General features: G+C 69.3%; 46 protein-coding genes, 1 tRNA gene, 1 pseudogene and 1 riboswitch (1 of these 49 cut by a window edge). Of the genes and pseudogenes, 21 read left to right on the top strand and 27 right to left on the bottom strand.

Annotation, left to right across the window (positions count from 1 at the left end; all coding sequences use genetic code 11):
• The 5 genes from entS to IM25_RS09515 all read right to left on the bottom strand — a co-directional run.
• Positions 1-956, bottom strand: the 5' portion of a protein-coding gene (entS, locus tag IM25_RS09535; RefSeq protein ID WP_033096967.1) for an enterobactin transporter EntS. The gene continues 295 nt to the left of window position 1, outside the view; 956 of the gene's 1,251 nt are visible here — the first part of the coding sequence; the start codon lies at positions 954-956; the stop codon falls past the left edge of the window.
• Between the two features lie 10 nt (positions 957-966).
• The gene (locus IM25_RS09530) at positions 967-1,188 is read right to left on the bottom strand and encodes a phosphopantetheine-binding protein (RefSeq protein ID WP_006551840.1); all 222 of its coding nucleotides are present in this window, start codon (positions 1,186-1,188) and stop codon (positions 967-969) included.
• Positions 1,110-10,487, bottom strand: a complete 9,378-nt coding sequence (locus IM25_RS09525; RefSeq protein WP_065995992.1) for a non-ribosomal peptide synthetase — start codon at positions 10,485-10,487, stop codon at positions 1,110-1,112. Before IM25_RS09525 ends, IM25_RS09530 begins: the two co-directional genes overlap by 79 nt.
• A gap of 110 nt (positions 10,488-10,597) precedes the next feature.
• Positions 10,598-11,626: an ABC transporter substrate-binding protein gene (locus IM25_RS09520; RefSeq protein WP_006551842.1), complete on the bottom strand. Its 1,029-nt coding sequence runs from the start codon at positions 11,624-11,626 to the stop codon at positions 10,598-10,600.
• Between the two features lie 94 nt (positions 11,627-11,720).
• Positions 11,721-19,514: a non-ribosomal peptide synthetase gene (locus IM25_RS09515; RefSeq protein WP_065995991.1), complete on the bottom strand. Its 7,794-nt coding sequence runs from the start codon at positions 19,512-19,514 to the stop codon at positions 11,721-11,723.
• Positions 19,515-19,692: 178 nt separating this feature from the next.
• Here IM25_RS09515 and IM25_RS09510 point away from each other — a divergent pair, with 178 nt between their 5' ends.
• From IM25_RS09510 to IM25_RS09500, 3 genes are read left to right on the top strand one after another with little or no spacing between them, the layout of a single operon-like run.
• Positions 19,693-20,835, top strand: a complete 1,143-nt coding sequence (locus IM25_RS09510) for an isochorismate synthase (RefSeq protein ID WP_033096844.1) — start codon at positions 19,693-19,695, stop codon at positions 20,833-20,835.
• Positions 20,832-21,614: a 2,3-dihydro-2,3-dihydroxybenzoate dehydrogenase gene (locus tag IM25_RS09505; protein WP_033096845.1), complete on the top strand. Its 783-nt coding sequence runs from the start codon at positions 20,832-20,834 to the stop codon at positions 21,612-21,614. The genes IM25_RS09510 and IM25_RS09505 overlap by 4 nt, the downstream gene beginning before the upstream one ends.
• Positions 21,615-21,657: 43 nt before the next feature.
• Positions 21,658-23,307: a (2,3-dihydroxybenzoyl)adenylate synthase gene (locus tag IM25_RS09500; protein WP_033096846.1), complete on the top strand. Its 1,650-nt coding sequence runs from the start codon at positions 21,658-21,660 to the stop codon at positions 23,305-23,307.
• Here IM25_RS09500 and IM25_RS09495 read toward each other — a convergent pair.
• Complete coding sequence (locus IM25_RS09495) at positions 23,258-25,156, bottom strand: ABC transporter ATP-binding protein (RefSeq protein ID WP_033096968.1); 1,899 nt, start codon at positions 25,154-25,156, stop codon at positions 23,258-23,260. The genes IM25_RS09500 and IM25_RS09495 overlap by 50 nt on opposite strands.
• Before the next feature lie 89 nt (positions 25,157-25,245).
• On the opposite strand from IM25_RS09495, the gene IM25_RS09490 reads away from it, so the two are divergent.
• Positions 25,246-25,674, top strand: a complete 429-nt coding sequence (locus tag IM25_RS09490) for a MarR family winged helix-turn-helix transcriptional regulator (protein WP_033096969.1) — start codon at positions 25,246-25,248, stop codon at positions 25,672-25,674.
• 82 nt (positions 25,675-25,756) lie between these two features.
• Positions 25,757-26,476 carry a 2OG-Fe(II) oxygenase gene (locus IM25_RS09485; RefSeq protein WP_033096970.1) on the top strand — a complete coding sequence of 240 codons (720 nt, stop codon included), beginning with the start codon at positions 25,757-25,759 and terminating at the stop codon, positions 26,474-26,476.
• Positions 26,477-26,512: 36 nt separating this feature from the next.
• On the opposite strand, the gene IM25_RS09480 is transcribed toward IM25_RS09485, so the two are convergent.
• A complete protein-coding gene (locus IM25_RS09480; protein ID WP_006551850.1) occupies positions 26,513-27,484 on the bottom strand; it encodes a phosphotriesterase family protein in 972 nt (323 codons plus the stop codon).
• 44 nt (positions 27,485-27,528) lie between these two features.
• Positions 27,529-28,359 (bottom strand): SDR family oxidoreductase, encoded by an 831-nt coding sequence (locus tag IM25_RS09475; RefSeq protein ID WP_006551851.1) that lies wholly within the window; start codon positions 28,357-28,359, stop codon positions 27,529-27,531.
• 120 nt (positions 28,360-28,479) lie between these two features.
• Between IM25_RS09475 and IM25_RS09470 the strand changes: the two genes are divergently transcribed.
• The 3 genes from IM25_RS09470 (at position 28,480) to IM25_RS09460 (ending at position 30,579) form a co-directional block, all read left to right on the top strand.
• Positions 28,480-29,142, top strand: coding sequence for an alpha-ketoglutarate-dependent dioxygenase AlkB family protein (locus IM25_RS09470; protein ID WP_033096847.1), 663 nt, complete (start codon positions 28,480-28,482; stop codon positions 29,140-29,142).
• 149 nt (positions 29,143-29,291) lie between these two features.
• Positions 29,292-30,041 (top strand): cutinase family protein, encoded by a 750-nt coding sequence (locus IM25_RS09465; RefSeq protein WP_024102983.1) that lies wholly within the window; start codon positions 29,292-29,294, stop codon positions 30,039-30,041.
• A 58-nt stretch (positions 30,042-30,099) separates the two neighbouring features.
• Positions 30,100-30,579, top strand: a complete 480-nt coding sequence (locus tag IM25_RS09460; protein WP_065995990.1) for a MarR family winged helix-turn-helix transcriptional regulator — start codon at positions 30,100-30,102, stop codon at positions 30,577-30,579.
• 56 nt (positions 30,580-30,635) lie between these two features.
• Here the strand turns inward: IM25_RS09460 and IM25_RS09455 are convergent, their stop codons facing one another.
• The 9 genes from IM25_RS09455 to IM25_RS09415 all read right to left on the bottom strand — a co-directional run bounded on the left by IM25_RS09455 (position 30,636) and on the right by IM25_RS09415 (position 38,163).
• Entirely contained in the window at positions 30,636-30,857 is a 222-nt protein-coding gene (locus IM25_RS09455) for a type II toxin-antitoxin system RelE family toxin (protein WP_033096848.1), read from the bottom strand.
• Positions 30,858-30,910: 53 nt separating this feature from the next.
• A complete protein-coding gene (locus tag IM25_RS09450; RefSeq protein ID WP_006551856.1) occupies positions 30,911-31,201 on the bottom strand; it encodes a type II toxin-antitoxin system Phd/YefM family antitoxin in 291 nt (96 codons plus the stop codon).
• A 213-nt stretch (positions 31,202-31,414) separates the two neighbouring features.
• On the bottom strand, positions 31,415-32,233 hold the full coding sequence (locus IM25_RS09445) for a family 1 encapsulin nanocompartment shell protein (RefSeq protein ID WP_006551857.1): 819 nt from the start codon (positions 32,231-32,233) through the stop codon (positions 31,415-31,417).
• The gene (locus IM25_RS09440) at positions 32,230-33,258 is read right to left on the bottom strand and encodes a Dyp-type peroxidase (RefSeq protein WP_065995989.1); all 1,029 of its coding nucleotides are present in this window, start codon (positions 33,256-33,258) and stop codon (positions 32,230-32,232) included. The genes IM25_RS09445 and IM25_RS09440 overlap by 4 nt, the downstream gene beginning before the upstream one ends.
• A 76-nt stretch (positions 33,259-33,334) precedes the next feature.
• Positions 33,335-34,936 (bottom strand): L-lactate permease, encoded by a 1,602-nt coding sequence (locus IM25_RS09435; RefSeq protein ID WP_033096850.1) that lies wholly within the window; start codon positions 34,934-34,936, stop codon positions 33,335-33,337.
• A 4-nt stretch (positions 34,937-34,940) separates the two neighbouring features.
• Positions 34,941-35,369, bottom strand: a complete 429-nt coding sequence (locus tag IM25_RS09430) for an HIT family protein (protein WP_024102975.1) — start codon at positions 35,367-35,369, stop codon at positions 34,941-34,943.
• Entirely contained in the window at positions 35,366-35,968 is a 603-nt protein-coding gene (locus IM25_RS09425; protein ID WP_065995988.1) for a TetR/AcrR family transcriptional regulator, read from the bottom strand. The genes IM25_RS09430 and IM25_RS09425 overlap by 4 nt, the downstream gene beginning before the upstream one ends.
• A gap of 114 nt (positions 35,969-36,082) precedes the next feature.
• Entirely contained in the window at positions 36,083-37,504 is a 1,422-nt protein-coding gene (gene purB, locus IM25_RS09420; RefSeq protein ID WP_065995987.1) for an adenylosuccinate lyase, read from the bottom strand.
• A gap of 44 nt (positions 37,505-37,548) precedes the next feature.
• Positions 37,549-38,163 carry a TetR/AcrR family transcriptional regulator gene (locus tag IM25_RS09415; RefSeq protein WP_065995986.1) on the bottom strand — a complete coding sequence of 205 codons (615 nt, stop codon included), beginning with the start codon at positions 38,161-38,163 and terminating at the stop codon, positions 37,549-37,551.
• Between the two features lie 145 nt (positions 38,164-38,308).
• Between IM25_RS09415 and IM25_RS09410 the strand changes: the two genes are divergently transcribed.
• Positions 38,309-39,952 (top strand): GMC oxidoreductase, encoded by a 1,644-nt coding sequence (locus tag IM25_RS09410; RefSeq protein ID WP_065995985.1) that lies wholly within the window; start codon positions 38,309-38,311, stop codon positions 39,950-39,952.
• 27 nt (positions 39,953-39,979) lie between these two features.
• Here the strand turns inward: IM25_RS09410 and IM25_RS09405 are convergent, their stop codons facing one another.
• The 4 genes from IM25_RS09405 to IM25_RS09390 all read right to left on the bottom strand — a co-directional run bounded on the left by IM25_RS09405 (position 39,980) and on the right by IM25_RS09390 (position 44,992).
• Positions 39,980-41,179, bottom strand: coding sequence for a pyridoxal phosphate-dependent aminotransferase (locus IM25_RS09405; RefSeq protein ID WP_065995984.1), 1,200 nt, complete (start codon positions 41,177-41,179; stop codon positions 39,980-39,982).
• Positions 41,180-41,211: 32 nt separating this feature from the next.
• Positions 41,212-42,978: a CocE/NonD family hydrolase gene (locus tag IM25_RS09400; protein WP_232333434.1), complete on the bottom strand. Its 1,767-nt coding sequence runs from the start codon at positions 42,976-42,978 to the stop codon at positions 41,212-41,214.
• An 84-nt stretch (positions 42,979-43,062) separates the two neighbouring features.
• On the bottom strand, positions 43,063-44,316 hold the full coding sequence (gene purD / locus IM25_RS09395) for a phosphoribosylamine--glycine ligase (protein ID WP_006551868.1): 1,254 nt from the start codon (positions 44,314-44,316) through the stop codon (positions 43,063-43,065).
• A 10-nt stretch (positions 44,317-44,326) separates the two neighbouring features.
• On the bottom strand, positions 44,327-44,992 hold the full coding sequence (locus IM25_RS09390; protein WP_024102972.1) for a nucleoside/nucleotide kinase family protein: 666 nt from the start codon (positions 44,990-44,992) through the stop codon (positions 44,327-44,329).
• Between the two features lie 131 nt (positions 44,993-45,123).
• Here IM25_RS09390 and IM25_RS09385 point away from each other — a divergent pair, with 131 nt between their 5' ends.
• Genes IM25_RS09385 through IM25_RS09370 form a run of 4 tightly spaced genes read left to right on the top strand, consistent with a single transcriptional unit; the run spans position 45,124 to position 48,752 of the window.
• Positions 45,124-46,233 (top strand): serine hydrolase, encoded by a 1,110-nt coding sequence (locus IM25_RS09385; RefSeq protein WP_033096853.1) that lies wholly within the window; start codon positions 45,124-45,126, stop codon positions 46,231-46,233.
• On the top strand, positions 46,230-46,745 hold the full coding sequence (locus IM25_RS09380; protein ID WP_232333433.1) for an ArsR/SmtB family transcription factor: 516 nt from the start codon (positions 46,230-46,232) through the stop codon (positions 46,743-46,745). Before IM25_RS09385 ends, IM25_RS09380 begins: the two co-directional genes overlap by 4 nt.
• A gap of 25 nt (positions 46,746-46,770) precedes the next feature.
• The gene (locus IM25_RS09375; protein ID WP_006551872.1) at positions 46,771-47,196 is read left to right on the top strand and encodes an HIT family protein; all 426 of its coding nucleotides are present in this window, start codon (positions 46,771-46,773) and stop codon (positions 47,194-47,196) included.
• A 56-nt stretch (positions 47,197-47,252) separates the two neighbouring features.
• Entirely contained in the window at positions 47,253-48,752 is a 1,500-nt protein-coding gene (locus IM25_RS09370) for an MDR family MFS transporter (protein WP_231781133.1), read from the top strand.
• Between the two features lie 25 nt (positions 48,753-48,777).
• Here the strand turns inward: IM25_RS09370 and IM25_RS09365 are convergent, their stop codons facing one another.
• Complete coding sequence (locus IM25_RS09365) at positions 48,778-49,071, bottom strand: hypothetical protein (protein WP_033096855.1); 294 nt, start codon at positions 49,069-49,071, stop codon at positions 48,778-48,780.
• A 47-nt stretch (positions 49,072-49,118) separates the two neighbouring features.
• On the opposite strand from IM25_RS09365, the gene IM25_RS09360 reads away from it, so the two are divergent.
• The 3 genes from IM25_RS09360 to IM25_RS09350 all read left to right on the top strand — a co-directional run bounded on the left by IM25_RS09360 (position 49,119) and on the right by IM25_RS09350 (position 50,652).
• On the top strand, positions 49,119-49,325 hold the full coding sequence (locus IM25_RS09360; RefSeq protein ID WP_006551874.1) for a hypothetical protein: 207 nt from the start codon (positions 49,119-49,121) through the stop codon (positions 49,323-49,325).
• Between the two features lie 40 nt (positions 49,326-49,365).
• A riboswitch (guanidine-III (ykkC-III) riboswitch) is annotated at positions 49,366-49,431 on the top strand.
• 13 nt (positions 49,432-49,444) lie between these two features.
• The gene (locus IM25_RS09355) at positions 49,445-49,759 is read left to right on the top strand and encodes a DMT family transporter (RefSeq protein WP_006551875.1); all 315 of its coding nucleotides are present in this window, start codon (positions 49,445-49,447) and stop codon (positions 49,757-49,759) included.
• Between the two features lie 62 nt (positions 49,760-49,821).
• Entirely contained in the window at positions 49,822-50,652 is an 831-nt protein-coding gene (locus tag IM25_RS09350) for a hypothetical protein (protein ID WP_019290078.1), read from the top strand.
• 17 nt (positions 50,653-50,669) lie between these two features.
• On the opposite strand, the gene IM25_RS09345 is transcribed toward IM25_RS09350, so the two are convergent.
• Together IM25_RS09345 and IM25_RS09340 are read right to left on the bottom strand one after the other, a co-directional pair.
• A complete protein-coding gene (locus IM25_RS09345; RefSeq protein ID WP_006551877.1) occupies positions 50,670-51,539 on the bottom strand; it encodes a ribokinase in 870 nt (289 codons plus the stop codon).
• A gap of 71 nt (positions 51,540-51,610) precedes the next feature.
• Positions 51,611-52,222: a TetR/AcrR family transcriptional regulator gene (locus tag IM25_RS09340; RefSeq protein ID WP_033096856.1), complete on the bottom strand. Its 612-nt coding sequence runs from the start codon at positions 52,220-52,222 to the stop codon at positions 51,611-51,613.
• Between the two features lie 134 nt (positions 52,223-52,356).
• On the opposite strand from IM25_RS09340, the gene IM25_RS09335 reads away from it, so the two are divergent.
• The 4 genes from IM25_RS09335 (at position 52,357) to IM25_RS09320 (ending at position 53,976) form a co-directional block, all read left to right on the top strand.
• Positions 52,357-52,830: a general stress protein gene (locus tag IM25_RS09335; protein WP_006551879.1), complete on the top strand. Its 474-nt coding sequence runs from the start codon at positions 52,357-52,359 to the stop codon at positions 52,828-52,830.
• A 168-nt stretch (positions 52,831-52,998) separates the two neighbouring features.
• Positions 52,999-53,253 carry a hypothetical protein gene (locus IM25_RS09330; protein WP_232333432.1) on the top strand — a complete coding sequence of 85 codons (255 nt, stop codon included), beginning with the start codon at positions 52,999-53,001 and terminating at the stop codon, positions 53,251-53,253.
• Between the two features lie 122 nt (positions 53,254-53,375).
• Positions 53,376-53,603: a hypothetical protein gene (locus IM25_RS09325; RefSeq protein ID WP_019290082.1), complete on the top strand. Its 228-nt coding sequence runs from the start codon at positions 53,376-53,378 to the stop codon at positions 53,601-53,603.
• Between the two features lie 85 nt (positions 53,604-53,688).
• Positions 53,689-53,976 (top strand): hypothetical protein, encoded by a 288-nt coding sequence (locus IM25_RS09320; protein WP_006551882.1) that lies wholly within the window; start codon positions 53,689-53,691, stop codon positions 53,974-53,976.
• A 32-nt stretch (positions 53,977-54,008) separates the two neighbouring features.
• Here IM25_RS09320 and IM25_RS09315 read toward each other — a convergent pair.
• Positions 54,009-54,083, bottom strand: a tRNA-Thr gene (locus IM25_RS09315).
• 145 nt (positions 54,084-54,228) lie between these two features.
• On the opposite strand from IM25_RS09315, the pseudogene IM25_RS09310 reads away from it, so the two are divergent.
• A pseudogene (locus tag IM25_RS09310) lies at positions 54,229-55,626 on the top strand (threonine/serine ThrE exporter family protein); the annotation flags it as partial.
• Positions 55,627-55,992: 366 nt separating this feature from the next.
• On the opposite strand, the gene IM25_RS09305 reads toward IM25_RS09310, so the two are convergent.
• Positions 55,993-56,229 carry an MbtH family protein gene (locus IM25_RS09305; RefSeq protein ID WP_006551884.1) on the bottom strand — a complete coding sequence of 79 codons (237 nt, stop codon included), beginning with the start codon at positions 56,227-56,229 and terminating at the stop codon, positions 55,993-55,995.
• The gene (locus tag IM25_RS09300; RefSeq protein WP_033096857.1) at positions 56,226-57,617 is read right to left on the bottom strand and encodes a lysine N(6)-hydroxylase/L-ornithine N(5)-oxygenase family protein; all 1,392 of its coding nucleotides are present in this window, start codon (positions 57,615-57,617) and stop codon (positions 56,226-56,228) included. Before IM25_RS09300 ends, IM25_RS09305 begins: the two co-directional genes overlap by 4 nt.
• Between the last annotated feature and the right edge of the window lie 54 nt (positions 57,618-57,671).

Below are 57,671 nucleotides of genomic sequence, written 5' to 3'. Positions count from 1 at the left end.
CCGAGCAGCACGACGGCGAGGACGCCGGTCGCGCCGGCACCCACCAGACCGGCGGCGGAGACCGCCATGAGCAGGTACACCACCAGCCCGTACCGGCGGATCGAGCCGGTCCAGCCGCTGGTCAGCGAGCCGACCACGGCTCCGACGGCGGGGGCGGTGTAGAGCAGGCCGACCACCGACGGTCCGACGCCGAGCACCTCGTCGGCGAACTCCGGGATCAGCACGGCCCAGCCGGACAGCAGCATTGCGAGGAATCCGACGATCAGCACCTGCCCCACCACGCGGTTGTGTGCCGCGTACCGGAAACCCGACACCACCGACTTCAGCGGTGATTCCTCCGCCACGTGCGTCGGCGGCAGCGACGGCAGGCGGGTGATGCAGAAGGTGGTGATCGCCGTGGTGAACGCCGCGAGCGCGTAGGCCACACCCACACCACCGGCGGCGATGACGACACCGCCGAGCGCCGGGCCGATCATGGAGCCGAGGTCGGCGGTCAGCGCCATGAGCGCGCCGGCCGCGGCGAGCTTGTCGCGCGGGATCAGGCTGGGGGTTACCGCCATGAGCGCGGTCGACGAGATCCCGCCCGCGATGCCGTCGACGACGGCGAGCACGTAGATCGCCCACATCTGCGGTTCGGGCAGGAACGCGTTGATCGCCAGCAGCGCGAAGGCGACGCCCGCGGTGCCGCGGGCGAGGGCGATGACGTTCCGCCGGTCGTACCGGTCGGCGAGCACCCCGCCCGCGAAGGTGGCCCCGAAGGTGGTCACACCGATCACCGCGGAGACGGCGGCGACCTGCGCCGTCGAGCCGGTGAGCTGGTACACCTGCACGGGCACGGCCACGATGAGGAAACCGAGACCGAACAGCGACACGACGCGTGCGGTGAACAGGTACCGGAACTCGCGGCTGGTCCGCAGCGGGTCGAGGTCGATGAGGAGCTTCTCGAAGACGGCCACGATCACCCGCTCATCCGCGGGTGAGCAGCGCGATCCACTGCTCGAGGTCGGGGGCGGAGGCGAGGTCCACGAAGTCGACCTCGACGCCGGCGCTACGCCACTGTTCCACGAGGGCCATCAGCCGGACGGAGTCGAGTCCCTGGTCGACGAGGCTCACCGAGGGGTCGAGTTCGTCGACGTCGATGTCCAGGATCCGGGCGGTGTCGGCGAGGACGGTAGTGCGATCGAGCATGGTGTTCTCCTTGTTTCGATGTGTGCAGGCGCTGTGCCCTGGTAAGCGGTGCCGGTGAGTTCTTTCGCGGCGACGACGACCTGCACCGTCTCCTGCCAGATCCGCGCGATCTCGGCGAGCGTGTCCGCGTCGACCACGTCCGCTGCGGCGGCGAACTCGCATTCCAGAACCGCGCCGTCCGGGGTGTCCTCGGTGATCGCGTCCACCTGCAGGACGTGGTCGAGCGGCATGTCCGGATCCACCGAACCCCCGATCGCAGCGGCGCCCGGTGCACCCGACCACGGGCTGCCCGACGCCTCGCCGAGCGTGAGCCGACCGAGGTAGTTGAAGACGACGGCCGGCGGCACGTACCGGGCGAAGCGGTCGCCGAAGTCCGGGTTCAGTCGACGCAGCAGGCCGAAGCCGATGCCGTTGTCGGGTCGTTCCCGCGACGCGCGGGCCACCGCACGCAGCACCGCGCCCGCGGCGTCGGTGTCCCGGGACGCGGACGCCACGTCGACCTCCGCCAGATCCACCGTCACCGGATACATCGACGTGAACCAGCCGACCGTGCGCGACAGGTCGGCACCGGGGACCACCTGCTCCTCCCGGCCGTGTCCCTCGAGGTCGATGCGGACCTGGTCGCCACCCCGGACCGACGCCACCGCGACGGCGAGGGCCGAGAGCAGGATGTCGTCGACGACGTTCGCGGCCAGGACCCGCTCGGTGACGTCGACGGGCAGCTGCACGCGGGTCGACCGGGTCGAGAGGACGGTGTCGCGTGCCGGGTCGAGCGGGCGCGAACCGAGCATCGGTTCGTCGGCGTCGACGGCACGCTGCCAGGCCGACCACGACGCGGTGATCCGCTCCGAGCGTGCCGCTTTCGCGAGTTCGTCCGCCCACACCCGGAAGGGTGTGCCGCTCGACGACAGGGTCACGGTCTCCCCGCGTTCGGCCTGTTCGACGGCGTCGGCGAGGTCGGGGACGAGGATCCGCCACGACACGCCGTCCACCACGAGGTGGTTCACGACGATCAGGACGCGTCCGGCCTGCTGCGGCCCGAAGTCGAACCACACGATCTGCACCATCGTCCCGTTCTCGGGATCGAGTGCGGCGTACGCGTTCTCACGCTCCTCGTCGAACAACTCGTCCCAGTCCCGGCCCGTGGCGTCGACGCGCCGCACGGCTGCGGTGAGGTCGGGAACGGTCTCGGGGACCGTCCACGACGGTCGGCCTTCGTCGTCGACACGGAAGGTCGAGCGCAGCATCGGATGGGCGGCCACGAGTGCCTCGACCGCGGTACGCAGGGTGTCGAGCGTGAGCCCGACCGGCGCGACCAGCAGTCGCGCCTGCGAGAACCGGGACAACCTCGTCCACTGCTCGAGGATGTCCCACACGATCGGCGTGACGGTCCCCTCGCCTGCCACGTCGCCGACGGCTGCCGGACGGGTCTGTCCGCCGCCATTGTCGATCGCGGCCGCGAGTGCCTCGACGGTGCGCAGTTCGATCACCTGACGCGTGGTGATCCACAGCCCGGCCGCCCGGACCTTCGACACGAGCTGGATCGAAACGATCGAGTCGCCACCGAGGGAGAAGAAATCGTCGTCGATCCCCACCCGTTCGAGTCCGAGCACGTCCGCGACGAGTCCCGCCAGGACCCGCTCGGTGCCGGTACGCGGTGCACGCGCCCCGACCAGCGACGAGAAGTCCGGCTCGGGCAACGCCTTCCGGTCGACCTTGCCGTTGGCAGTGACGGGGAAGGCGTCGAGTACGAGCACCACGGCGGGCACCATGTAGTCGGGCAGACGCTCGGCAACGGCGGCACGGACGACCGCCGGATCGACGGCACCGTCCGGGGTCACGTAGCCGACCAGACGCGTCACTCCACGACTGTCGGTGTGCGCGTCCACGACCGCGTCCCGCACCCCGCGCACCGCGGTCAGCGCGGCCTCCACCTCACCGAGTTCGACCCGGAAGCCGCGGATCTTGACCTGATCGTCGCCGCGGCCGAGGAATTCGAGCACGGGCCGGCCGTCGGCACCACGCACCCGCCGGACGAGGTCGCCGGTGCGGTACATACGGGTGCCGTCGTCGGCGAAAGGATTCGGCACGAACCGCACCGTCGTGAGGTCGGGTCGGCCGAGATATCCGCGGGCGACACCGGCACCGGAGACGTACAGTTCGCCGACCACACCCATCGGGACGGGCCGGAGCATCGCGTCGAGGACGTACGCGCCGGCGCCGTGCACGGCCCGGCCGAGGCACGGTGTGTCGGCGTCGGTGACGGCCCCGATGAGCGAGTCCACGGTGCATTCGGTCGGTCCGTAGAGGTTGAAGGCGCGCCCGTCGGTCAGCTCCCGCAGTCGCTGCCACGACGCCGGATTGACTGCCTCGCCACCGAATCCGACGGAGGCGGGGCGGTGTCCGCTCTCGTACAGTCCGGCAGCGAGCATGCGGTCGAGGAAGGACGGGGTGACCTCGAGGAAGTCGAGTTCGTGCTCGAGCGTGTATGCGACCATCCGTTCGGGATCACGCATGGTGTCCTCGTCGAAGACGTGCACCGTGTGTCCGTCGAGCAGCCACAGGGTCGGCTGCCACGAGGCGTCGAAACCGAACGACCACGCGTGCCCGACGCCGACGGAATCGCGTCCGGACGCCGCTACGGTCGGGACGTAGAGATCCGCGCGGTGGCTCTCGAACAGGTTGAGCAGGTTCGCGTGCGTGACCGCGACACCCTTCGGCAGTCCGGTCGAACCGGAGGTGTAGATGACGTACACGCCGTTGTGCGGGCGCAGCGCACCGCGGCGGTCGGCATCCGTCAGTGGGGCGGTGGAGAATTCGCCGAGTTGCAGGTCGGGGTCGTCGAGCACCACGATCCTCGTGTCGCCTGCGATGGGGACGATACCGTCGAGAACCGAGGCGACCGTGACGATCACCTGTGGTCGAGAGTCGGACACCATGTGCGCCAGTCGATCCTGCGGATAGGACGGGTCCATCGGCACGTACACGCCACCCGACGAGATCGCCGCCGCGATCGCGACGACCATGTGCTCGGACCGCGGCAGCGCGAGTCCCACGACCGTCTCCGGTCCGACTCCGGCGTCGACGAGGAGCCGCGCGAGTCGCGCGGAGCGCCCGCCCAGTTCCGCGAACGACAGTGTCGTGCCGTCGGCGACCACCGCAGGTGCGTGCGGGGTGCGAGCGATCTGCCGCGCCAGGAGATCGGCGACGGTCGCCGCTCCGCTCGACGGGGCCGCGGGGGTCGTCGACCGGTCGCTGCGCAGACCGGCCCGCTCGGCGGTCGTGAGCACATCGAGTTGCGCCACGGTGCCGGGGTTCTCGGCGACGAGCTGGTCGAGGATGCGGACGAGGCGCTCCCCCAGTGCGGTGGCGTCGTCCTCGGTGAACAGATCGGTCCGGTACTCGAGGCCGAGGTGCAGTTCGTCCTCCAGTCCCGCGACCAGCACGAGCGGGAAGTTCGTGGCGTCCGAACCCCCGACCGACCCGACCCGCACGCCGCCGTCCCGTTGCGCCGCGTCGAGGGCGTCGCGGTCGACGGGGTAGTTCTCGAAGACGAGGAGGGTATCGAACAGTTCGCCGATCCCGACGGCACGTCGGATGTCGGCGAGACCGACGTACTGGTGGTCCATCACGCGGTTCTGGGTGCCGTGCGTGCGAGTGACGAGATCGGTGATCGACTCCCCCGCCTGCGTGCGGACGCGTACCGGGACGGTGTTGATGAACAGGCCGATCATCGATTCCACGCCCGGCACGTCGGGGACGCGCCCGGAGACGATCGCACCGAAGACGACATCGGTTCTGCCGGTGAGCGACCCGACGAGAAGGCCCCAGGCGGTCTGCACGAGTCCGTTGACCGTGACGCCCTGTGCGCGGCTCGCTTCGACGAGCCGCCGCGACAGCCCGTCGGGCACGGCGACCGTCAGTTCGGCGGGAAACTGCGGTCGCAGCGCCGTACCGGACGGTGTGACGAGGGTGGGTTCGTCCACGCCGTCGAGCAACTCGCGCCACACTTCGACACCGGCCGCGACGTCCTGTTCGCCGAGCCAGTCGAGGTAGTCGGAGAACGGCACGACCGGCGCGAGTCCGGCGGCGGAACCCCCGGCGGCGTAGATCTGCAGGAGTTCCTGCACGAGCAGCGGGGTGGACCAACCGTCGGAGACGAGGTGGTGCATCGTGAACAGCAGTCGCGCACGCGTCGGTCCCGCGACCACCAGCGTGAAGCGCACCAGGGGTGCGGCCGCGAGATCGAATCTGCGGGTGCGGTCGGCGGCGAGCAGTTCCGCCACCCGTGTGTCGAGTTCGCCGGGCTCGACGGTCCCGAGATCGACGACCTCCCAGTGCGGTTCGGCGGCGCGACGGACGACGCCGATCGGTTCGCCTGCTGCGCCGAGTCGATAGCCGGTGCGCAGAACGGCGTGCCGGTCGACGAGTGCACGCACCGAGCGCTGCATCGTGCCGGCGTCGACGCGGCCGTCGAGGGCGAGGTCGGTCTGCATCGTGTAGACATCGACACCCTCGGCGACACTGCCCGATCCCGACGGCTCGTTCAGTCCGGCCAGGAAGTACATGCCGCGCTGCAGGGGTGTCAGCGGCACGACGTCCTCGATGCCGTCCGGATTCTCGGCGTGCAGTGCGAGCACCTCGTCGACGGACAACCCGGACGCCGTGAGCACCGACGGCACGGGGACGCCCACGGCACCGCCGGAGACCGTGTCGGTGAGAAGGTGCAGTGCCGCGAGCCAGCGCTGCCCGATCCGGCGGGCCCGATCGGCGTCGAGAGCACCGGTGGCGTAGGTGAACACCGCCGAGAGAGCGGGTCCGTCCGGTCCGTCCTCCGTGATCACGTTGACGTCGAGGACGTGGTCGAGGGGCATGGCCGGATCGACGGAACCACCGAGCGCGGCCGCCTCGGGTGCGGCCGACCACGCGGAGTCGGCGGTATCGCCGAGGGTCATCCGGCCGAGGTAGTTGAACATCACCTCCGGGGTCCGGTAGCCATCGAAGCGGTCGCGGTCGTCGCCGAGGAAACGCAGGAGACCGAAGGAGATTCCGTTGTCGGGAATGCGTTTCAGCGATTCGGTCGCGTGGGCGACGGCCCGGAGCGGAGCACCGCCGTCGAGTGCACGGTCTCCGCCGAGTTCGACCGTCACGGGGTACAGGGAGGTGAACCACCCGACGGTACGCGACAGGTCGGCACCAGGCACGATCCGTTCCTCGCGTCCGTGACCCTCGAGATGCACTCGCAGGGCGGATCCGCCGCAGACGTCGGTGACGGCGAGTGCGAGGGCCGCGAGCAGCACATCGCCGGTGCCGATACCGAGGGCGGACGGCACCGTGGTGAGGATGCGTTCGGTGACGTCGACCGGTACGTCGATCTCGACGGACGCCGAGGTCGACACGATGTCGCGCTGCGGGTCCAGGGCGCGGCTTCCCACCGCGGGCGAACTCTCGGCGGCGAGGGCGGATCCCCAGAGCGGCCACGATCCGGTGATCCGCTCGGACGAGGCCGCTTCGACGAGCGATTCCGCCCACTCCCGGAAGGACGTCCCGGTGTCCTCCGGCGCTGGCGTCTCCCCGCGGGTGGCCGCGGAGACGGCACCGGCGAGGTCGGGCACCAGGATCCGCCACGACACGCCGTCGACGACGAGGTGGTGCGCGACGACGACGATCCGTCCGGCCTGCTGCGGTCCCGGGTCGAGGAAAACCACGCGGAGCATCACCCCGGCTTCGGGGTCGAGTGCGTCGACAGCCTCCGCCGACGCTTCGGCGATGAGGTCGTTCCACGAAATTTGTTCCGTGGTCGAGTGATCCACTCGCCGGACGAGCGTCGCGGCCTCCGGGATGCCCTCGGGCACGATCCATGTCGCACCGCGACGAGTACGCCCCGACGGTTCCGAGTCGCCGACGGTGAACCGCGAGCGCAGCATGGGGTGGGCCGCGAGCAGCGCCCGCACACCCGTGACCAGATCCATCTCCCGCAGGCCGACGGGGGCGACGAGCGTCCGGGACTGGGTGAATCGGCGCAGCGAGTCGAACGATCCGGACGCGAGGGATTCGTGCACGATCGGCGTGACGGGCACCGGGCCGGTCGCCGCCGTCCGGCCTCGCCGGGGTTCCTCGGCGGGTGCCTCGCACGCTGTGGCGAGTGCGGCTGCGGTGCGCAGTTCGAAGACCTGACGGGCGGTCACGCGCAGGCCGGCCGCGCGTAGACGCGACACGAGTTGGATGGAGACGATCGAATCCCCCCCGAGGGTGAAGAAGTCGTCGTGGACACCCACGCGGTCGAGGCCGAGGACGTCGGCGACGGTGGCGCACAGCGTCCGCTCTGTCTCGGTGCGCGGTTCGCCGGCACCCGCCAGGGACGAGAAGTCCGGTTCGGGCAACGCCTTCCGGTCGATTTTGCCGTTGGCCGTGATCGGAAGGACGGGAAGAGTGACGAGCACCGCCGGGACCATGTAGTCGGGCAACCGGTCGGCGAGCGCGGCCCGCACCTCAGCGGTGTCGGGTCCGTCGCCGACGATGTACCCGACGAGGCGGGTGGTCCCCCGGTGGTCGGTGTGTGCGACCACCACGGCGTTCCGCACGGCCGGATGCGCGGTGAGCGCGGTCTCGATCTCGCCGGGTTCCACTCGGAATCCGCGGATCTTGACCTGGTCGTCGTCGCGGCCGACGTATTCGAGTGTGCCGTCGTCCGTCCAGCGCACGACATCACCCGTGCGGTACATGCGGGCACCCGCGACCCCGTAGGGATCGGCGACGAAGCGTGCCGAGGTCAGGTCGTGGCGGCCGAGATAGCCACGGGTGACACCGTTTCCGGAGACGTACAGTTCACCGGCCACTCCGATGGGCACGGGACGCAGCCAGTGGTCCAGGACCCGCACGCTCGTCCCGGGAGTGGGACCGCCGATCGTCACGGTGTCCCCCGCGATGTGCGCGGAAGTCGCGTCGACGGTGCATTCGGTGGGTCCGTAGCAGTTCGTCGCCACCACGTCGCTCGCGGCGAGTCGCTGCCACAGCGCGGTGCTCACCGCTTCGCCGCCCACGGTGACGATCGCGGGAACGTGCCCACCCGGTTCGAGGAGACCGGCGTCGAGCAGGCGGTTCATGAGCACGGGCACGGTGTCGACGTAGTCGATGCCGTGGGTGCGCACGTAGTCGACGATGCGGTCGACGTCGGCACGGTTGTCGTCGGGAAGCACATGCAGCACATGGCCTTCGAAGAGCCAGGTGAGCGCGGCGACCGCCGAGTCGAAGGCGAACGGGTAGGTGAGCAGGACGTGCCACTGCCCGTCGCGCGGCGCACGACCGGCGGCGTGCATGGGCCCGGCGGCCTGTGCGGCGTGCAGGTCGGCGAGATTGGCGTGCGAGACGGCCACGCCCTTCGGCAGACCCGTGGAGCCGGAGGTGTAGACGACGTAGGCCAGATGATCCGGGCGGAGCGGAGCGCGCCGGTCCGCGTCCGTGAGCGGAGCCGACGACAGCGCCGACAGTGTGGACTCGACATCCGGGTCGTCGAGGACCAGCACGTCGACCCCGTCGAGCACCTCACCGAGACCCGCGCGCACGGCCTCGGTGGTGATCACCAGACGCGGTGCGGCATCGGTGATCATGTGCTTCAACCGGTCGGCGGGATAGGACGGGTCGAGCGGCAGATAGGCGCCTCCGGCGGTGAGGACGGCAACGATCGCGTCGACCATGGCGCCGGTCCGGGAAAGCGCGAGACCGACCCGGTCGTCGGGTCGCACGCCGCGGTCGACGAGCAACCTCGCCAGTCGCGCCGAGGCCGCGCCGAGTTCACCGAACGACGATTCCTGCTCACCGCACACCACTGCGGGTCGGTCGGTGCCGGTGGTGAACCGGTGCGCGAGCAGGTCGGCGACGGTGCCGCTCGACGGTGCCGCGGGTGCGGTGGACCAGGTGCCCAGTACACGTTCCCGTTCCGAGGACGGCAGGATGTCGAGGTCGGCGACAGGCGCATCGGGCCGGGCACACAGGGCCTCGAGGATCGCGACGAGGCGGGCGCCCAGGGCGGCGGCCTCGTCCGCGTCGATCAGCGACGGGCGGTGGTCGAGCTTGACGACGAGCCGATCGGACATGCCGGCCGTGAGGACCAGCGGATAGTTGGTGGCGTCGCGTCCGTCGACGCCGGTGATCGTCACTCCCCCGGCGCGTTGCGCTCGCTCGAGGGCGTCGCGGTCGACGGGATAACTCTCGAAGACGGTGAGGGTGTCGAACAGTTCACCGATCCCGACGGCGCGCTGCACCTCGGACAGGCCCAGGTACTGGTGATCGACGGTGCGCGACTGCTCGAGCTGTACGCGTCGCAACAGTTCGGTGACGGTCGCGGCGGGATCGAGCCGCACCCGCACCGGAACGGTGTTGATGAACAGCCCGATCATCGATTCCACGCCGACGAGTTCCGGAGGGCGGCCCGAGACCGTCGCGCCGAAGACGATGTCGTCGCGGCCGAGCAGACCGGACAGGAGCATCGCCCACGCGGTCTGCAGCACCGTGTTGAGCGTGACGCCGCTCGCGCGGGTGAGCTCCGCGAGCTTCGCGCCGAGCCCGTCGGGGACCGGAACCTCGAGTTCGCCGCAGCGTTCCGACGAGCGGGTCGCTCCCGGCGGTGCCACGAGCGACGGCTCGCTCACCCCGTCGAGCGCCTCCTGCCACAGCGACCGGGCAGCCTCGCGGTCCTGGCGCCCGAGCCACGCGAGGTAGTCGCGGTAGGGGCGCACGGACGGCAGGCCCGACGCCGATCCCCCGGCGGCGTAGATCTCGAGCAGCTCGCGCACGATGATCGGGGACGACCAGCCGTCGACGACGATGTGGTGGGCGGTGAGCAGCAGGCGCACCTCGTCGGCGCCGAACCGCACGAAGGTCCAGCGAACGAGCGGCGGTTGCGTCAGGTCGAACCAGTCGTGCAGGTCGTCCTCGACGATCTGCTCGAGCCGGCGTTCCGCCTCGGCGCGTTCGAGACCGGACAGATCCTCGCTGCGCCAGGGATTCTCCACGCCCGACACGACGAGCCCCGCCGTACGGCCGTCCTTACGGGGACGGAAGCACGTGCGCAGCGCCGGATGACGGTCGAGCAGCGCCTGCGCGGAGGCCGCCATCCGCTCCTCGTCGACCGCCCCCGAGAGTCGCACCACCGATTGCACCGTGTAGGCGTCGGGATCGGCCCCAGCCGTGTCGTCGGATGTCGAGCCGGTCGGCGCCGCAACGGTACTCAGGTAGAGCAGGCCCTGTTGCAGCGGCGAGAGCGGAACGATGTCTTCGAGCGCAGTGGAACGGGTCATCTGTCGCTTTCGGTATGGACGGTCATTTCGGGCACGGACGACGAACGGCCCCCGCGCCGGGACGTCGGGGGCCGTTCGGTCGGTGGTGCGGGGCGGGCCCGCAACAGCGACTACTCCTGGCTCTGGTTGGCCGGAAGTTTCGCCAACTCGGCATCGATGGAATCGAGTGCCAGCAGAGCGGTTTCGTAGGTCGCTGCACTGGAGTGCTTGACGGCGACGAGGTTGCCGGCCTTCACGGCGGGAAGATCCTGCCACAGCGGGGAGGCGAACAGTTCCTCCAGCTCGGGCGGCAACGAACCGTCGGCCTCGACACCGTAGACGATCACGTCGGCCTCGCCGAGGTTCTCGGGCAACTGCTCGACCGACAGGTACTCGGCGTGAACTCCCTCGGGATCGGTCGGCTCACCGAAGAAGTCGAACCCGAGATCGTCGAACAGGTTGGTGGTGTACGACGAGGCGTATTCGCGGGAGAACTCACCGGGCTCGGTACCGCACACACCGCAGACGCCGGCGAACTTCAGGCCCCCGAGCGAGTCGGCGTACTTGTCGGCGATCTCGGCAGCGCGAGCCTCGTACTCCTCCTTGAACTCCCCGTAGGAGTCGCTGACGTTCGCGGCATCGGCGTACTGCTCACCGAGTTCGCGCCACTCGCCCGGAACCGTGAGCCCGACGAAGACCACCGGGGCGAGCGCCTCGAGCTTGGCCACGTCGACCTGCTCCTGCACGCGGGCCGGGACGCCCATGATGATGAGGTCGGGATCTGCGGCGGTGACTGCCTCGTAGTTGAGCTCCGAGACGGCGCCGTCGGGAGCGACCTTCGGCAGCGCCTCGTAGGCGGCCAGGGTCTCCTCGTCCATGTTGTCGAGCTCGCGGCTCCACTCGCATACGGCGGCGAGGTTCGCGCCGGCCTGGATGAGCGGGAGGGTTGCGTAGCCGCAGGACACGATCCGCTGGGGGTCGGCCGGGATCTCGATGCTGCCGTTCTGCGCTTCGAAGGTGCGCGTCGCGGCGGAGTCGGTGCCGCTCTCCGCGCTGCTGCTGTCGCCGTCGCTCGAACATCCCACAAGTCCGACGGCCAGCAGGGCTGCCGCGCCGAGCGCCGCGGCGCCCCGCGCGCGCTTGCGTTCCAGAACGCGCATCGTTGTTCTCCCAGAGTCTCCCGCCGGGGCGCGTTGCCCCGGTCATGATTGGTTAGGCTAACCGAAAGAGACCGCCTCGCCAAGCGCTCCGTCCTCAGCCGAATTCGAGCGCGAAATCGTCGATCTCCGACTGGTCGAGGTCGTCGAGCGTGAGGTCGGACGGTGTGACCCCGCCCGCGTCCTCGTCCGACGCGTGCCCGGCGAGCGCACGCAGCGCCGCGATCCACTCGTCGGCCAATGCCGACACTCTCTCCGCAGGAACGAGATCGGGGCTGTACCCGAACATCCCGCGCAGCACCGGCTCGGCACCGGAATCGTCGGTGAGCACACCGATCTCGACGGCGTGCGCCACGGGCATGTCGGCTTCGGTGGCCCCACCGAGCGCCGAACCCTCCGGAGCACCGGCCCACGCCTGCCCTTCGGTCTCGCCCAGCGTGAACCGGCCGAGATAGTTGAATCCGATGTCCACAGCGCCGACGCTCGCGAGTTCCGGGCCGCCCACTGGGTCGAGATGCCGCAGCATCCCGAATCCGATTCCACTGTCGGGGATCTCCCGCAGCTGTTCCTTCACGCGTTTCAGAGCGTCACCCGCGCTCGCTCCGCCGGCATACGCGTCGGCGACATCGAGTCCCGCGACGTCCAGGCGCACCGGATAGAGCGTGGTGAACCACCCCACCGTGCGCGACAGATCCGCCCCCGGAACGGCCTGTTCCTCACGGCCGTGCCCTTCGAGGTCGACCGCGACCGCCCCTTCGCCGCACACCCGCGCGGACGCCAGCGCCAATGCTGTGAGCAGGACGTCCTCGACGCCGGCGTGGAACCGCTCGGGAACGGTCGTGAGCAGCGCGTCGGTGAGCTCGAAAGGAACCTCGACCTGCACCCTCGCGGTTTCTGCCATGGTGTGCCGCGTGGGATCCGGATCACCGGACGCCAGACGCACGCGTCCCGCCGGGGCGAGGATGCGCCGCCACAACGACAATTCGGATCTGCGCGCCGGCACTCCGTCGAGCAGTCCCCGCGCCCAGCGGCGCAGCGACGTGCCTGCGCGCACCGGGGCGACACCGTCGACCGCACCGGCGAGATCGGGCACCAGGATGCGCCACGACACACCGTCGACGACGAGGTGGTGCACCGCGACGAACACCCGTCCCGGCGCGTCGGGACCGGCGTCGAAGAAGATCACGCGCACGAGCGCGCCGGCGGCGGGATCGAGTTCGGCATAGGCGATCCCGGTCGCAGCGACGATCGCCTCCTGCAGGTCGACCGAGTCCGAGACGTCCACGCGGGTCACGACATCGGCGGCGTCGACGGAACCGACCGGGCGGACGTCGAGCACCCGTGCCTGCGGATCGAAGACGGCCCGCAACGCGTCGTGCGTGTCGAGCAGGGCCCGGACGCCGTCGGTCAGCCGGTCGAGCGTCAGCCCTACGGGCGCGAGGAGCAGCCGCGACTGCGCGTAGCGGGCGTACGGTCCACCACGGTCGAGCATGTCGTGGACGATCGGAGTCGCCGGGACGTCCCCGAGTGCCGCCTCGACGTCGACCGTCCCGGGCCCGTCCTCGATCTCCGCGACGCGGGCGAGTCCCGCCGGGCTGCGGTGTTCGAAGACGTGCCGCGCGGTGAACCGGATCCCGGCGGCGCGCGCCGCGGACACCAGCTGGATGGACACGATCGAATCGCCACCGAGAGCGAAGAAGTCGTCGTCGGGGCCCACGGCATCGAGTCCGAGCACCGACGCCGTCAGCTCGCACAGGCGTTGTTCGAGTTCGTCCGCCGGCAGGCGACTCTCGGTGGCCGGCGTGAAGACCGGCTCGGGGAGTGCTCTGCGGTCGATCTTTCCGTTGCGGGTGACCGGGAGCTCGTCGAGCACGACCGTGACGGCGGGGACCATGTGGTCGGGCAGCCGGTCGGCGACGTACATCCGGAGGGTGTCGGGGTCCGTCGTTCCGGCCGCGTAGGCGACGAGCCGCTTTCGACCCGGTTCGTCCTCGCGGACCACGACCGCCGCGGCACTCACCGCGGGATGGCCGCCGAGCACGGTCTCGATCTCACCGAGTTCGATGCGGAAGCCGCGGATCTTCACCTGGTCGTCGGTGCGGCCGAGGTAGTCGAGCACCGGGCCGTCGGTGCCGGAGATCCTCCAGCGCACCAGATCGCCGGTGCGGTACAGGCGCTCGCCGCCGGTGCCGAAGGGGTCGGCCACGAACCGTCCCGCGGTCTGCGCGCTCCGGCCGAGATATCCGCGGGTGACGTGCGGGCCGCCGACGTACAGTTCGCCGGGCACGCCCGGGGGCACCTGCCGCAGGTGCGCGTCGAGGACGTACACCCGGCCGCCGTGGATCGGCGTTCCGATGTTCGGGGTGCTGCCCGGGGTGAGTACGACGCCGGTCGCGTCGACGGTGCATTCCGTCGGACCGTACATGTTGCTCACGCGCACATCGGTTTCCGCAGCGAGCTGCGACCACAGCTCACCCGGTACCGCCTCGCCGCCGAGCACCATGGACTCGGGACGGTGCGGCGCGGCGGAGTCGAGGAGCCCCTCGGTGAGCAGGCGACCGGCGAGCACCGGACCGCAATCGAGTGCGTCGATGCGGTGCCTCCGGACGTACCGGACGATCCCCTCGGCATCGGCCATGAGGTCCTCGGCGAGCACGTGCACGGTGTGGCCGCCCAGCATCGCGAGGAGAGGCTCGACGGACGAGTCGAACGCGAAGGTGTAGCTCAGCAGCACGGTGCGTCGGCGCGTCGCGGGATCGCCGACGGTACGGGTGCGCACCGTCTCCCACAGGTTCACGACACCGCGGTGCGGTACCACCACACCCTTCGGGGTGCCGGTGGATCCGGAGGTGTAGACGAGATAGGCGGTGGTGTCCGGGTGCACGTCCGGCAGGTGCACGTCCGGGCCGGGGCCGGTGATCGATCCGGCCGCGTCGACGTCGAGCACGACGCCCACACCCGCGTCGCGGAGCATGAACTCGTTCCGGTCGGCCGGTTGCTCCGGGTCGAGCACCAGATAGGCCGCTCCCGACTTCCACACGCCGAGGATCGCCGCGACCAGCACGGATTCGCGCGGAAGACTCAGTCCCACGACGTCGTCGGGACCGATCCCGTTCGCGACGAGGTGACGGGCGATCCGGTCGGACCACGCATCCAGGTCACGGAAGGTCAGACGGCTCGACGACGTGACCAGCGCGGTCTCCTCGCCGTAGCGCTCCACGGTGCGAGCGAACAGTGCGGGCAGGCTGCGGGTCGCCGAGCCGTCGGCGCTGCCACGGTGCGGTCCGGAGCGATCCGGGAGCGCGGTCGCATCACCGGCGCGCAACACCTCACGCTCGGAGGCGGTGAGCAGAGCGAGCTGCGAGAGCCTCGCGTCCCGATCGGCGCACACCGCGGCGAAGGCCCGCTCGACCCGCGCGGCGAAGGCCTCGGCGGACGACTCGTCGAACAGGTCGCGGGCGTACTCGACGCGCACGCACAAACCACCGTCGGATTCCTCGATGACGCCGAAGGTGAGGTCGAACATCGCGGTGTCGTTCGCGACGAACGAGGGTGTAGGCGTCAGGCCGTCGAATCCCGTGATCGCCGGCGGGCTCTGGTACTGCACCATCACCTGGAACAGGGGGTGCCGGGCCGCGCTGCGCTCGGGGTTGAGGGTCTCCACGACGCGGTCGAACGGGACGTCCTGGTGCGAGTACGCCGCGACGTCGGTGTCCTTGATCCGGGCGAGCAGCTCCCGCACCGTGGGGTCGCCCGAGAGGTCGGTGCGCAGCACCACCATGTTGACGAAGAAGCCGACGAGGTCCTCGAGTTCGGGTGCGGGCCGTCCCGCGGTGGGCGATCCGAGCGGGATGTCCTCGCCCGCACCGCTGTGCGAGAGCGCGAGCGCGACCGCTGCGTGCACCATCATGAACATCGTGGTGCCGGTCGCGCGTGCGGCCTCCCGGATCCCCGCCGCACGATCGGCCGGGATCCGGTGTTCGACACCGCCGCCCGCATAGGACGCCACGGCCGGACGCGGGCGGTCGGCGGGAAGGCCGAGTTCGGCAGGGAGACCGTCGAGCTCCTCGCGCCAGAACGCGAGTTGCCGTGCGGAGAGCGAGTTCTCGTCGTTCTGTTCGCCGAGCAGTTCGCGTTGCCAGATCGCGTAGTCGGCGTACTGCACGGGCAACGGTGCAGGCTCGCGGGAGTCGCCGCGGACGTGCGCGGAGGAGAAGGTGCCGAGATCGCGCAGCAGCAGGGGTGTGGACAGTTCGTCGCTCGCGATGTGGTGGGCGAGCACGAGCATCACGTGCTCGTCGGGCGCCATCGTGAACAACCGGATCCGCAACGGGATCTCGCGTTCGAGATCGAACGCGTGCCGGGCCTCGGAATGCAGGCGCCCGGTGAGCGCGTCGCGGTCGACGGTCTCGACCGCGAAGGGAACGGCGACCCCGGCAACTTCTTCCACTCCGCGCACCTGCTGCATCCCCACGCCGTCGCGTTCGACGAGAACGGTGCGCAGACTCTCGTGGCGCGCGAGCACGTCGGAGCCCGCCTGCCGCAAAGCATCCGGGTCGACCGGTCCGTGCAGGTCCACCGTGATGGGGACGTTGTAGGTCGGACTGGGCCCTTCCATGCGGTACATGAACCACAGCCGCTGCTGCGCATACGACAGTGGTGCAAGGGACAGGGCCGCCGGATCGTTCTCACCGCGCGGGACGAGCGCCGGTCCGGCCGGAGCGGCGGTCGGGTGGTCTCCACAGTGCGCGGCGAGCGCGACGACCTGCGGATGATCGAAGACCGTCCGGATCGGCAACTCCACACCGAGCTCGTCACGGATGCGGGCGAGCAGTGTCGCGGCGCTGAGCGAGTGGCCGCCGAGCGCGAAGAAGTCGTCGTCCGCGCCCACCGTGTCGAGACCCAGGATGTCGGCGTAGATCCGGCACAGCGTCCGTTCGGTCTCGGTCTCCGCGGTGCGGGACGAGACCATCGAGGAGAAGTCCGGTTCGGGCAGCGCCGTGCGGTCGAGCTTGCCGTTGGAGGTCAACGGCAGCTCGTCGAGGACGACGAGGGCCGCGGGAACCATGTACCCGGGCAGGAACTCGGCGACGAGGCGGCGCGCCTCGACCGGTTCGGGCACGTCCTGCCCCACGAGATAGCCGACGAGCTGCGCAGCACCGGAGGGATCGGTGCGCACCACCGTCGCCGCACGGGACACACCAGGGATGCGCAGCAGGGCGGCGTCGACCTCACCGAGTTCGATGCGGAATCCGCGGACCTTGACCTGGTTGTCGACTCGGCCGCGGTAGACGATGCGGCCGTCCTCGGTCCACTGCACGAGGTCGCCGGTGCGGTACAGGCGGGCGTACGGACCCGAGGAGTCCTCCGAGTACGGATTCGCGACGAATCTGCTCGCGGTGAGTGCAGGCGCGTCGAGATATCCCCGGACCACACCCGGCCCGGCCACGTACAGCTCGCCCTCGGTTCCGGCCGGCACGGGTGCGAGTCCCGCGTCGAGGACGTGGACGCGCAGGTTGGCGACGGGCCGGCCGACCACCGGTGTCTCGGCGTCGGCGACCTCCGCGACGAGGACGTCGACGCTGCACTCGGTGGGGCCGTAGAAGTTGAAGGCCGCGCCCCGGCGTTCGCGCAGGCGGTTCCACAACCGCTCGGAGACGGCGTCGCCGCCGAAACCGAGGGTGGGCACGGTGCCGTCCGGGAACAGGCCGTCGTCGACGAACTGCTCGAGCCGGCTCGGTGAGAACTCGACGAAATCCCATCCCTCGTCGAGGGCGCGGCGTGCGAGTGCCGCCGGGTCGCGCTGAGTCGCCTCGTCGACGATGTCGACGGTGTGCCCGGCGAGCATCCACAGCAGCGGCTGCCACGACGCGTCGAACGCGAGCGACCAGGCCAGGCCGAGGCGGACGGATTCGCGGCCGGCCTCGCGGGCGGCACGGGTGAACACCTGGGCGCGGTGGCTGTGGAACAGGTTGACCAGCCCACGGTGGGGTACGACGACGCCCTTCGGTCTGCCGGTGGAGCCGGACGTATGGATCACGTAGGCGATCGAGTCGGGTGTCAGCGGGCCGCGCTCCGAGTCGTCGAGCGGAGCGTCGGACACGGCGTCGAGGTCGAGATCCTCGAGCACGACGCGCTTCGGCACCCCCGTCACCTCGGCGACCCGGTCGTCGGTCGTGCGGGTGGTGAGGATGCAGACGGGGTCGGTGGAGCCGAGGATGTGAGCGAGGCGTTCGAGGGGCTGATCGACGTCGAGCGGGACGTAGGCGGCGCCGGTCTCGAGGACGGCGTGGATCGCGATCAGCGCGTCGACGGTGCGGGGCAGCGCGAGGGCCACCCGCGCGTGCGGCCGGTCGAGATCGAAGCTCGAGACGAGGTGGCGGGCCAGGCGGTGCACCCGCGCGCCGAACTGTGCGTAGGTGAGCGTCACACGGGCGTCCGCCGCGGCCGGTGCGTCGGGGGCCGCCTCGATCCTCTCCCGCAGCAGGTCGACGAGGGTCAGGCCGGGGTCGAACGGGATGTCCGGGCTGCGGCTCCAGTCGTCGAGGATCGTCCGTCGCTCGTCGGCGGTCAGGACGGACACCTGCGCGAGCGGGGTGTGCAGATCCCGCTCGGCCACCGAACCGAACAGCATCTCCAGCCGCTCGGTGTGGATCGTCAGATCCGCCTCGCTGTAGACGTCGGCGTCGACGTCGACGAACACTTCGAGTCCGGCACGGCCGTCGAGGGGCCGCACGGTGACCATGAAGTCCTGCAGGGGTCCTCGGGCGACCGAGTGCACGGCCGCACGCATGTCGCCGAACCGGAGCGAGTCGCCGAACGGTTTGACGTTGACCGACGGGCCGATGACGCCGCGGGATCCGGTCGGTAGTCGCAGGTCGCGCTGTATGTCCTCGGTGCGGTAACGATAGTGGTTGCGGCACAGCGCCACTCCGTCGCGCACCTGCGCGACGAGCTCGACGAGCGTGGCCGATGCGGTCGGATTCAGGCGCAGCGGAACGACATTGACCGCGGTGATCGGCACCCGCAGTGCGGCGCTGCCGAGCCGGTTCATGACGGGGAAACCGAGCGTGAGGTCCTCGCGGCCGGTAACTCCGCGCAGGTAGGCGGCGACGAGCGCGGTGACCGCGTCACCCCAACTCGCGCCGACCTCCTTGCCGAGAGCCACCAGACCGCGCTGCCGGTCGGCGTCGAGGGTGAAGCGCGTGCCACGGGAGCGCCGCGCGATGCCACCCGGGCCGGGCCGCAGGGCGACCGCTTCGTCCACGCCGTCGAGGTACGCGTTCCAGAAGTCACGGTCTGCGTCGAAGTCGGCCGAGTCGCGATAGTCCGATTCTTCCCGTATCACCGATTCGACCGAATCGAACCGTGCGGCAGCAACTTCCGCACCGGCGACCGCGGCGCTGTAGCGCTCGGCGATGCGCCGGTTGAACAGCGAGAACCCGAAGGCGTCGAGGACGATGTGATGGGCACGCAGGTAGAGCAGGACGTGATCGTCGGCGAGTCGCAGGACCGCGGCCCGGACGCACGGATCCACCGACAGGTCGACGGGCCGCTCGAGGTCGCGCGCCATCCACTCGTGGGCCGCCTGCCAGGGGTCCGCCGCGGAGGTGAAGTCGACGGTCGGGGCGAGATCGAGTGTGCGCGCACCGGGAATCCGGACGACTGTACCGTCGGCGAGGGTCTCGAACCCCGCGACCAGCACCTCGGCCTCGGATGCCGCCTTGGAAACCGCTGTGACCAGCGCTTCCTCGTCGACCGCGCCTCGCAGTTCGATGCATTCCGAGGTGTTGAACAGCGGGTTGTCGGGGTTCAGTTGCTGGGCGAACCATACGCCCGACTGTGCGCGCGACAGAGCGAGCCGTGAGGCGTCCGGTCCGGCTAGGGGCACTGGAGATCCTCTTTCCTTCGATCGAAACGATTGGCTGGGAACGGAATCCGCTGATGTGCGCGCTGCGGCGCCGGAGGGCACAGTACCAAAGGTTAGGCTTACCGTATATGTTGCTCAGTGATCGTGTGTCCTGTGGCGCGGTCCTGCCAGCAGACCTCCTCAACCGGAAGGTACGAGAATGCAAGTGCCGGTCCTCGGCGCAACCGCTACCGACCGGGCCGAGCGGCCCGTCGCGCACCCGTTCGTCCTGTCCCGCCCGCACGGAACGGTGATCGCCGAAGGCGTGAGCGAACACTTCGACCGCGCGTCCGCCGCCGCCGACGCCCTGCGCACCGGACAGGTCGCCGCGATCGTCGGAGCACTGCCCTTCGCACCCGACGGTCCGGCCGCACTGACCGCTCCGAGCACACTCCATCACTCCCCCGCGCACTACGACGCACCGGCCGCCGACCTGCCCCCGATCACGATCACGGGCGCATTGCCGTCGGAAGGCGAGCACATCGATCGGGTCGAGACCGTACTGCGCCTGCTCCGCTCGGACGACAACGACCTTCTCAAGGTGGTCCTGGCCCGGGCACTCGCCCTGCGCGCCGACCGGCCCGTCACCCCGCACGACCTCCTCGTCGCTCTCACGCGAAACGATCCGCTGCACAACGGCTTCCTCGTCGACCTCACAGCAGCCGGTGGCGTGTGGACGGGACGTCACCTGGTTGGGTCGAGCCCGGAGGTGCTCGTGCGCCGTCGCGGAGATCGGGTCACCGCTCACCCCCTCGCCGGATCCGCACCGCGGCATTGCGACCCCGGGATCGATCGGGCGACGGCCGACAGGCTCGCCGGCTCCGCGAAGAACCTCGCCGAGCACGCGCACGTGATCGATGCGATCCGCGCCGCGCTCGAACCGTTGTGTGTCGACCTCGACATCCCCGAGCAGCCGACCGTGACGAGCACGCGCCAGCTGTGGCATCTCGGCACTCCCATCGAGGGTCGCCTGCACGATCCGGGTGTCACGGCCCTCGATCTCGCACTCGCGGTGCACCCCACCCCCGCGATCTGCGGCACGCCGACCGCGGCCGCCCGCGATCTGATCCTCGCGACCGAGGGTGACCGGGGCTTCTACGCCGGTGCCCTCGGATGGTGCGACGCCGCGGGCGACGGCGAATGGTTGGTCACGATCCGCTGCGCCGTCCTCGATGCCGACGGTGTCGGGCTCACGGCCTACGCCGGGGGCGGTATCGTCGCCGACTCCGACCCTGCCGACGAACTGGCCGAGACGACCGTCAAGTTCGGCACCGTCCTCGATGCACTGGGAGTACTCCGATGACCGAGGCCGCACCATCCCCCGTCACGCTCGTCGTCGGAGCCGCGCAGGGTATCGGCCGCGCGACCGCCGAGACCCTGGCGCGTGCCGGTCACCGTCTCGTGCTCGCCGACCGCAACGCCGAAGGACTGCGCAAGACTGTCGCGCTGCTCGGCGGCTCCGTCCCCACCTACCCCGTCGACATCCGCGACCACGACGCCGTCGCCTACCTCGTCGAGAACATCGAATCCGAGCACGGACCGATCGAGCATCTCGCGCACGTCGCAGGTGTCTTCACCACGGGCTCGGTGCTCGACTCCGATCCCGAGGACTGGCAGCACATGTACGACGTCAACGTCACCGGCCTGCTGTCGGTCCTGCGTTCGGTCGGACGGGCCATGCGGGAGCGGAGGTCGGGTTCGATCGTCGTCGTCGGATCGAACTCCGCGGGCGTGCCGCGCATGGGCATGGGCGCCTACGGATCGTCCAAGGCCGCGTCCACGATGATCGTCCGGATCCTCGGACTCGAGCTGGCGCAATACGGGATCCGCGCCAACATCGTCGCGCCGGGTTCCACCGACACCGCCATGCAGCGCTCGCTGTGGGAGGACCCCAACGACGACGCCGGCGCACGCAGCGCCATCGAAGGTGACCTGTCGCAGTTCAAGGTCGGCATCCCCCTCGGCCGCATCGCCGAGCCCGCCGACATCGCCGAGGCCATCGAGTTCCTGCTGTCCGATCGTGCTCGTCACATCACCATGCAGGCGCTCTACATCGACGGCGGCGCCACCCTCCGCGCCTGACCGACAGACCTGCATCGACCCTGATCCCGAAAGGAAACGTTCCGTGACAACCGGTTTCGAGCGCACGCCGCTCGCCGACACCGCCCGCTACCCCGAGGAGTTCGCCGAGCGGTATCGCGCAGCCGGTTACTGGACGAACGAGACCTTCGGCGAATTCCTCCCGGCCCGCGCCGCCCGGTTCGCCGGTCGCATCGCCGTCGTCGGACACGACGCGACGGGCACCTGGCGGCGCATCACCTACCGCGAACTCGACGACGCCTCGGCCCGCGTCGCCGCCGGTCTCGCCGACCTCGGGGTCCGGAAGGGCGACCGAGTAGTCCTGCAGTTGCCGAACATCGTCGAGTACACCGAAGTGCTCTTCGCGGTCTTCCGCCTCGGTGCGCTCCCCGTCTTCTCCCTGCCCGCGCACCGCGCGTCGGAGATCGGCTACTTCTGCCGGTTCAGCGACGCCGCAGCGTACGTGATCGCCGCCGAACACGGCGGATTCGACTACCGCGTGCTCGCCCGGCAGGTCGCCTCCGAGATGGAGAATCCGCCGGTGGTCGTGGTCGCCGGTGAGGCCGAGGAATTCACTGCGCTCGGGTCGTTGCGCGACCGCGAAGCGGCGCCGATCACGGAGAACGACGCCGGAAACGTTGCCTTCCTGCAGCTGTCGGGTGGCACGACCGGAACGTCGAAGCTCATCCCCCGCACCCACGCCGATTACCTGTACTCCGTGCGCGAATCCGCGGTGATCTGCGGAGTGGACGAGAACACCCGCATGCTGGTCGCGCTGCCGGCGGCGCACAACTTCCCGATGAGCTCGCCGGGCATCCTCGGTGTGCTGCACGCCGGCGGCACCGTCGTCCTCGCTCCGGATCCGAGCCCCGACACCGCGTTCGCCCTCATCGAGAGCGAGGGCGTGACGATGGCGTCGCTCGTCCCGCCCCTCGCGCAGGCGTGGCTGTCGGCGCGGGCCCGCACCGAACGCGACCTGTCGTCGCTCGAGGTGCTGCAGGTCGGTGGTGCGAAGTTCCCGGCCGAGGCCGCCAAACGCGTTCGCACCGAACTCGGCTGCACGCTGCAGCAGGTCTTCGGTATGGCGGAGGGTCTCGTCAACTACACCCGGCTCGACGACGACGAGGACACCATCGTCACCACCCAGGGCCGGCCGATCAGCCCCGACGACGAGATCCGCGTCGTCGACGATACGGACGAGCCCGTCGCCGCGGGCACCACCGGCCACCTGCTCACCCGCGGCCCGTACACGATCCGGGGCTATTACAATGCGCCGGAACACAATTCGATGGCATTCACCCCGGACGGCTTCTACCGCACCGGCGACATCGTCCGGCTCACCGAGCACGGCTACATCGTCGTCGAGGGACGCGCGAAGGACCAGATCAATCGCGGTGGCGAGAAGATCGCGGCCGAGGAGGTCGAGAATCATCTGATCGCGCACCCGGCCGTGCTCGACGCGGCGGTGGTGTCGATGCCCGACAAGTATCTCGGCGAGCGCACCTGCGCCTTCGTCGTCACCGAGGGGGAAGCGCCGAAGGCCCTCGCGCTCAAGAAGTTCCTGAGGGAGCGAGGGCTGGCCGAGTACAAGATCCCCGACAAGGTGCAGTTCGTCGACGCCTTCCCGGTCACGGGAGTGGGCAAGATCAGCCGGAACGAACTGCGGCGCGCCCTCGCGGCCACTCTGAAGGACTGATCTCGCTCCGCGACGACGGGATGACTTCACCCCGTTCGGCTCGAGCGTCGAGGATTGCGTAGCGGCCACCGCGGGCGACGAGGTCGTCGTGCGTTCCGCGTTCGACGATGTGGCCCCGGTCGAGGACCACGATCTCGTCGGCGTTCCGCACGGTCGAGAGCCGGTGCGCGATGGTGATGGTCGTGCGTCCGCTGCGCGCGGCGTCGAGGGCCTGCTGCACGGCGTGCTCGGTGTCGTTGTCGAGGGCGCTGGTCGCCTCGTCGAGCACGAGGACACGCGGGTCGCGCAGGAGCGTGCGGGCGATCGCCAGTCGCTGTTTCTCACCACCCGAGAAGCGGTATCCGCGGGCGCCGACGACGGTGTCGTAGCCGTCCGGCAGCGAGACGATCAGGTCGTGGATGTGTGCGGCGCGGGCCGCGGCCTCGATCTCGTCGTCGGTCGCGTCCGGCTTCGCGTAGCGCAGGTTCTCCCGGACGGTCGCGTGGAGGAGGTAGGTCTCCTGCGACACCACGCCGACCAGTCCGGCGAGATCGGCGAGCCTCATGTCGCGCAGGTCGACACCGTCGATGCTCACGCGTCCCTCGACCGGGTCGTACAGTCGTGCGACGAGCGAGCCGAGCGTGGTCTTGCCCGAGCCGGTCTCGCCGACGAGCGCGACCTGCGCCCCCGCCGGGACGTCGAGATCGATGCCGTCGAGGGCGTTGCGGTGCGCTCCTTCGTAGCGGAAGCTCACGTTCTCGAACCGCACCCGGCCGGCGACGGTCGCAGGGTCGACGGGCACCGGATCGCGCGGGTCGTCGATGTCGACCGGAAGGTCGAGGTATTCGAAGATGCGGCTGAACAGGGCCAGCGAACTGGTGACGGAGACACCGACGTCGAGCAGGCTCATCAGCGGCCGGAACAGCGCGCCCTGCAAGCCGGTGAAGGCCACCAGGGTGCCGATCGTCATGCCGCCCGAGGTGGCCGGCAGACCGGCGACGAGATAGAGGACGGCGGGGATCGCCGCGAAGACGATGTTCATCGTGGCCATGCGCCAGCGGCCGGACAACTGCGCGTGCACCTCGAGATCGGCGAGTTCCTCCGACGTGCGGGCGAACTTGTCGGACAGTGCCGGGCCGGTGCCCAGCGTCTTGACGAGCAGCACGCCGCTGACCGACAGTCCTTCGTCGATCTGCGACTGCATGTCGGCGAGGCGCCGTTGCTGACGGGCGGTGACGGCGCGGCGCATGAGCGCGACCCGGCGCGTGAGCCAGATGGCCGGCGGGAGCACGATCAGGGAGAGCAGGGCCAGTCGCCAGCTGAGGACCGCCATGGCGATCGCCGTGCCGACGACGGTGGTGACGTTGGACGCCAGTGAGGTCGCGGTGTTGGTGACCACGGACTGCATGCCACCGATGTCGTTGGTCAGCCGCGACTGGATCTCACCGCCGCGGGTGCGGGTGAAGAAATTCAGCGACTGTCGCTGCAGGTGGGAGAAGACCCGGGTACGCAGACCGTGCATGACGTTCTGGCCGACGGTCGTGGAGATCCAGGTCTGGACGACGGACAGGAGCGAGCTCGCGACGGTGACGGCCAGCATGCCGCCGACGGCCCACAACAGCAGGCTCACGTTCTGGTGCGGGATGGCGTCGTCGATGACGGCGCGGACGAGGAAGGGCGTCGCGAGGGAGATCACCGACGAGGCGATGATGAGCGCGACGACGAGGGTGATCTTCCACCGATAGGGCGCGAAGAGGGCGCCGATACGGCGCAGGCTCACCGGGGCCTCGCGGAGCTGCTCGAGATCCTTCTTGTCGATCCTGCCGCGGCTGCCCGGCTTGCCGCCGAGAGTGGGTGGGGGCTGCATCATGTGCGCCACCTCGATTCGTGGTTCGTGACTCGTACTTGTTGAGGTTGCCTCATTGAGTGTCAACCGTCAAGTGAGGTACTGTGACCACCATGCCGGATTCACCCGTCGCACTGCGCGATCTCCTCCTCACCACCACGCGTACGCTGCGCCGACGCTGGCACGACCTCCTCCAGCCGTGGGGATTGTCACCCCACGAGTACCGGGCGCTCGACGTCATCGGACGCGCCGACGACCCGATCCGCCTCGGCGTCGTGGCCAAGGAACTGCGCATCGTCCCCCGCTCGGCCACCGAGGTCGTCGATCGCCTGGAGTCGCGGGGTCTCACCGAGCGACTCCCCGATCCCGCCGACCGACGCGCGGTCTGCGTGCGGCTGACCGACGAGGGCCGCAGGATCCGGGCCGAGCTGGCCTCGGCCCGCGATGCCGACGCCGTCGAGATGTTCGACCGGCTCGACGCCGAGGAACGCGCACGACTGTCCGATCTGCTGCACAAACTCGTCGACGACCGGCCGCGCTGATCCCTTCCGGTTCCGGGTACTCACATTCCCGACGGCAGCGACGTCTTCCCTACGAGTGTCCGTGCCGATCGAGGAGAGCCCTGTGAAGACCATCGACAGTCTGCAGTCGCGCGTCGACGCACTGAACCTGCCCGAGCTGACGAGCGAGCTCGACGAGAACGGCTGCGCCCTCACCGGGCCGCTGTTGAGCGACGACGAATGCACCGAACTCGCGGCCCTGTGGGACGACGACGCCCGCTTCCGCACCACGGTCGACATGAGCCGCTACGGGTACGGGCACGGCACCTACAAGTACTTCGGCTCACCCGTCCCCGACGCCGTCGCACACCTGCGCTCGGCGTTCTACCGGCAGCTGCTCCCCGTCGCGCGCTCGTGGGCCGAACGCCTCGGCGATCCGGCACCCTGGCCCGACGACTTCGACGACTGGCTCGACATGTGCCACGCGGCCGGCCAGACCGACCCCACCCCGCTGATGCTGCGCTACACCACCGGCGACTGGAACGCCCTGCATCGCGATCTCTACGGCGACCTCGTGTTCCCACTGCAGGTCGTGATCGGGCTCGACCGGGCGGGCGTCGACTACACCGGCGGCGAGTTCCTGTTGGTCGAACAACGGCCCCGCGCGCAGTCGCGGGGCACCGTCACCGTGCTCGAGCAAGGCCACGCGCTGATCTTCACCACCCGCGACCGACCGATCCGGTCGGCGCGCGGATGGTCGCGGGCGCCGGTCCGGCACGGCGTGAGCACCGTCCGATCGGGCCTGCGTCGCACGCTCGGCCTGGTACTGCACGACGCCGCCTGAGCGTCCTCGGTGCTACCCGACGCGGCCTACGCCGCTTCAGCGTTCGAAGATCCGCCTCGGATTGTCCACGAGCATCGTGGTGATCTGCTCGTCGGTCACGCCCCGTTCGCGCAGGGCCGGCAGCACCTCGTCGCTGATGTGGTTGTAGTTCCAGTTGGGCACGGCGGTCTGCTTCACGTCGTGCGGGAACCAGTCGATGAAGCACGACGCATCGTGCGAGAGCACCATGCGCTCGGTGTAACCGGCCTCCACGAGCGCGACCACCGTGTCGACGCGCTGCTCGAACGGCAACAGCAGATCGAGGCCGAAGCGGTCCATCCCGAGAATCGAACCGGCGTCGGCAATGCGACGCAGGTAGTCCAGATCGGTCGAATCACCGCTGTGCCCGATCACCACCTTGGTGAGGTCGACACCTTCCTCCGCGAGCACCCGCTGCGCCACCTGCCCCGACCCGGTATGCGGATTGGTGTGCACCGTGATCGGCACACCGGTCTCGACGTGCGCCTGCCCCACCGCTCGCATCACGCGCTCGACGCCCGGCGTGAGTCCCGGAATCTCGATGGCGCACTTGAGCATTCCTGCACGCACCCCCGTGCCGGCGATGCCCTCGCGGATGTCTTTCACGAACAGTTCGGTGAGCGGCTCCGGTCCGTCCACCAGCAACCCCGGCCCGACGTTGTGGAACTGGAACGGCAGGTCGTTGTAGGTGTACAGGCCCGTCGCGACGACGATGGAGATGTCCACCCGTTCGGCGACGCGCTGGATGCGCGGAATGTACCGGCCGAGACCGACCACCGTGGGATCGACGATCGTGTCGATGCCGCGCTCCGACAACGCCTTCAACTTCGCGACCGCGTCGTCGACGCGTTCGTCCTCGTCCCACGGGCTCGGGTAGTCGGGAAAGTTGGTGCGGATCTCCTCGCCGAGTACGAAGACGTGCTCGTGCATGAGGACTCTGCCCAGACGGCCCGTGTCGAGAGGGCCGCGAACGGTGTCGACGGATGTCATGACCGGTGACGCTAGGACACCAACCTGGGCAGGGGCAATCGATTTCAGGAATCGGTGGGAGTCGACTCCTCGAGGGCCTGACGGTAGCGACGCATGCCGCGCAGCCACCGGTCGTAGTCGGCGCCCTTGTTCCGGTACATCTCAAGGACCTCCGGGTGCGGAAGGATCAGGAAGTGCTCCTCCTCCATTGCCGCGAACACCGTCTCCGCGACGTCGACGGGTTCGAGCACCGCACCGGCGGTCGTGACGGCCCGGGTGGCGAGTTCACCGAGTGCGTGCCCGGATGCGTCCCCCGAGTACAGCAGAGGTGTGTTGACGCCCATCGGGCACAGGCAGCTCACCCTCACACCCTTGTCGCCGTAGGTCACCGACAGCCACTCGGCGAAACCGACGGCCGCGTGCTTGGTGACCGAGTAGGTGGCGGAGCCGATCTGTGTGAGCAGGCCGGCCGCCGACGCCGTGCTGACGAAATAGCCCTCGCCACGTTCGACCCATCGGGGTACCAGCAGTCGCGCCGCACGGATGTGTGCGCGCAGGTTGACGTCGAAGGACTGCTCCCAGACCGAGTCCTCGATCTCCAGGCCGGGCACACCGGTGACACCCGCGTTGGCGAAGTACAGGTCCACGGGACCGAACTCCGCTTCGGCGCGCTCGACGAGGCCGCGGATGTGTTCGTCGTCGGAGACGTCCGCCGCCACCGCGACGGCGCTCCCCGGCGTCTCCTCCTCGAGCGTCGCGACGACGCGCTGCGCCGCGTGTTCGTCGAGGTCGGCGACCACCACTCGTGCACCTCGCTCGACGAGGCCGGCAGCGATGGCGCCGCCGATTCCGCCGCCCCCGCCTGTCACGACGGCCACTCTGCCTTCGACCTTCATCGCTGATACCTCCCCGTCGAATCGCAGTGCCGTCCCGTGCGGCACAGTTGGTACTGAACCTGTCTACACGTATCACCGGCTGTAGGTACCGCTCACACGCACGGAGGTCGAGCACCCGGGATGGACGAATTGTTCTCCGTCTCCCGTCCGCGACGCGAGATCGCGCCGGGCGCCGTGCATGTGCCCGACTGGCTCGACCCGGGCGAACAGCGCGAGCTCGTCGAGCTGTGTCGTGATTGGGCGCGCCCGCCGGCGCCGATGCGGCACACCCTGCTTCCGGGTGGCGGACGGATGTCGGTGAGCACGGTGTGCCTCGGATGGCACTGGTCGCCGTACCGCTACACCCGCACCGCGGTCGATGTCGACGACGCTCCCGTTCCGCCGCTTCCCGACCGGCTCGTCGAACTCGGGCGGCGTGCCGTCGCCGATGCCTACGACGATCCGGCGGCCGGGAGCGGGTACGAGCCCGATACCGCTCTGATCAATTTCTACGACCGCGACGCGCGGATGGGGATGCATCAGGACAAGGACGAGCGGGTGAGCGCGCCGATCGTGTCGCTCAGTCTCGGGGATGCCTGCTTGTTCCGGTTCGGCAACACCGAGTCGCGCGGCCGGCCGTACACCGACGTGCGTCTCGAGTCCGGCGATCTGTTCGTCTTCGGCGGTCCGTCGCGGTTCGCCTATCACGGGGTGCCGGTCGTGTATCCGGACACCGGCAGTTCCCGCTGCGGACTCACCGCGGGGCGCCTCAACATCACCCTGCGGAGTACCGGACTTGCTTGATCGAACCGCTCGAAAATTCCGAACGTTCGGTCTGTGACTTTGTAACCAACTACACTCGGAGTAGCGTTTCGCCGGCGAGAAATACGTCAAATCGGACGATATTCCCGTGCGGTAGTCATCGGTGTCGGGGTCGATCACAGGAGACTGCCATGCCCGACTTCGCTTGTCGTCGTGTCCTGGCGATCATCGCAGGACTCGCCCTCGGCCTGACCGGACCCGTCGTCGCCGCCGCCACTGACGGCACCGCGTCCACCGCCGGCGCGGAGACCTTCCGTCCGTGCCCGGAGCGGTTCGTCATCGCGGTCGACGGAACCCGCAACATCGACACCCCGGATTCGATCGATCCCGATTCACCCCTCGCGAAGATCTCGGCGCGGTACGCGGCACCCGGCACGGTGGTCGAGCACATCCGCTATCCCGCCGTCGTGGTTCCGGTGCCGGAGTCCGGGTCGAGCGAGGGATCGGGGCGACTCGCGTACGACGAGTCCAAGAGGATCGGGCATCAGCGCCTGCGCGAGACGATCACCGTCCGGCACGGTTCGTGCCCCGACAGCGAGCTCGTCGTCCTCGGTTACTCGCAGGGCGCGTCGATCGCCGGCGACGTCCTCGCCGAGATCGCGGCCGACGGTTCGGTGCCGCCGGAGCGGATCAGCGGTGTGCTGTACTCCGACCCGCGTGACACCCGGGGAGTCGAAACGCTGTTCCCGGGCGAGGTCGTCCCGGGCATCACGCTCGGTGGCGGTCGCGACGACTTCGGCACGATCGCCGTCGAACGGATCTGCATCGAGGGCGACGCGGTCTGCGACGGCGTGACACCGGAGGAGAGCGAAGGGTGGTTGGGCGAGAACGTCACCGGCTACCTGAGGCTGCACACGACCTATCCCGACTACGACCCGTGAGGATCGTCGCACCCGGGAGAACCCGGGCCGGGATATACCGGTTCGGTATCGTCGGTTCATGAGCGTCGAGTCCCCGGCCACCCACCTCCCTGCTTCCGGTGATGATCCTCTCGCGCTGGAGCGGCAGGGGTGTTTCGCTCTCGCCGTGGCGAACCGCGCCGTGCTCGCGGTCTATCGACCGATCCTCGACAGGCTGGGACTGACCCACCCGCAGTACCTGGTGATGCTCGCCCTGTGGGAACGCTCGCCGCTGACGAGCAAGGAAGTGGGGCAGTTACTCCAGCTCGACTCGCCCACGCTGTCTCCCCTGCTCAAGCGACTCGAGGCGCTGGGCCTGATCACCCGCGCGCGCAGCGCGGCCGACGAACGGCAACTCGTCCTCGAGCTCACCGACGCCGGCCGGGCGCTGCGTGCCGAGGCCGAGTCGGTGCCGGGACAGGTCGTCGATGCCCTCGGTGTCGGGCTCGACGAACTCCAGGACCTGCACGCCGCGCTCGTGCGCGTCAACGCGGCGGCGTTGAAGGCCGGAGCACTCTGACAGCTCGGTAGCTGCCGCAACCCCGACGGCTCGCGGCAGCACTGTCCGACCGTCTTCTATCGATACGCATCGGCACGGTGCGAAATCGCGGTGACCTCGACCGTGCGGTTCGCATCATCGATCAGATACAGGACGCGATATTCACCTCGCCGGGCGCTGTACGCCGGCGCAAGAGGCGGATTCAACGGCTTCCCCACCCGCTTCGGATTCTCGAGAAGGGGTCCTGTGACGAACTCGTATACCGCAGTTGCTACCTTCTCCGGCAACGACCTCGCCATGGCGCGTGCAGCCGACCTCGCCATCCCCAGCCGATACGGGTGGTCCGGAGTGCTCATTCCTCGGACGACCGAGCATCACGCATCAGCTGCGTCAATTCCTGTACATCGACGACGTCTCCCGACTCGACCTCCGTTCGGCCCTCGACGTGCGCCCGCAGCAGATCCGTATCCGACAACACCGCGATCGTCTCCTGCATCGCGTCGTAATCGTCGGCACCGAGAAGCACCGCGGCGCGGTGCCCGTTGCGGGTGATCTCGAATCGCTCGTGTGTGCGCTCGGCCTCATCGACCAGTCGTGACAATTGCGCCCGCGCGTCGGCAACAGGAAGAGTCGTCATGTACATGATTCTAGCGAATTACTATGAGAAGTCTCAGGTCATTCCGTTCGCGCCGGTTCCGACACCGGCTTTCGACGGGAGGCCACGAACGCCAGGACGAGGCCGAAGGCCGCCCAGCACAGCAGGATGATCGTAGGTAAACCCGCGCCGGCGCCGTCGTGATCCGGCCGGACGGTCGGTGACCCGGGGCGCCGCACGCGCGGACGCCCCGGGACCGGCTCAGTGCGGGAGTTCGAGCGTCGTCGGCACCAGCGGAACCGAGGCCTCGCCGGTGTAGACGAGGAAGGTGAACGACTCCTGGAAGTACAGGTTCACCGTCTCTGCGTCGTGCGAGAGGTAGCCGATCGACAGATCCTGGCCGACCTGCAGGTCGTAGTCGCCGCCGCGCGTGGTCAGCACGAACGCGCCGTCGATCGCCGGGGCCCAGATGAGGTCGCCGTCGATGAGGCGGCGCAGTTGTTCGCGGATCGGGTAGCCGTGATCGGACGTCTCGCTGACCTTGGTGTACTCGTCGGCGCCGAGCAGGATCGAGTACGGGCCCCCCACCCCCGCCAGTCGCAGCTGCGACAGCGCCTGGCTGATGATCTCCGGGAAGTCGCGGGGATCCTCGGGCAGCTGCAGGGACGGGTTCGACGACGACGCCCGGATGCCCTCGATACCCGCGGCCGCGTAGCCTTCGAAGATCGCGCGGTCCTCGGCGAAGGCGATCTGGCGGGCCGCTTCCTTGACGGGGTCGAGGTCGATGTCGCGGGAACCGCGCTCGACGCTGTCGATCTCCTCGCGCGACAGCGTGAACGGCACCCGCAGTTCGACGACCGGCGCGACGCGGTGCTGACGCGCCCGCACTCCGGCGGCCGGGGGTTCGATCTCGCGGGTGCGGCCGAGACCCACCGCCGCGAAGTCGGTGCCGTGCGGTCCGGAGAAGTCGACGACGGTGCGCCCGGCGACGTGTCGCTTGAAGGTGCGTGCGGCCTCCTCCTCGATCTCGGTCCATGCTGCCTCGGAAATCGGGGCGAGGTCGCGATACAGATTGTTCACAGGGTCGAACTCCTTCGCAGAGCGCCAACTCCGAGTGATCCGTCGGCAGGCCGGCCGGCGGTCGAGGCACTCGGATCTTCGTGGGAGGGAATTTCCGCCGGTGACGGCGGAAGATCTTCGAGGAACTCCAGCGAGGGGCAGAAGAACAGCGATCCCGTCACCGCGGTGGAGAAGTCCAGGATGCGGTCGGTGTTGCCGGGCGGGCTGCCCAGGAACATGTTGCGCAGCATCTGCTCGGTCACCTCCGGGGTGGCCGAGTAACCGATGAAGTAGGTGCCGAACTCGTCGGCGCCGAAGCTGCCGAACGGCATGTTCGCGCGCACGATCTGCTGCTCGACCCCGTTCTCGTCGACGATCACGTTCAGTGCGACATGCGAATTCGCGGGTTTGGTCTCGTCGTCGAGCTCGATGTCGTCGAGCTTGGTCCGGCCGATCGCCCGCTCCTGCTCCTCGACGGTCAACGAGTTCCACGACGCGAGGTCGTGCAGGTATTTCTGGACGACGACGTAGCTACCGCCGGCGAAGTCCGGATCCTCGCCGGAGACCAGGGCCGCCTCGACGGCCTCGTCGTCCTCGGGGTTCTCGGTTCCGTCGACGAAGCCGAGCAGGTCGCGGCGTTCGAAATAGCGGAAGCCGTGCGTCTCGTCGACGACCCGAGCCGCACCGCGCAGCCTATCGTTGATCTTCGCGGCGAGTTCGAAGCACAGGTCCATCGTCGACGCGCGGAGGTGGAACAACAGGTCGCCGGGGGTCGAGGGGGCCTGGTGCCGACCGCCGTCGAGCGGGACGAACGGATGCAGTCCGGCGGGCGGGGGGCCGTCGAACAGCCGGTCCCACATATCCGAGCCGATGCCGGTGACGACCGACAGGCCGCCCTCCGGGATGCGGAAACCGACCGAGCGGCGCAGGCCCGAGAGATCTTCGAGCAGATCCCGAACGGTGTCCTCTGCGCCCTCGTCGACGGTGACGACGAGGAAGATCGCCGCTTCGGTGAGCGGGGTCAGTATCGGTTGTGCACGAACCACTCCGACAACGCTAGTGCACCCCGCACGAAATAGGCGTTCGCGGCACGCCGACGTTCGTCACTGCACAACTGCAGCGTCAAGGCACCATCCAGCCCAGCACCGAGGTGGACTGCAGCCACACGAGGACGGCGAGCACCGCGAGACCGGCGATGCTCAGCGGCCAGATCCGGCGCATGAGCAGCCCGTCCTTGCCGGACAGTCCCTTCACCGACGCCACCAGCGCGAGGTTCTGCAGTGCGATCGGGGTGCCGGTGGTGCCGCCGGCCATGTTCCCGGCGACCAGCACGGTCGGGTCGAGTCCCGACTGCTGGGCCGCGGCGACTTGCAGGCTGCCGAACATCGCGTTGGAGGCGGTGTTCGAGCCGGTGACCACGACGCCGAGCCAGCCGAGCACCGGCGACAACAGCGCGAACGCCACGCCCGCACCGGCGAGGAAACCGCCGATCGTGGCGGTCTGCCCGGACAGGTTCATCACGTACGCGAGGGCGAGGACCGCCGTCACCGTCGCGAACGACCACCGCAACTGCACGACCGCCGCGACGAAGCATCGCACCGCGTCGGCCACCGCGACCTTCAGCACCGGTATCGACAGCAGCGCGGCGACGAAGACGAGGCTGCCCGGGGCAGTGAGCAGATCGATGGTGAAGGTCTCCGCGGTGGGAACGTCCCCGTCGGCCGTAGTCACGTCCACACCCGGCCAGGGGAACGACAGGCTCGCGTTCGACAACAGCGACGCCACCGGACCGAACCGGCTGACGAGGAAGACGACCACGATCAGGGCGTAGGGGGCGAACGCCTCGACGACGCGTCGACGCGAGTCGTGGATCCGGTCGGATGCGGCCCGGCGGGCCTCCCGATGCATGGGGTGCACCTTCACCGCGACCAGCAGCACGAGCAGACCGGCCACGGCACCGGCGATGTTGCTCAGCCCCACGGTGAGATAGCTCGCGCACACGAACTGGGCGGCGCCGAAGGCAAGTCCGACGACGAGCGCGACCGGCCACGTCTCGCGAACTCCGCGCCATCCGCCGACCACCGCGACCAGCACGAGCGGGACGAACACCGCGAGCAGGCAGACCTGACGCGCGACGACCGGTCCGATCTCGTCGATCGGGATCTCCGAGACGCGCGACATCGTCAGGATCGGTGTGCCCATGACGCCGAGCGGGGTGACGACCGAGTTGGCGAGCAGCGACGCCGCGGCCGCACGCACCGGCGGCAGACCGGCACCGATGAGCACGACGGTCGCGACGACGATGGGGGTGCCGAAACCGGCGACCGCCTCGAGCAGCGCGCCGAACAGGAAGGCGATGACGATGGTGAGGATCCGCGGATCCGGGGATATTCGCCCGAAGGCGCGGGTGAGGACGTCGAAGTGCCCGGATTCGACGGTGAGCCGGTACACCCAGACGGCGTTGACCACCGTCCACATGATCGGGAAGAGACCGAAGACCGCACCTTCGACACCGGCACTGAGCGCGGACCCGACCGGCATGCCGTAGACGGCGGTGCCCACGATCAGGGCCACGACCACCGCGATTCCCGCGGCCGAATGCGACCGCAGTCGGAAGACGGCGAGCAGGACGAGCATGGTCAGCAGCGGGAGTACCGCCACCAGTGCCGACCACGCGAGCGACCCGCCGACCGGCGCGATCGGCTGAACGTATGCACCTGTCACTGCATCACGACCGGTGTGTCTGCACGGCGGTGCGGATGGTGGCGGCCGTGCCGTCGAGCACGGTCCGGTTCGGTGTCCGCCAATCGGCTCGGATCCCGAAGCCGTCCCCGGCGCTGCGCGGCACGAGGTGCAGGTGCACGTGGAAGACCTCCTGGCCGGCGGCGACGCCGTCGGCGAGGAACATGTTCACGCCCTCGATCGGGAGTCCGGACGCGCGCATCGCCGTGGCGATCCGTTGCCCGGCGGCGAACACCTTCGCTCCGTCGTCGGGATCGAGTTGTGCCAGTCCGGAGGCGTGCCGCTTCGGAATCACGAGCAGATGCCCGGGAGTGAACGGGCGGATGTCCATGAACGCGAGCACGTCGGGTTCGTCGAGCACGACGCTGGCCGGCGACTGCCCGGCCACGATGGCGCAGAAGATGCAGTCCGTCACTGTGGCGTGGACTCCTCCGCACGTGCGGGTCCGCGGGCGGTTTCGAGCAGGCGTAGCAGTTCGCCCTGCACCGTAGGACGGGCGCGCACCGGGTCGTCGCTGTGCGCGAGACACAGCATCGCTTCCTCGACGGCCGCGACGAGCAGGTGCGCGAGCACCGACGTCCGCGTGGGCGACGCCTCGTAGGTCTCGGGATCGAGGGTGACGAGCATGCGCTCGATGGCCTTCAGCGAGGAGTGCCGGTGGGTCTCGCGGACCTCGGCCCAGCCGAGGACCGCGGGGGCTTCGATGAGCAGCAGCCGGCGGGTCGCGGGGTCGTAGACCGCGTCGAGCGAGGCGAGCACGGCCTGGGTGAAGCCCTCCCAGGCGTCCTCGACCGGTTCGGCCGGGACCAGGGAGCTCTCCGCTTCCGACTGGAGTCGTTCGATGACACCGCGGAACAGATCCCGCTTGTCGGCGAAGTGGTGGTAGAGCGCCCCGCGCGTCCCCCCCGCCACCGAGACGATCTCCTCCGTGGCCGCCGCCGCGTATCCGTCGCGCAGGAACACCTCGCGCGCTGCATCGAGCAGCGCGGTGCGTGTTCGCGCTGCGTCACGCAACCGACCCGTATTTCCCGGTTTCACCGACACTTCGTTCTCTCCTGCTGATACCGCCACCCCCATCGGACACTCCCCCCGGCAGTCGGTTCCCGTGATTCCTGTCGAATCGGCTTCCTACAGAATCGGCGCCGGCGTGTACTTCGCTGCTTCCGGATACTGCGTCACGAGGTCCTGCACCGCCGCGACGACCGCTTCGACCTGCGCGACCGCAGCTCCGGCGAAGACCTCCCGGTCGGCCAGTGCCGCGTCGAGCGCGGCGCGGTCGAGCGGCAGCCGGTCGTCGGCGGCGAGACGGTCGAGCAGATCGGGTTCGCGACCCTCCTCGCGCATCGCGAGTGCGACGGAGACCGCATGCTCCTTGATGACCTCGTGTGCGGTCTCGCGACCCACCCCGGCCCGGACCGCGGCCATGAGGACCTTGGTCGTCGCGAGGAACGGCAGGGACCGCACGAGTTCCTTCTCGATCACCGCCGGGTAGGCACCGAACTCGGCGAGGACCGTCAGGAAGGTCTCCATCTGGCCGTCGATCGCGAAGAAGGCGTCGGGAAGGGCCACACGGCGGACGACGGAGCAGAAGACGTCGCCCTCGTTCCACTGCGCGCCGGCGAGCTCGGCGGCCATGGAGGCATAGCCGCGCAGGACGACCTGCAGGCCGTCGACGCGCTCGCACGAGCGGGTGTTCATCTTGTGCGGCATCGCGGACGACCCCACCTGGCCGGGCTGGAAGCCCTCGGTGACGAGTTCGTGGCCGGCCATGAGCCTGATGGTGTGGGCGAACGACGCGGGACCGGCGCCGACCTGCACGAGCGCGGAGAGCACGTCGTGGTCGAGCGAACGCGGATAGACCTGGCCGACGCTCGTGAAGACGTTCGCGAAGCCGAGATGCTGCGCGACCTTCTGCTCGAGCTGCGCGAGCTTGGCGGAATCACCGCCGAGCAGGTCGAGCATGTCCTGTGCGGTGCCCATCGGGCCCTTGATCCCGCGCAGGGGGTAACGGGCCATCAGTTCCCGGACGCGCTGCAGCGCGATGAGCAGTTCGTCGGCGGCCGACGCGAAACGCTTGCCGAGGGTGGTGGCCTGCGCCGCGACGTTGTGCGAGCGACCGGCCATGACGAGCGAGGCGTACTCGGTGGCGCGCTCGGCGAGGCGTGCGGCCACGGCGACACCGTGGGAGTGGACGTGCTCGAGCGACCGCAGGATCTGCAGTTGCTCGACGTTCTCGGTGAGGTCGCGGCTGGTCATGCCCTTGTGGACGTGCTCGTGACCGGCGAGGGCGTTGAACTCCTCGATGCGGGCCTTGACGTCGTGGCGGGGGACGCGCTCGCGCTGGGCGATGGACTCGAGGTCGACCTGCTCGATCACGCGTTCGTAGTCGGCGATCGCCTCGGCGGGAACGTCGATCCCGAGTTCGGCCTGCGCCCGCAGCACCGCGAGCCACAGCTGCCGCTCGAGCACGATCTTGTACTCGGGCGACCACAGGTCCCGGAGTTCGGGGCTGGCGTAGCGGGTGGCGAGGACGTTGGGGATGTGGCTCACACAAGTGAGTTTACGGTCCGGGTCTGCTCCCGTATTCCCCGACCTCAATCCTCGACCGGGGGCGCGACGGTCTCGACGACGTCGAGCAGGATGCCGCGCGCGAGCGAGCGCGGGTCGGGATCGAGCTCGCCCAGTCCGCCGAGGACCGCGCCGTCCACGACCGCCACGAGCCGACGCACCTCGCGGGGCCGCACCGATCGGCAGCAGCGTTCGAGCAGGTCGGTGAGCAGGTGGTCGATCTGCTCGCGCATGCGGACCTGCACGTCACGCAGTTCCGGATAGCGGGCTGTCGCGACGCACCGCTCGTACCGGGAGATCAGGCGTTCGCGGTCGATGCCGCCGTCGCAGTCCCGCGGTCCGATGAGCAGTTCGACGATGAGATCGGCCGTGCCCTCGAGACTGCGCGGGAGCGGCTCGATGTCGCGGACGCGCTCCCGCATCGCGTCGAGTTCCCGCTCGCTGTTGTAGTCGACCGCGCATGCGACGAGGTCGTCGAGCGATTCGAAGTAATAGGTGGTCGATGCGAGCGGCAGGCCCGCGCGGGGGGCGACGGCCCGGTGGCGGACGGCGTCGATCCCCCCTTCGAGGATGAGGTCGGCCGCTGCCTCGACCAGCGCCTGACGGCGCCGTTCGCCCTTCGGAGTCGCAGCAATCGACACCTTCTCATGGTGACAGTCCCGACCGTCTCACCAGGGGAAAACGGAAGTGGAGACCAACCGGTACCATTGCGCCCGCCCGCGTGTGTCGAGTCCTCGGCGAGCGCAGCCCCGCGAGTAGATCATCGAACGATCGGAGCCGTACCGGATGAGACGTCGACGCTTTCTGCAGGCATCGCTTCTCGGGGCCGCCCTGGCGGGTGCCGGCGCCGCGGCGCCGGGCATGTCCGTTATCGGCCTCCCGCGTGCGGACGCGCTGCCCGTCGGGGTCGACGAGTACCGCCGACTCGTGCCCGAACTGTTCGTTCCGCCGCCCGCCCCGCCGGAGCATTCCGAGGTCGTCGTGGTGGGCTCCGGTTTCGGTGCGAGCGTCGCCGCGCTGCGCCTGGCCGAGGCCGGGAACCGGGTCACGATGCTCGAGCGCGGCATGCGCTGGCCCCGCGACCCGCACCGCGAGATCTTCACGACCGACCTGCTCGCCGATGGTCGCGGCTACCACCACCGCACCCATTTCACCGGACCGACGGGCATCCCGGTGGTGTGCGACGACTTCGCCGGTGTCCTCGATGTGGTCGACTACCCGAACATGTCGGTGTGGCGCGGCGCGGCGGTGGGTGGCGGATCGATCGTGTTCACCGGAGTGATGATCGCTCCCGAACGGCACCTCTTCGAGCACGTCTTCGGCGGCCGTCTGTCCTACGACGAGATGACCTCCACCTGGTACCCGAAGGTGCGCTCGATGCTGCGCCTCGACCCGATGCCCGACGACATCTACAACGCCGCCGAGTTCACGCACTCGCGGCGATGGGACGACGACGCGCGCGCCGCCGGTTACAGCCCGCACCGCATCGACGGCATCTGGGATTGGGACGTCGTGCGCGCCGAACTCGCCGGCTCGGTCCGCCGATCGGCCGTCGCGGGCGAGAGCAATCTCGGCAACTCGAACGGCGCGAAGTTCGATCTCACGCAGAACTACATCCCGGCGGCAGAGGCGACCGGGCGCACCCTGGTGTGCCACGGTCACCGGGTGCTTGCGATCGGTCAGAACGGCGACGGCCGCTACCGGCTCGACGTGCAGGCCGTCGACCCGACGGGGGGGGTGCTGCGCACTACCACGATCACGTGCGACCGCCTCGTCCTCGGCGCCGGATCGATCGGCACGACCGAACTGCTCGTCAAGGCGCGGCACACCGGTTCGCTGCCGAACCTCGACGAGCGCGTGGGCCGGGGCTGGGGCACCAACGGCGACGCGGTGCTCGTCCGCTCGTTCGCGCTCACCGAGGGTTTCGGCGGCGACCAGGGCGCGCCGTCGGCGTCGCGGATCGTCGACGAGTCCGGTCTGCCGCTGAGCCTCGAGAATTGGTTCGTCGCGGGCACCGCGAAGGACGTCGGGATGCTCGCCTCCCTCGGCATGACCCTCGACCCCACCCGTGCCGACTTCGCGTACGACCCGGGTGCCGATCGGGCGGTTTTGAACTGGCCGACCGGTGGCGAACGCGAGAGCGTCGACGCCCTGCGGGCCGTGCACAACGCGATGGCGCAGGCCGGTGGCACGATCCCGGGCGCATCGCCGATGGCCGAGGACGTCAACGCGACCTTCACTGCGCATCCACTCGGTGGTGCGGTGCTCGGCGAGGCGACCGACGGTTACGGCCGCGTGCACGGCCATCCCGGTCTCTACGTCGTCGACGGCGCGCTGATCCCGGGCAGCACCGGCACCGCGAACCCGTCGCTGACCATCGCGGCGCTGGCCGAACGGAACATCGCGCGGATCATCGCCGACGGGCGGTGACCCGGCCGCGGCGGTCCGGCACGGCGTTCAGGAGACGGGCAGCCAGGCCGCGAGCCGGTCGAGCGCCGCGGTGACGTCGGCAGTCGAACCCGCGAACGATAGCCGCACGGTCTCGCCGCCGCGCACGGTGTCGAAGTCGACGCCCGGTGCAAGCGCGAGCCCGGTGTCGTGGAGCAGCCGCGCGCACCACGCCGTCGAGTTCTCGCCGTCGAGCAGATGGCCGATGTCGGCGTAGACGTAGAAGGCGCCGTCTGCCGGTGCGAGTTTCGTGATGCCGAGATCCGGCAGCCCTTCGAGCAGCAGTTCCCGGTTCACCGCGTAGCGGGAGACGTGCCCGTCGAGTTCGGTGCGGGCCTCGGTCCCGAACGCCTCGACCGCCGCGAACTGCGAGACCGACGGCGGGCACACCGTCATGTTCGACGCGAGTCGCTGCAGAGCCGGACGCATCGTCTCGGGCGCGAGCATCCAGCCGAGCCGCCAACCGGTCATCGAGAAGTACTTCGACACCGAGCCGATCACCACCGAGTCGCGCGAGGTCGCCCACGCCGTCGAGGTCGCCGGTGATCCGGTGCCCTCACCGGTCTCGGACCGGACGGTGCCGAACTCGATGCCGTGGTAGATCTCGTCGGAGATGAGCAGGCTGCCGTGCTCGTCGCACCAGCGCGCGAGCGCCGCGAGCTCGGACGGTTCGATCATCGTGCCGGTCGGGTTGGCGGGGCTGGCGACGACGATTCCCGCAGGCGGAGCGTCGAGTTCCTCGAGCATCGCGACGGTGGGCTGGTAGCGGGTCTGCGGACCGCAGTCGAGTTCGACGACACGACAACCGAGCGCGGCGAGGGTGTTGCGGTAGGCCGGGTAGCCGGGGCGGGCGACGACCACGGTGTCGCCGACGTCGAAGGCCGCGAGGAACACCAGGGGGAAGGCGCCGGACGAGCCGGTGGTGACGACGACGTCGTCCGCGTCGACGTCGATGCCGTACTTGTGGCGGTGGTACGCCGCGATCTCCTCGCGCAGCGGCAGGATGCCGAAGGTCTCCGTGTAACCCAGCAGTTCCGCATCGATCGCCAGGTTGGCGGCCCGGAGCACGGGAGCGGGTGCGGGGGTCGACGGTTGTCCGGCGGCGAGACTCAGGACGTCGCCGTGGCTGCGCTGCCGCTCGGCGGCCGCCTTCCACACATCCATGACATGGAACGTCTCGATACCGGAGCGTTGGGATTCGGGGCGCACGTCGACGACGGTAGTACGCCCCGCGTCGTTCGTCAGAGCCGGACGCGCTGAAGTCGGGTGAGGGCACCCCAAGCGATCGGATAGTCCTGACGATCGACGACCTTCACCTGCGTGGCCTCCGCGTCGGGTTCGGGCGTCGGTTGCGGCACGACCGGCAACAGCAGATGCGAGTCGAACTGTCCGCCGGCGTGCACGATGTGGAAGCCCTTGTTGATGGTGCGATCGTGCCCGACGCGTGGGTTCTCGTCGAGGTCGTGGCCGGCGATGACGAGCACGAGGCTCGATCCGGCTTCGAAGAAGGTGCTGTGCGGCATGATCTCGATGTCGACGGGCACGATCTGGTCGGGCAGCAACGGCCAGTACTTCGTCTGGTCGTGGACGGGCCGGTAGGCGGTGGAGGCCTCCGGGTCCAGCGCCCGCCGCGAGACCCGCATCCACCCGTGGGCGACGAATCCCTTCTCGTAGCCGCCGTGGCCTTCGAACCACACGTCGCGGCCGTGCTCGTCGCGCTTGGCGAGCCCGACGAACAGGTCCATGTCGTTGGCGTCCTTCGCCTGCACCCACAAACGCAGCGCCGCGTGCCCGGTGATCTCGGTGTCCTCGTCGAAGGTGTGGGTGAAGACGAGTTCGTCGCCCGCGACGGGGAAGGTGCGGCGGAACTGGCTGCTCTCGCACGGGGTGGTGCTCAGGTCGGCGTTCGCGTGGTCGAGGTGGAATGCGACGTAACGGGTGTCGGGGACCGGCCACTCGGATTCGAAGCGTTCGGAATAGGTGCGCAGGTCGTGGCGGGGCTCGAGACGGATGCGCGGGGGGTCCTCGAAGCCGTTGTCCTCGTCCTTGAGGAAGCGGTCGAAGAATCGTCGCTGGTAGTCGAGGGCCTCGTTGCCGTAGAAGGTCTGCCACATCTTCCGGCCGTGGGTGTAGAGCCACTTGTGCTCCGACGCGATGCGGCGGTAACCCTCGACCGACCCGCGGGCGCGTGGGCCCTGATCGGACCACGAGACGCCGACGAGCGCGGGCACGGTGACGTCCTCGAGCCGGGGCGGCGGGGCGAGGTGACGGAAGAAGTCGGGGAAACGGCGCCGCAACCACGGGGTGAACCGCCGGAGGGAGGCGGCGCCGCAGCGGGCCCCGGTGTTCATCGCGCTGTACCAGAACTCGCTGTAGCGGGTCTCGGGGATGCCGCCCTGGGTGAGGATGTCGCGGCAGGGATCGCTCACACCCTCCCAGGGTGCGATGGCCGCGAGACAGGGCGGGTTGAGCGCGGCGGTGTACCACTGCAGTGTGGCGAGATAGTCGGCGCCGGCGAGGCCGACGCGGCCGTTGCTCCACTCCTGACCACCGGCCCATTCCACGACGGACGCGCAGTCGAGCGCGGCCCGGCCGAGCAGCAGGCGGGGACGGCCGCCGCTAGCGTGATGACCGCGCATGTCCGCGACGACGAGGACGTAGCCGCGAGGAACCCAGTAGGCGGGGTCCGGTGCTTCGAAGGAGGTGCAGTCACTGATCTCGAGATCGCCGATGTGGTTGCCGGATTCGGCGAGGTCGTCGAAGTCGACGGGATACCGGTCGACGCCGGCGTCCTTGCCGTAGGGGGTGACGGCGACCAGCACGGGGCAGCGGTCGTGCTCACCGGAGTCGGCAGGACGGTAGACGTCGGCTCTCAGTACGGTGCCGTCGCCCGCGCGGATCGGCACGTCGCGCTCGACGAGGACGTCGTCCGGCAACCCGTGGACGACGACGTGGTGGTGCCGTAGCGGTGTCGGGTCCGGCGTCGGCGTTCGTCTTCGAGAAACCATGCAGTCACCCCTGGCGGCATCGAAATGCACCGAGTGTGCAACATACACCCGGTAGGTGCAAGGGTGAAGGACGAGAGTGAAAGGCTAGACCGAGATCCGGCCCTCGACGGCCGCCAGACCGATGTCGCGGCGGAAGTGCCCGCCCGGCAGCTTGACGTCGGCGAGCCGATCATAAGCGGCCTCGCGCGCGGACGCGAGATCGGCACCCACACCGATCACGTTGAGCACGCGCCCACCTGCGGAGACCAGCGCGCCGTCCTCGCGACGCTTCGTGCCGGCGTGCAGCACCGTGTCGCCCTCGGCGCCGGTGATCACATCGCCGGTGCGCGGGGTGGACGGGTAGTACTCGGCGGCGAGCACCACGGTCACCGCGGCGCCGTCCTTCCAGCGCAGCGGCGGGAGCTCGGCGAGCGTGCCGGCGGCGACCGCCTTCAGGGCCTCGCCCAGCGGGGACTCGAGCAGAGCGAGCACGGCCTGGGTCTCCGGGTCGCCGAAACGGCAGTTGAACTCGACCACGGCCGGGCCCTCGGCGCCCATCGCCAGACCCGCGTAGAGCAGTCCGGAGAAACCGCATCCGCGGCGCACCATCTCGGCCGCGACGGGCTCCACGACCTCGGAGACGATCCGCTCGACGCTACCCTCGGGCAACCACGGCAGCGGCGTGTAGGCACCCATGCCACCGGTGTTGGGGCCGGTGTCGTCCTCGCCGACGCGCTTGTGGTCCTGCGCCGGGAGCAGCGGCACGACCGTCTCGCCGTCGACGAGGCAGAACAGCGAGACTTCGGGGCCGTCGAGGAAGGACTCCAGCAGGACGGGGTGCCCGTTCTCGAGGATCTCGGCGGCGTGGTCGCGGGCGGCGGCGCGATCGGTGGTGACGACGACGCCCTTACCGGCAGCGAGACCGTCGTCCTTGACCACCCAGGTCGGTCCGAACCGGTCGAGCGCCTCGTCGAGGGTCGCGGGTGTGTCGACGACCTCGCTGTGGGCGGTGCGCACACCGGCGGCGGCCATGACGTCCTTCGCGAACGCCTTCGATCCCTCGATGCGTGCGGCGGCGGCGGACGGTCCGAAGCAGGGGATGCCCGCGGCGCGGACGGCATCGGCGACCCCGAGGACTAGCGGAACCTCGGGACCTATGACGACGAGGTCGGCCTTCTGCGCGGTGGCGAGGGCGACGACGTTGTCGGCGGAGGCCGCATCGACGGGGAACAGCTCGGCGACGTTCGCGATACCGGGGTTGCCCGGCGCGGCCAGCACGGCGGTCACGCCGGGGTCGCGGGACAGGGCGAGAGCAAGAGCATGTTCACGGGCACCGGAGCCGATAACGAGTACGCGCACGCAGGACAGACTACGGGACCGGTCTCCACACGAGATCGGCGCGGGAACGCGTGCGCTGAACGGCTTCCGCATTGGGCAGATCGACGGTCCGCACCCATTCGCGTGCGCCGTCCTCGTCCCGTCCGTGGTGGCGGTGCCGGCGCACGAGACGTCGCGTGAGCGTGCGGCGGGGTGCGTCGATGTAGATGACGAGGTCGAGCAGCGGGCGGATGTGTTCCCATCCCCCGGTCTCGAACATCAGGTAGTTGCCCTCGGTGACGATCACCCGGGCATCGGCCGGCACAGCGTGCACCGCCGCGATCGGTTCGTCGAGCGGCCGGGAGAAATCCGGGGCGTAGATCGTCTCGTCGCGGCACTGCCGCACCCGGCTCAGCATGTCGCGGAAGCCGGCCACGTCGAAGGTGTCGGGCGCCCCCTTCCGGTCCCGCGCGCCGAAGGTGTCGAGCTGCCGGTTGGACAGGTGGTAGCCGTCCATCGGCACCTGCCCGGTGGAGACCCCCGCGCATCGGAGGGCGTAGACGAGCAGCGCCGTGGCGCGACTCTTCCCGGCACCCGGCGGCCCGCACAGACCGACGACCGTGCGCCGATCCGCGGGAAGCCCGACGAGGACGTGTGTGACGAGTTCGTCCACGAGCACGCGCAGCGGCGCCTCCCGCACGCTCCCGTCACCTTCCATGAGCCCGACGATACGACCGCCCGCGACCGTCGGAGTCGCCGTGAACTCTCGACACGCCCACCCGACTGATCTATCGTTATTTCGAAAGTTCGGAATTTCGAACTGTCACCCCGACACGGACGGATACCGCCATGCCGAACAGGATCGGAACCACCCTCGCCGCGACGAGCGTCGTGATCGCTCTGGCCGGATGCGGGCAGAGCACTCCACCGGAGTCCGACATCCCTGCACCGGCCGGGGCGGACGCGTCCGCCCCGGCCGGTGAATGCATGCCCACCCCCGCCGCGGACGTGAGCACCGCCGAAGGCTGGATCGGCTACCTCGCCGAGAACCCCGACACGGTCGCCATCGCGGTCGACGACGGCAACGGCGGGACCTTCGAACAACGACCCGACGAGCGGCAACCGCTCGCGTCGGCTGTGAAGGTCGTGCATCTCGCCGCCTATGCCCGCGCCGTCGCAGCCGGTGAACTCTCCCCCGACGAGCGCGTACCGCTCGCCGACTGGGAACGCTGGCATCTCCCGGACACCGACGGCGGCGCACACCCCCGGGCTCTCGAACGGCTCGGTGTGAACGACCCGGAGGACACCGTCACTCTCGACGAGATGGTGTCGGCGATGATCCAGGAGAGCGACAACGCGGTCCCCGACTACCTGCGCGACCGCCTCGGCGACGACGCGCTGCGCGAGGCCGCCGCCCAGGGCGGCTGGGACGACTTCACGCCGCCGACGATGCTCGGCAACACGCTCGCGCTGCTCGACCCGACACTCGACGATTCGTCGGCGGTCTGGGACGCCGCGCGCCGCTACGCCTCCGAACCCGCCTACCGCGCCGAAGCGGTGCAGCACCCGGCGCCGGAGGATTTGTTCGCCCGGGTCGACCGCGTCCAGCGTTTCGACAACACCGGATCGGCCGCCGAGCTCACCGCCCTGCATCGCGCGATCGCCGACGGTTCGTTCGGTGCCGGCGGCGACCTCGCGCGTACCCACCTCGAATGGCAACCGTCCACGGTTCCGGGATTCGAGGGAGTCGGATTCAAGGGCGGTAGCCTGCCCGGCATCCTCACCGACGCGGTCACCTTCCGCCGCGATGACGACACGATCGCGACCACGGTGATGCTCGCGTCCGGCATGTCGGACAGCGACTACGCGGAAGCCCTCGAATCGTTCGCCCATCAGGAGATGCTCGCCGCGGCAGCGAACGATCCCGATTTTCTCGAGCGGATACGCTGCGCGATGTGAGCGACGGCGACGTGAACGACGAGTACGAGGCCCGGCTCGCGGGTCTCGAACGCCGTGTGCGGATCCTCGAGGGCGACGCGCCCCGCCGGGGCGCCGGGGACGGTCCCGGTGGCACCGGTCCCGTGGCGGACGTGGCAGGAAGCACGGGGTCCGTGACCTACGGGGGCTTCGTCTCCCTGCACGGCCACGTCCGCTGGAACATCGAGTACGACGCGGGCGCATCCCTCGCACTCGATCCCGTTCCCGTCGCCGCCGTCCTCGACGCCTTGGGCAACCCCGCGAGGCTGGCGATCGTGCGGACTCTGCTGCGCGGGCCCGCCACCGCCACCGAACTCCAGGAGGCCACCGACCTCACGTCGACCGGCCGGCTCTACCACCATCTCCGGGCTCTGTCGGCTGCGCGCGTGGTCGAGCAGGGAAGCCGAAACCGCTACCGGATCGCGCCGGAGAAGGTCGTGCCGCTGCTGGTCCTCACCGTCGCGGCGGCCGATGTCGGGGAACAGCTCCGGTGAACCCGGTGTCCCTTATCCTCCCGGTATGACTTCCGTGTTCAGCAAGATCATCGCCGGTGAACTGCCGGGCCGTTTCGTCTGGCAGGACGACGACGTCGTCTCCTTCCTGACCATCAACCCTTTCACCGAGGGGCACGTGCTGGTCGTGCCACGGCAGGAGGTCGATCACTGGCAGAGCGTGGACGACGACCTGTGGGCGAAGGTGAACGACGTCGCCCGCATCCTCGGTCGCGCCGTCACCGCCGCCTTCGACGCCCCGCGCGCCGGCCTGATGATCGCCGGCCTGGAGGTCCCCCACCTGCACCTGCACGTCTTCCCCGCCTACTCCCTCGGCGACTTCGATTTCGCGACGGCCGAGAAGGATCCGTCGCCCGAATCGCTCGACCGCGCGCATCGCAAGATCAAGGACGCCCTGCGCGAACAGGGGCACGGCGAGCACGTCCCCGACTGATCCGCTCGACGGGATATCGGCGGAACAATTCCGACCGGTATCCCGTTGTGTTCCTCGTGTCTTCTACTCCACCGAGTTCCCCAGCTCCGGCCGGTACGGCCGAGCCGCAGGCCGCTGCCGCACCGCGCGCCGGTCTTCTGATCGCCGTTCTCGTCGGGGCCGCATTCGTCGTCATCCTCAACGAGACGATCATGAGCGTCGCGCTGCCGAAGCTGATGGTCGAGTTCGACGTCGGCGCAGCCACCGCCCAATGGCTCACCACGGCGTTCATGCTGACCATGGCCGTCGTCATCCCGATCACGGGTTACCTGCTCACCCGGCTGTCGCTGCGCACGGTCTTCGCGATCGCGATGGGCAGCTTCCTGCTCGGCACCCTGATCGCCGCGAGCGCCCCGATCTTCCCGGTCCTCGTGCTGGGTCGTGTCGTCCAGGCCGTGGGCACCGCGGTGATGTTGCCGCTGCTGTTCACGACGGTGCTCAACCTGGTTCCCGCCGATCGTCGCGGTCGCACGATGGGCGTGATCTCGATCGTCATCGCGGTCGCTCCCGCGGTCGGCCCGACCATCGGTGGCGTCGTGCTCGACCAGCTGAGCTGGCGGTGGATGTTCTGGCTGGTGCTGCCGATCGCGGTCGTCGCGACGGCGCTCGGCCTGAGCTGGATCCGCAGCGTCACCGAACCGGTCGCGGTTCCGCTCGACGCCCCGTCGGTGGTGTTGTCGGCCCTCGGGTTCAGCGGTCTCGTCTTCGGTCTGAGCAGTCTCGGTGAGGCCGCCGAGGGCGATCCGCTCATGCCGCCGTGGCTGCCGCTGGTCGTCGGCATCGCGTCGCTGACGGTCTTCGTCCTGCGTCAGATCCGCCTCGGCGACGGCGCCCTGCTGGACATGCGCGCGTTCCGTACCCCGGCGTTCTCGCTCGCGGTTGCACTCGTCTCGGTAAGCATGATGTCGCTGTTCGGCACCCTCATCCTGCTGCCGATCTACCTGCAGAACGTGCTGGGTCAGTCGACGCTGACCACCGGCCTGATGCTGCTGCCCGGTGGTCTGGTCATGGGTCTGCTCGGCTACATCGTCGGACGCCTGTTCGACCGGTTCGGTCCGCGGCCGCTCGTCGCACCGGGCGCGGTCATCGCCTGCGTCGCGATGTGGGGCATGACGACCTTCGACGCGACCACCACGATCGGCACGGTCATCGCCTGGCACGTGCTGCTCAACATCGGCCTCGCGTTGATGTTCTCGCCGCTGCTGACCTCGGCACTCGGAGCGCTGCCGCGGCGGTTGTACTCCCACGGCAGCGCCATCGTCAGCACCATGCAGCAGGTCGCCGGTGCGGCCGGTACGGCGTTGTTCATCACGGTGCTGACCCGCACGACCGTCGCGGGCGCCGAGAGCGCGGGCGATCCCGCCGGTGCGCTCGCGGACGGTGTCCACGGCGCGTTCACGTGGGGCGCGGCGATCGCGGTGATCGCAGTCGTCGGCTCCCTGTTCGTCCGACGGGCCCCGGAGCCCGAGGCGGATGGGGTGGAGGTGTCGGCCCCCGAGACCGCCGGAACGCACTAGCCGGCAGTACACACCGGCCCGGCACTCACGCGCCGGTCGTCACGACTTCCCTGTTCGACGGGAAGCGTGGCGGCCGGCGCGTTGCTGTCCGCACACGGTTCGTGGAGGAAGGCGTCCAGTTCGACCCACGAGGTGTCGCGTGCGGCGCTGCCGGACGGACGCTGGATCTCGCGTCGATCGCGGTGAGGCGGTAGGCCGTGCGGACGATGGGTGCGGGCACCCCGCCGAAGACGGCGTCGAGCAGGCCGAGTGCGGGCTCGGCGACGAACAACGACCACGCGTTCCGCGCGGCCTTCCCGACCACGTCCGTGATCCCCATGTATGAGCTCGGAGAACCTGTCCGACGGCAGTGCTATCAAGTGATGCATGACGTGTTCACAGTGCAACCACGATCTCGACCACTGCCACGGCACTCTCGTGCTCCACGCCGATACTCGGGTCGACTGCACCGAACCCGACTGCGTCGACTTCGAGATCGTGCGGCACACCCTCGTTCTCGACTGCATCGAACTGGACGGCGGATGTTCGTGCACGGTGATTGCGCAGGAATCGCAGCTACTGCGCGTGTCCTGAGCAATTTGCCAATACTCGCCCGGAATTCCTAACCTCGACGGAGGTGGCCGCCGGTCGGCCTCCCGGACGAGCGCACCGTACCCGGCCAGCGACAAGACGGTGCAGGAGCGTTGTACGTCATGGCCTGGATCGTTCTCGTCCTCTCCGGTGTGCTCGAAGCCGTGTGGGCTACAGCCCTCGGCAGATCTGCCGGTTTCAGCCGGCTCACCCCGACACTGGTGTTCGTCGTCGCCCTCGTCCTGAGCATGGCCGGGCTCGCGTATGCCCTGCGCACCCTGCCGGTCGGGACGTCCTACGCGATCTGGGTGGGTATCGGCGCCGCTCTCACGGTCGGATATGCGATGGTCACCGGCACCGAGACCGCCTCGCTGCTGAAGCTCGCACTGATCGCGGGCATCGTGCTGTGCGTGGTCGGTCTCAAACTCGTGCACTGACGTTCTCGGGCCTCACGTTCTCGGACTGACGTTCTCGAGCACTGACCGTTACAGTCGGTTCCATGAACCTCGGGTCCGTACTCGTGATGCCGGTGCGTGTGGGTCTGACCGCCGCAGAGGTCGCCCTGAGCGTCGCCGAGACGGTCGTCGGCACCGTGCGGGTCGCGGTGTCGCCCACCACCTACTCCGCGCTCGGCGCGGTCGGCCTGCCCGACACCCGCAGTTCGGTGGGTCTGCTGCAGCAGATCTCGAAGCTCACGTCGGAGGACCGTGGACTCGGTCACGCGTTGCGTCCCGGCGGTCCCCTCGACCGGCTGCTCGCGCCGGGCGGTCCCGTGGATCGGCTCACCGAGCCGGGTGGCCTGCTCGATCGGTTGCTCGAACCGGGCGGACCCGTCGACCGGCTCACCGCACCGGGTGGTCCCCTCGACCGGATCCTCGCCGACGACGGTGCCCTCGACCGTCTCGTGTCGGAAGGGGGTCTGCTCGATCGCCTCACCGCGCACGACGGCCCGCTCGAACGGCTGCTCGCCCAGGACGGCGCGGTGGAACGGCTCACCGCGCCGGGCGGCATCGTCGATGTGGCGATCCGGCCCGGTGGGGTCGTCGAGCGGGCCCTCGCCCAGGGCGGCGTCCTCGACGTCCTGCTCTCCGAACGGGGCGCCCTCGAACGACTGCTCGCGGAGGGCGGTCCGCTCGATCAGATCGTCTCGCTCTCGGAGACCCTCGCGCATCTCACGCCCGGCATCTCGCAGATGAACGCGAGCATCGACATGTTGCAGGAAACGGTCGAGCTGCTGCGCGGGGCCGTCGGTCCGCTCGGCGACCTCGCCGGCCGGCTTCCCGGGCGCTGGTTGCGCAGCGGCAAGGGCGAGCTGCTTCCGCCGCCCTGACGTAGTTCCTCGCCGTGTCAGCGATCGGAGCGGCGGGATGCGACCAGCCGGGCAGCGTCGGCCGATGCCCGGCGCGCTGCCGCGAACAGGTCCTCCCCCGTGCCGAGCAACGCGGCGAGCGTGCCGGCGAAATGATCGCCCGCCCCCGTCGTGTCGACGACCTCGACCTGCGGGACCCGCAGATGTTCGATCGCGTCCTCGGTTCCGACCACGACGTCCTCCCCACCACGGGTGATCACCACGGTGCGCACCTGTTCGAGCAGGCGGGTCACGATCGCGTCGAAGGGGGTCCCTGCGGGAAGACCCGCGTAGTGCAGGGCTTCCTGCTCGTTGAGTACGAGCGGATCGGCGCCGGCGAGGACGTATTCGTCCAGGTCGATCACCGGGCTCGGATTGAGCACGAACCGGCGGTCGTGATCGCGCGCCCACTGGGCGGCGGCCCAGGTCACTGCGGGGAGCAGCTCGAGTTGGGTGAGCACCACCGCGGGATCGAGGGCATCGAGTGCTGCGGTCACGTCCTCGGCCTCGAGCAACGAATTGGCCTCGGGTACGACGACGATCCGGTTCTGCCCGTCGTCGGAGACGAGGATGACGGCCCGGCCGGTCGGGCCCGGTGTGGTGCGCAGATGGGAGGTGTCGACCCCTGCCCTCTGTTGCACGCCGCGCAGTACGTCAGCGGCATGATCGCTGCCCACCGCGCCGACGATGGCGGTGGGAGCCAGGCGGGCAGCACCGATGGCCTGGTTCGCGCCCTTGCCTCCCGGATAGGTGCGCAGATGCCGGCCGAGTACCGTCTCACCTTCTTCGGGAGCACGTGCCACGACGACCGTCAGGTCGAGGTTCAGCGATCCCACGACCGCCACCACGCATCGACTCGACTCGGTCACGGGTCGAGCCTACGACCGATCGACCTGCGGGGCGGGCCTACGATCGATCGACCCGAAGGGCGGGCCTACGATCACTGCGCCTGCGGGTCCGGTTCCAGTTCGGGGCAGACGATGTGGACGACCTCGTCCGCCCAGGACTCCCCCACCTCGCCGTGACGCAGGTAGGCGCCGAGATACGCGCCGACGAGCATCGAGACGGCGGTGTCGACGTCGATGTCCTTGCGGATCGCGCCCGACTCGATCGCGGCGCGGAGCACGTCGGCGACGACCTCGCTCCGGGCATTGATGATCTCCCGGATCGACTCGGTGAACTCGGGTTCCTGGTCGGTGAGCAGTGCGCCGACACTGCCCATGCCCACTTCGTTCGACAGTCCGCGACGGATCAGCTCGAGGGTCCATTTGACGCGGTCGTAGACGCACAGCCCGTCGGGCACGCACGGGGAGGCGACCTGCGAGTGCAATGCCGCGTCGAGGATCTCCTCACGGTTCGCGTAGCGCCGGTAGATCGTCGTCTTCGCGACGCCCGACAGCGCCGCGACCGCCTCGACGGTGACGCGGTTGGGCCCGTGAAGCCGCAGGATCTCGAGCGCGGCCTTCACGATGCGCGCGTCGGTCCCGGCACGCTCCTTGACGGGGCGCCGCGACGTCAGGGCCACGGATTCCGTCTCGACCTCGCCCACCATGTCTACATCCTCCTCGCGCGGGCATACACCCGCAGGATTCCCGAGTCTCCCCGACAAGGCGACCCCGAATCAAACACTACGAAACGATACGCTACGATGAGCGTATCGTTCCAATCGTCGACGAAGGGGAACGCATGACAGATATCTACGCACCGACACCCGGGCACTACACCGAATCCGAAACCGTCCTCGAGAGCTACCGCACCTACGACGCCGTCGAGAGGGCCATCGACCACCTGTCCGACGAAGGCTTTCCCGTCGAGTACCTGCGGGTCGTGGGCCAGGGAGTCACCACCGTCGAACACATCGAAGGCCGCATGACCAACGGCAAGGCCGCCCTTCGCGGCGCCGCCGCAGGCGTCTGGACGGGCCTGCTCTTCGGTCTGCTCCTGGCACTGCTTCTGCCTGCCACCGGCATGGCCACCGTGATCCTCACCGCTGTCGTCTTCGGCGCGGTGTGGGGCGGATCACTCGGCTTCTTCACCCACTGGAGCACCGGGGGACGCCGCGACTTCGTCTCGAGAAAGAGCATCGAGGCCTCGCGCTACGACCTCATGGTCGATTCCGAGTTCGTCGATCAGGCGCGCGAGAAGCTCGCACTGCGCTGACCGGCCATTGTTTCTCCGATTCGAGAACCTCTTCGCCCACGCCGACCGGCGTGGGCGAAGTCGTTTCTGGTGGAAAGAACAACACGAAAGGGATATTCCACCCGAATCGCCACATTCGTCCGATGCGGATAATCCGTGTTTGCCCGGTCGATTCTTTCCACTGATGGCATGATTCGAGTTATGGCCGGATCGTCGAATACTCCCCCGAAGCCTGCTGTGGGCTCGAAGGTCGTCGTACGCGCGGGTGTCGCGGGCACCAAGGCCTGTCCCGGCACGATCGTCGAAGACTTCGGTCCAGCACAGGAAGCCGTGGGCGACAAGCTGGGTCGCGACTGGGCGCGCGTGCGCCGCTGGGCTGTGGCGCTCGACGACGGACGGCTGATATTCGTCGATATGGACGCATTCGAATCCTCGAAGTCCTGATATCCGATCCATTTCGTCACTTCCGTATTCACACGCCCCTGCAGTGACATGCGGAGGGTGAACAACCGGGTGAACTGCGGCGGATCCGTTGACGCTCCGTGCGCCCGAACCGTTCTCCGGATATGACCTGGATCGGTTGGCCGCTGCTCGGATGGCTCACGGCATCCCCGGTGGTCGCCCTCGTATTCGGGCGCGTCGCCGCGGCGCACGACCTCCACGAGGCGCCGCACACGATTGCGCCGGTGATCGACCTGTCCGAGCGCCGAGCACGCCGCCTCGGTGAACACCACTGGCCGGAGCAGGACGGCAACGGCCCGGCAACCCTCCCGGAGCCCCGTCTTCCGATGTAAATTGTCCTTCTCGCCTTCGACGGGACAGGGATCCGGTCCGGGCGAACACCCGCCCGTGCATGTGTGCCTCCCGGATCGAGGGACGATGACCGCAGACCGCTTCACCCCGGTCCCGCCCCGCAACGGCGCCGGAAACACGGCACTGACCGCAGGGATCGTCGCGCTCGTCTTCGCCTTCGTACCCGTCATCGGCGACTTCGTCGCGATCCCCGCAGGTCTGGTCGCAGTGGTGTGCGGATGGATCGGTCTCGAACGGGTCGACAGGGGCACGGCGACGCATCGCCGCGAAGCTCTGATCGGTGCGTGCCTCGGCGTCGCGGCACTGTTCGCCGTGTTCGTGGTCTTCGCAGCGGTTCACAGCAGCACCGGATGAAACAGGCCCGCGCGGTACGCGACGGGCCCTACTGGAGCCCCCTGTCAGGATTGAACTGACGACCGCTCGCTTACAAGGCGAGTGCTCTACCACTGAGCTAAGGAGGCACAGAACTCGACGGTCGCGGACGACGCGTGAGCGACGCCATCATATAGCGCGTCACACTCTCGGCGCGCACCCACCCGCCTTCGTTACGGTGGATTGCATGCCCCCCCTCCCCGTTTCCCCCAGCCGTACCGGAGGCCGCGGACGGTGAGCCGCTTCGACGACTTCCTCGATCGGGTTCTCGGTACCCGCCGCGCGACCATCGACGCGGTCACCGAGGCGCCGGCGCCACTGCAGCCGATCGACCTGACCGATGATGCAGTGGTCGCCGAGGCGCTCGACGTCGCCGTGCGTGTCGGTGAGGTCCTGCTCGCGTCGGGCACCGGCGCGATCGACACCGCCGAACAGGTGCGGTTCGTCGCTGCCACCTACGGTCTGGCGCAGTGCGACGTCGACGTCACCTACAACTCGATCGTGCTGTCGGCCTATCGCGGACCGACCATGCCGCCGTCGAGCACGATGCGGGTGGTGCACTACCGCTCGATGGACTTCACGCGGCTCGCGGCCGTCGACCGTCTGCCCCGCCGCGTCCGCCGCGACGCGATCTCCCCGGCGCAGGCGCACGAAGAACTGCTCGCCATCACCACCAAGGCGCATCCGTACAACCGTTGGGTGGCGACGATCGCGTGGTCGGCGATGGCCGCCTCGATCTCCGTGCTCCTCGGCGGCGACGCGCTGGTTGCGCTCGTCGCCTTCGGTTCGACGTTCGTGATCGACCGCGTCAACCGCAAACTCAACGCGGCCGGGTTGCCGTTCTTCTTCCAGCATCTGGTGGGCGGCATCGTCGCGACAGCCCCGGCGATCACGCTGTACGGGATACGGGAGACGATCGGGATCGAAGTGTCACCGGGACTCATCATCGCGGCCGGCGTGACGGTGCTGCTGTCCGGTCTGTCGCTCGTGGGTTCGGTGCAGGACGCCATCACCGGGGCCCCCATCACGGCGTCGGCGCGTTTCTTCGAAGTGCTGATGATGACGGGCGGCATCGTCGCGGGTGTCGCGACGACCCTTCGGGTCGCGTCGGTGTTCGGCGCCGAACTCCCTCTCATCAGTTACGAGGCACTTCCCGACCTCACACAGCTGCCGACGAAGATCCTCGCCGGTGCCGCGGCGGCGTTGTTCTACGCCGTCGCCTGCTACGCCGAACGTCGCGCTCTCACGGTCGCCGCGCTCGCCGGCGCCACCGGCAGCCTCGGCTACCAGCTCGCGCTCGGGTTGTCGCTCGGTCCGATCATCTCGTCGGCGCTGGCCGCGACCGTCATCGGTTTCGCCGGTGGTCTGATGGCCCGCCGCGCGCTCACGCCACCGCTGGTCGTCGCGGTCGCCGGCATCACGCCGCTGCTGCCCGGTCTCGCCCTCTATCGCGGCCTGTACGCGATGCTCCGCAATCAGATGGCCACCGGCATGACGGCGCTGTTCTCGGCGTTCGGTATCGGGTGCGCGCTCGCCGCGGGTGTCACGCTCGGTGAATGGCTCGCCCGCCGCACGCGCAACCCGCGCGGTGTCCTCCGCGTCGGCGCGCTGCGTCGCCCGCAGCTGCGGCGGATCCCCCGGATCCGGCTCGACAAGAACCGCCCGGTGTGGCGTCCGGCGCCCGGCCCCGCCACGGGTCCCATCCCGATGGGATCGCTGCACACCGGCCCGATACCCACAGCTCCCGCGACGGGCCCCATCGCGACGGGACCGATCGCCACCGGTCCGATCGCCACCGGCCCGATCACCACCGGTCCGATCGCCACCGGCCCGATACCGACGGGCCCGATCGCGTCGGGTCCCCTGGCCACGGGCCCGATACCTCTCGACCCACACGGGTCGTCGTCGGGCCGGGAGGCAGGATCGTCCGTACAAACGACGAGAGCCACGCTGCGCTTTCGGCGCGGGCGTGACTCTCGGCGGATCTGACGGAAGCGTTCAGCTGCCCTGGCGGGCCTTCTCGTCGGCTTCCATTGCGTCGCGAAGGCTCTTCGGACGCATATCGGTCCAATTCTGCTCGACGTACTCGACGCAAGCGGCGCGCGACTCTTCGCCGAATACCACCCGCCACCCCTGCGGAACCTCGGCGAAGGTCGGCCACAGCGAGTACTGCTCCTCATCATTGATGAGGACGTAGAAGCGGCCGTCTTCGTCGTCAAATGGATTCGTGCTCATCTCGCCTCACTTGTTGCGTAGGTGTGATGGTCCGATATCCTACCAAGCTCGTCGATTCCTCCCCCGGCTCCGGGCAGACGGAGCTCTCGGCGTTCGACGATCGAGGTCAGGATCTCACCCGCGCGGATCGCTGCGTTGGACAGCAACGACGCGGTCAGACCGTGTGTCTTCTCGGTTCCGCCCTGCAGGTAGACGTCGGCCGTGACGTTCTCGGGCAGCGGCAGACGGTAGTCGCGGGCGACGGACAGAACGGGTGCCTCGGGCGCGAGATCACCCAGCAGCGGCGCGAGAGGCGTGGGCTCGAAGCCGGTCGCGAGGACCACCGCATCGCACTCGAGGGTCTCGGTGTCGCCTTCGAGATTGTCGCGGATCTCGACGGTGACTCCCGCCTCGCTCTCGATCGCCGACACGACCTCCGAGGCACGACGCATGAACAAGCGGCGACGACCGCTCACCCGTTCGCGGTATTCGGTCGCGTAGAGCGCCTCGATGAGTTCGGGCGAGACGACCGAGTAGTTGGTGCTGCGGTGCAGGGCGAGCAGACGCTCACGCTCGGACAGCGGGGCCGCGTGCAGTTCGTCGACGACCTGCGGGTCGAAGATGCGGTTCGCGTACGGGCTGTCGTCGGCCGGGCTGTACCCGAAGCGGTTGAAGACGTTGTGGACCTCGGCCTGCGGGTAGTGCGTGTGCAGGTACTGCACGACCTCGGCCGCGCTCTGCCCCGCACCGACCACCACGAAGCGCTGGTGCTGCGGCTCCGGCATGTCCTCGATGTGGAAGAGGAAGTGGTGGTTGTGGAAGCAGCGGGCGGACTCGGTCGCCCACTTCGGGAGCCGGGCACGCAGTCCGACTCCGACCACGACGCTGTGCGCGTACACGACGGCGCCGTCGGCGGTCCGCACGGCGAACAGATCGGCGACCCCGTTGTGGTTGCGGACGGTCTCGACCGAGACGACCTCGAGTCCGTAGCGGACGTCGGCGTCGACGCGCGTGGCCGCCCACTGCAGATAGTCCTGGAACTCGTGACGTGTGGGGAAGAAGGTCTGGTGGTTGACGAAGTCCACGAGACGGCCACGGTCGTGCAGGTAGGAGAAGAAGCTGTACGAGCTAGCGGGGTTGCGGAAGGTGACCAGATCTTTGGGGAACGCGATCTGCATCGTGGCGCCCTCGAGCAGCATGCCCGGGTGCCAGGCGAAGGCCGACCGACGTTCGAAGAAACGTGCCCGGATCGCCGAGGAGGGGTTGTCGGTGTTGTGCTCCTCGACGGCGATCGCGAGCGCCAGGTTCGAGGGGCCGAAACCGATACCGACGAGGTCGAAGACGTCTCCTTGCGAGTTGCCCTCCGACCTCCCCGCGTCATCGGCGACAAGGCTGGAACGGTCGGTCATCACTCAACTTCCGTACTAGGGGGTCCGGAGGGGCCCGTGATCGGTTCGTACGAG

It is taken from the genome of Rhodococcus sp. p52, from assembly GCF_000763325.2.
In the GTDB taxonomy this organism is placed as follows: domain Bacteria; phylum Actinomycetota; class Actinomycetes; order Mycobacteriales; family Mycobacteriaceae; genus Rhodococcus; species Rhodococcus pyridinivorans.
This window is presented reverse-complemented; position numbering and strand designations above follow the sequence as displayed.

What these genes read in the sequence shown, in the direction of transcription:
- IM25_RS09325 (WP_019290082.1), top strand. Translation starts at nt 53,376, where the DNA reads ATGACCTGGATCGGTTGGCCGCTGCTCGGATGGCTCACGGCATCCCCG.
- IM25_RS09470 (WP_033096847.1), top strand. Translation starts at nt 28,480, where the DNA reads ATGGACGAATTGTTCTCCGTCTCCCGTCCGCGACGCGAGATCGCGCCG.
- IM25_RS09495 (WP_033096968.1), bottom strand. Translation starts at nt 25,156, where the DNA reads ATGATGCAGCCCCCACCCACTCTCGGCGGCAAGCCGGGCAGCCGCGGC.
- IM25_RS09400 (WP_232333434.1), bottom strand. Translation starts at nt 42,978, where the DNA reads ATGGTTTCTCGAAGACGAACGCCGACGCCGGACCCGACACCGCTACGG.
- IM25_RS09450 (WP_006551856.1), bottom strand. Translation starts at nt 31,201, where the DNA reads ATGTACATGACGACTCTTCCTGTTGCCGACGCGCGGGCGCAATTGTCA.
- IM25_RS09320 (WP_006551882.1), top strand. Translation starts at nt 53,689, where the DNA reads ATGACCGCAGACCGCTTCACCCCGGTCCCGCCCCGCAACGGCGCCGGA.
- IM25_RS09360 (WP_006551874.1), top strand. Translation starts at nt 49,119, where the DNA reads ATGACGTGTTCACAGTGCAACCACGATCTCGACCACTGCCACGGCACT.
- IM25_RS09365 (WP_033096855.1), bottom strand. Translation starts at nt 49,071, where the DNA reads ATGGGGATCACGGACGTGGTCGGGAAGGCCGCGCGGAACGCGTGGTCG.
- IM25_RS09505 (WP_033096845.1), top strand. Translation starts at nt 20,832, where the DNA reads ATGACCGAGGCCGCACCATCCCCCGTCACGCTCGTCGTCGGAGCCGCG.
- IM25_RS09465 (WP_024102983.1), top strand. Translation starts at nt 29,292, where the DNA reads ATGCCCGACTTCGCTTGTCGTCGTGTCCTGGCGATCATCGCAGGACTC.
- IM25_RS09410 (WP_065995985.1), top strand. Translation starts at nt 38,309, where the DNA reads ATGAGACGTCGACGCTTTCTGCAGGCATCGCTTCTCGGGGCCGCCCTG.
- IM25_RS09480 (WP_006551850.1), bottom strand. Translation starts at nt 27,484, where the DNA reads ATGACATCCGTCGACACCGTTCGCGGCCCTCTCGACACGGGCCGTCTG.
- IM25_RS09385 (WP_033096853.1), top strand. Translation starts at nt 45,124, where the DNA reads ATGCCGAACAGGATCGGAACCACCCTCGCCGCGACGAGCGTCGTGATC.
- IM25_RS09525 (WP_065995992.1), bottom strand. Translation starts at nt 10,487, where the DNA reads ATGACCCGTTCCACTGCGCTCGAAGACATCGTTCCGCTCTCGCCGCTG.
- IM25_RS09390 (WP_024102972.1), bottom strand. Translation starts at nt 44,992, where the DNA reads ATGGAAGGTGACGGGAGCGTGCGGGAGGCGCCGCTGCGCGTGCTCGTG.
- IM25_RS09455 (WP_033096848.1), bottom strand. Translation starts at nt 30,857, where the DNA reads ATGGCGAGGTCGTTGCCGGAGAAGGTAGCAACTGCGGTATACGAGTTC.
- IM25_RS09300 (WP_033096857.1), bottom strand. Translation starts at nt 57,617, where the DNA reads ATGACCGACCGTTCCAGCCTTGTCGCCGATGACGCGGGGAGGTCGGAG.
- IM25_RS09375 (WP_006551872.1), top strand. Translation starts at nt 46,771, where the DNA reads ATGACTTCCGTGTTCAGCAAGATCATCGCCGGTGAACTGCCGGGCCGT.
- IM25_RS09350 (WP_019290078.1), top strand. Translation starts at nt 49,822, where the DNA reads ATGAACCTCGGGTCCGTACTCGTGATGCCGGTGCGTGTGGGTCTGACC.
- IM25_RS09530 (WP_006551840.1), bottom strand. Translation starts at nt 1,188, where the DNA reads ATGCTCGATCGCACTACCGTCCTCGCCGACACCGCCCGGATCCTGGAC.
- IM25_RS09475 (WP_006551851.1), bottom strand. Translation starts at nt 28,359, where the DNA reads ATGAAGGTCGAAGGCAGAGTGGCCGTCGTGACAGGCGGGGGCGGCGGA.
- IM25_RS09490 (WP_033096969.1), top strand. Translation starts at nt 25,246, where the DNA reads ATGCCGGATTCACCCGTCGCACTGCGCGATCTCCTCCTCACCACCACG.
- IM25_RS09520 (WP_006551842.1), bottom strand. Translation starts at nt 11,626, where the DNA reads ATGCGCGTTCTGGAACGCAAGCGCGCGCGGGGCGCCGCGGCGCTCGGC.
- IM25_RS09305 (WP_006551884.1), bottom strand. Translation starts at nt 56,229, where the DNA reads ATGAGCACGAATCCATTTGACGACGAAGACGGCCGCTTCTACGTCCTC.
- IM25_RS09330 (WP_232333432.1), top strand. Translation starts at nt 52,999, where the DNA reads ATGATTCGAGTTATGGCCGGATCGTCGAATACTCCCCCGAAGCCTGCT.
- IM25_RS09355 (WP_006551875.1), top strand. Translation starts at nt 49,445, where the DNA reads ATGGCCTGGATCGTTCTCGTCCTCTCCGGTGTGCTCGAAGCCGTGTGG.
- IM25_RS09460 (WP_065995990.1), top strand. Translation starts at nt 30,100, where the DNA reads ATGAGCGTCGAGTCCCCGGCCACCCACCTCCCTGCTTCCGGTGATGAT.
- IM25_RS09335 (WP_006551879.1), top strand. Translation starts at nt 52,357, where the DNA reads ATGACAGATATCTACGCACCGACACCCGGGCACTACACCGAATCCGAA.
- IM25_RS09340 (WP_033096856.1), bottom strand. Translation starts at nt 52,222, where the DNA reads ATGGTGGGCGAGGTCGAGACGGAATCCGTGGCCCTGACGTCGCGGCGC.
- IM25_RS09510 (WP_033096844.1), top strand. Translation starts at nt 19,693, where the DNA reads ATGCAAGTGCCGGTCCTCGGCGCAACCGCTACCGACCGGGCCGAGCGG.